We start from the raw sequence: 57,671 nt of genomic DNA on the forward strand, positions 1-57,671 counted from the left end.
ATGACTGAAAATGAAACTATTTTTTGGAATAGGATCTTGGAGTTAGCACAAAGTCAATTAAAACAAACCACGTATGAATTTTTTGTTTTAGATGCTCGTTTGGTTAAAGTTGAAAACCAAGTAGCTACCATTTATCTCGATCCAATGAAGGAACTGTTTTGGGAACAAAATTTAAAAGATGTTATTCTAACAGCAGGTTTTGAAGTTTTCAATGCCCACATCTCTGTTAACTACCAATTTGAAGATGATTTAGCTTCAGAAATTGAAGAAAGCACGTCTAATCATATTTTTTCTCGACAAACAATAAATTCACTTCCAGCAATTACCTCAGATTTAAATCCTAAGTATAGTTTTGATAATTTTATACAAGGTGATGAGAATAGATGGGCTGTAGCTGCGTCATTAGCAGTTGCCAATACTCCAGGTACCACTTATAATCCACTGTTTATTTGGGGAGGTCCTGGACTAGGAAAAACTCACTTATTAAATGCAATTGGTAATGCTGTTTTACTAGATAATCCAAAGGCGCGAGTTAAATACATTACAGCAGAAAATTTTATAAATGAATTTGTCATCCATATTCGCTTAGACACTATGGATGAACTAAAAGAAAAATTTCGAAATCTTGATTTGTTACTCATTGACGATATCCAATCTTTGGCAAAAAAAACATTGTTAGGAACTCAGGAAGAATTTTTCAATACATTTAATGCATTACACAATAATAATAAGCAAATTGTTTTAACGAGTGATCGGACACCAGATCATTTAAATGATTTAGAACAACGATTAGTAACGCGTTTCAAGTGGGGATTAACTGTCAATATTACTCCTCCAGATTTTGAAACACGAGTAGCTATTCTAACAAATAAAATTCAAGAGTATAATTTTACATTTCCTCAAGATACAATCGAATATCTTGCTGGACAATTTGATTCTAATGTCAGAGATCTTGAAGGTGCATTAAAAGATATTAGTTTAGTAGCAAACTTTAAAGAAATTGATAAAATTACAGTTGATATTGCTGCAGAAGCTATTAGGGCACGAAAACAAGATACTCCTAAAATGACAATTATCCCGATTGAAGAAATCCAAACACAGGTAGGAAAGTTTTATGGAGTAACTGTTAAAGAAATTAAAGCTACAAAAAGAACCCAAAATATCGTACTCGCTCGACAAGTAGCAATGTTTTTAGCGCGTGAAATGACAGATAATTCTCTTCCAAAAATAGGAAAAGAATTTGGTGGAAGGGATCATTCTACTGTTTTACATGCTTATAATAAAATCAAAAATATGATAATTGAAGATGAAAGTCTCCGTATTGAGATTGAGACGATAAAAAATAAAATTAAGTGATTGTGGATAAGTTTTAAAAATGGCAATCGTTTTTCCACAAGTTGTGAACAACCATTAATTCTTGATAAATATGGTCTTTAGAGACTTTTCCACCTTATACACAAGACCTACTACTACTACTAAATATTATACTTATAAAATAAAGGAGTTTCCATGATTCAATTTTCTATCAATCGTTCTCTATTTATCCAAGCATTAAATGCTACAAAAAGAGCGATTAGCAGTAAAAATGCTATTCCTGTCCTTTCAACAATAAAAATTGAAGTGAGTTCAACAGATATTACCTTAACAGGATCAAATGGACAAATCTCAATTGAAAATACAATTCCTGTTTCAAATGAAAATGCTGGCTTACTCATTACAGACACAGGATCAATACTTCTAGAAGCAAATTTCTTTATCAATATTATTTCTAGTTTGCCTGATGTTACCTTAGATTTTAAAGAGATTGAACAACATCAAGTAGTTTTAACAAGTGGTAAATCAGAAATTACTCTTAAAGGTAAAGATGTAGACCAATATCCTCGTTTACAAGAAGTATCAACAGACAATCCTCTTGTTTTAGAAACGAAATTGTTAAAATCACTGATTAATGAAACAGCATTCGCTGCTAGTACGCAAGAAAGCAGACCAATCTTAACAGGAGTTCATTTAACATTATCTAACCATAAAGATTTTAAAGCTGTAGCAACAGATTCACATAGAATGAGTCAGAGATTATTGGTATTAGATAAGGCTTCAACAGATTTCAATGTTGTTATTCCAAGTCGTTCTTTACGTGAATTTTCTTCAGTATTTACAGATGATATTGAAACAGTAGAAATTTTCTTTTCTCCTAGTCAAATTTTGTTTAGAAGCGAAAATATTTCTTTCTATACAAGGTTATTAGAAGGAAACTATCCAGACACAGATAGATTACTGATAAATCAGTTTGAAACTGAGGCAACATTTAATACTCAAGCACTTCGTCATGCAATGGAACGTGCCTTTCTTATTTCTAATGCAACCCAAAATGGTACTGTAAAATTAGAAATAAAAGAAAATACAATCAGTGCTCATGTTAATTCACCTGAAGTTGGTAAAGTAAATGAGGAGTTGGAAATTGTTGAAAAATCAGGAAGTGATTTGACAATATCATTTAATCCAACTTATCTGATTGAGGCATTAAAAGCTCTTAAAAGTGAAACAGTTAGAATTCGTTTTGTTTCTCCAGTTAGACCGTTTACCTTAACTCCAGGTGATGATGAAGAGGGATTTATTCAATTAATTACTCCTGTTAGAACGAATTAAACAAGAAAAAATAGGTCCTAAGGGACTTATTTTTGTTATGATAGTAACTACATAAAAGAATTAAGGAGTCATCATGTATCATCTAGGAACTATAGTAGAAATGAAAAAACCACACGCATGTGTGATTAAAGAAACTGGTAAAAAAGCTAATTCTTGGAAAATTGTTCGCCTAGGAGCTGATATTAAAATTCAATGTCAAAATTGTGATCATATTGTTATGATGAGTCGACATGATTTTGAACGGAAAATGAAAAAAATAATAGGGCAACCTGAAAATCTTTAAATTATAGCTCTTTTGTAGGTATTTGCAACTTTTAGTTGCTACAAAAAGTGCTGTTTTTAAGGGCTTAAAGAGATTATAATTAAGAAAAAAGAAAGCAGGTGATAAAATGACACCATTTTCAAGTCAACTTAAAATTCTTCGCCAAGCAAAAAATCTTTCTCAAGAAGCTTTAGCAGAACAACTCTTTATTTCACGACAAGCTATTTCGAAATGGGAAAATGGTGATGCAACTCCAGATTTAGAAAACTTAGTCAAACTTGCTGAAATTTTTAAAGTTAGTTTGGATGAATTGGTTTTAGGAAAAAAGATTGACTTTAATCAAGATGATGAAGAAGATGATGAGAATTTACACTTACTTACAAATCGTGAATATGTCCTAAATCCAGAGACAGGTAGATATGAGAAACGAGATGGTCTAACTATTTTGATAGACATAATATCCGAATATTGGTGGATAATCTTTTTTGCACCAATTTTGATTATGTTTATTAAGTTACTGATAAATTTATTTTAGCCTATCAATAGATAGGCAATTTTCTTTTTGTTTGTGCTATAATAATACTGATTGAAATTTTGAACGGAGAAAAATAACTTATGGCTTTAACAGCTGGTATTGTTGGATTACCTAATGTTGGTAAATCAACTCTTTTTAATGCAATAACTAAAGCAGGCGCAGAAGCTGCTAATTATCCTTTTGCAACGATTGATCCAAACGTTGGTATGGTTGAAGTACCAGATGAACGTCTTGATAAATTGACTGAGTTAATTATTCCTAAAAAAACAGTTCCGACAACTTTTGAATTTACTGATATTGCAGGAATTGTAAAGGGAGCTTCAAAAGGTGAAGGTCTAGGGAATAAATTCCTAGCTAATATTCGTGAAGTAGATGCTATTGTTCATGTGGTTCGTGCTTTTGATGACGAAAATGTCATGCGTGAACAAGGTCGTGATGATGCTTTTGTCGATCCAATGGCAGACATTGATACCATTAATCTAGAATTGATTTTAGCTGATTTAGATTCAATTAATAAACGTTATGCACGTGTAGAAAAAATGGCACGTACGCAAAAAGATAAAGATTCTGTCGCAGAGTTTAATGTTCTACAAAAAATTAAACCGGTTCTAGAAGATGGTAAATCAGCTAGAACAATTGAATTTACAGAAGATGAAGCAAAAATTGTAAAAGGACTCTTTCTCTTAACAACTAAACCTGTTTTATATGTTGCCAATGTCGATGAAGATCGAGTTGCTAATCCTGATGATATTAATTATGTGAAACAAATACGTGAATTTGCTCAGACAGAGAATGCAGAAGTAGTTGTTATTTCTGCGCGTGCTGAAGAAGAAATTTCAGAATTAGATGATGAGGATAAGGCAGAATTTTTAGAAGCTATTGGCTTAAAAGAATCAGGTGTAGACAAGTTAACACGTGCTGCTTATCATTTGCTTGGGTTAGGGACTTATTTTACTGCTGGTGAAAAAGAAGTTCGAGCATGGACCTTTAAACGTGGTATAAAAGCTCCTCAAGCAGCAGGCATTATTCACTCAGATTTTGAGAGAGGATTTATCAGAGCAGTAACAATGAGTTACGATGATCTAATTAAATATGGTAGTGAGAAGGCAGTTAAGGAAGCTGGTCGTCTTCGTGAAGAAGGTAAAGAATATATCGTTCAAGATGGCGATATCATGGAATTTAGATTTAATGTATAACGATAATAAAAATAGTTAAAAAGGTTGGAAGTTATTTCCAACCCTTTTGACGTTTATAGAAAGTGAGATAATATGGTAAAAATGATTGTAGGATTAGGCAATCCAGGTTCTAAATACGATAATACAAAACATAATATTGGATTCATGGCAATTGACACTATTGTAAAAAATCTTGACATTAACTTTACAGAAGAAAAAAATTTCAAAGCACTTGTGGGGTCAACTTTTATCAATCAGGAAAAAATATATTTTGTTAAACCAGTTACATTTATGAATAACAGTGGTATAGCTGTAAAGGCTTTATTAACTTACTATAATATTTCGATTCAGGATTTAATTGTGATATATGATGATTTAGATATGGAAGTTGGAAAAATTAGATTCAGGCAAAAAGGGTCTGCAGGTGGTCACAATGGGATAAAATCAATTATTTCACATATTGGGACACAGGAATTTGATCGAATTAAAATTGGTATTGGACGACCAAAACAAGGTATGACAGTTATTAATCATGTTTTAGGAAAATTTGATCAAGATGACGACATAACCATAAAAAACACTTTAAATAAGGTTGACAACGCTGTCAATTATTATTTACAAGTGAAAAATTTTGAAAAAACTATGCAAAAATACAACGGGTAAAAAATGGATATTTTAGAACTTTTTAGTCAAAGTCAAATAGCACAATCTTGGTATTCTGGTAGCATGACACTTGGTAGACAATTATTAATGGGATTATCAGGATCAAGTAAAGCATTAGCAATTGCAGCAAATTTTGAAAGTCAAGATGAGAAGTTAGTGGTAGTAACTTCCAGTCAAAATGAGTCTGAAAAATTGGCATCAGATTTATCAGCAATATTAGGAGAAGAATACATTTACCAATTTTTTTCAGATGATGTGGCAGCAGCTGAATTTATTTTCTCATCCTTAGATAAAACCATTTCACGAGTTGAGGCTATAAAATTTTTATTAGATGATACTGAAAAAGGTATTTTAATAACTAGTATTGTAGGATTAAGAGTACTCTTACCAAGCCCAAAAACTTTCTTGACGAGTTATTTATCTTTAAGTATTGGAAATGAATATAATCTTGACACAATTGTAAAACAATTAACAACTATGGGATATCATAAAGTTTCACAAGTACTTCATCCAGGGGAGTATAGTAAACGAGGTGATATTTTAGATGTATATGAAATCACTAAAGAAAACCCTTATCGTATTGAATTTTTTGGAGATGAAGTAGATGGAATTAGGGAATTTAACCTTGACACACAATTGTCACTTTCTACAGTGAATGAAATCGAAATTAGTCCAGCTAGCGATCTTATTTTAGAGAAAAACGATTTTATTAGAGGTATAAATAATTTAGAAAAAGCCTATAAAGTAGCAAATGATGACTTAAAAAAATACCTGTCCGAAATTATTTCAGTTTCCAAAAATGACTATTGTCATAAGGATATTAGAAAATTTATTTCATTATTTTATCAAGATAAATGGACATTAATGGATTATATCACTAAAGGAGTTCCAATATTCTTTGATGATTTTCAAAAAATTCTAGATAAAAATGCCAAATTTGATTTAGAAATTGCAAATTTATTGACAGATGATTTACAGTCAAGTAAAGCTATTCCTTCACTATCTTATTTTGATGATAATTACAAAAAAATTAGAAATTATAAACCTGCAACATTCTTTTCAAATTTCCATAAAGGTTTAGGAAATATTAAATTTGATAAAATTCATCAATTTACACAATATTCGATGCAGGAGTTTTTTAGTCAATTTCCTTTATTAATTGATGAAATTTCACGCTATCAAAAATCGAAATCTACAGTAATAATTCAAGTTGAGTCACAAAATTCCTACGATAGATTAATGAAAAATTTTTCAGAATATCATTTTTCTGCTCCACTAGTATCGTCAAATGAATTACAACGTCAGAAAATTCAAATTGTAATTGGAAGTCTTTCATCCGGATTTTATCTTGCTGATGAAAAAATAGCTTACATTACTGAACGTGAAATCTATCATAAAAAAATAAAACGTAAAGTTAGAAAATCGAATATTAGTAATGCTGAAAGATTAAAAGATTACAATGAGCTAGTTAAAGGGGACTATGTTGTTCATAATGTTCATGGAATTGGTAAATTTTTAGGAATAGAAACTATTCAGATCCACGGTATTCATAGAGATTATGTCACTATTCAATACCAAAATTCAGATACAATTTCTTTACCAGTTGAACAAATTGAATCACTATCTAAATATGTTTCTGCAGATGGAAAAGAGCCGAAAATTAATAAACTTAATGACGGACGTTTTCAAAAAACAAAACAAAAAGTAGCAAAACAAGTTGAAGATATTGCAGATGATTTACTAAAATTATATGCTGAGAGAAGTCAACAAAAAGGATTTTCCTTCTCAGCCGATGATGATTTACAAAAATCCTTTGATGATGATTTTCCTTATGTTGAAACTGAAGACCAGATTCGTTCTATTAGAGAAATTAAACAGGATATGGAAAGTAATCATCCTATGGATAGACTCCTCGTTGGTGATGTTGGATTTGGTAAAACTGAAGTTGCTATGAGGGCAGCATTTAAAGCTGTGAATGATCATAAACAAGTGGCAATTTTGGTCCCTACTACAGTATTAGCTCAACAACATTTTGAAAATTTTAAAGAAAGATTTGAAAACTATCCTATTGAGATTGATGTATTAAGCCGTTTCAGAAGTAAAAAAGAACAGGGTGATACCTTAGAAAAACTAAAAAAAGGACAAGTTGATATTATTATTGGAACACATCGACTTCTTTCTAAAGATGTTCAATTTTCAGATTTGGGCTTGATTGTTATTGATGAAGAACAAAGATTTGGTGTAAAACATAAAGAAAAATTAAAAGAATTAAAAACGAAAGTTGATGTCCTCACACTAACAGCAACTCCTATACCAAGAACGCTTCACATGTCAATGCTAGGAATACGCGATCTATCAGTTATTGAAACCCCACCAACAAACCGCTATCCTGTCCAAACTTATGTGTTGGAAACGAATCCTGGTTTAGTAAGAGAAGCAATTATAAGAGAGATGGATCGCGGTGGTCAATGTTTTTATGTTTATAATAAAGTTGATTCTATCGATAAGAAGGTTTCTGAACTTCAAGAACTTGTACCAGAGGCTTCAATTGGATTTGTTCATGGACAAATGAGTGAAATTCAATTAGAAAATACGTTGATTGATTTTATTAATGGTGATTACGATGTTTTGGTTGCTACTACAATTATTGAGACAGGTGTGGATATCTCAAATGTTAATACGTTATTTGTTGAAAACGCCGATCATATGGGATTATCAACACTGTATCAATTAAGAGGTAGAGTGGGACGATCAAATAGAATTGCCTACGCTTACTTAATGTATAGACCAGATAAGGTATTAACTGAAGTTTCTGAAAAACGTCTGGAAGCAATAAAAGGTTTTACTGAACTGGGGTCAGGTTTTAAAATTGCTATGAGAGATTTATCTATTAGAGGAGCAGGAAACATTTTAGGTGCATCTCAAAGTGGGTTTATTGATTCAGTAGGTTTTGAAATGTATTCACAATTGTTAGAGGATGCTATTGCTAAGAGACAAGGAAAAACATTTGTCCGTCAAAAAGGAAATTCTGAAATAAACTTGCAAATTGATGCATATTTGCCTCAAAATTATATGAGTGACGAGAGACAAAAAATTGAAATTTATAAGCGTATCAGAGAAATTGATGACCGAGAAGATTATTTACAACTTCAAGATGAAATCATAGATAGATTTGGAGAATACCCTGATCAAGTAGCCTATTTGTTAGAAATTGGATTACTTAAGTCTTATATGGACCAAGCATTTGTTGAATTAGTCGAGAGAAAAGACAAAATAATTACAATAAAATTTGAAAAAGCTTCCTTAAAATACTACTTTACTCAAGACTATTTTGAAGCATTGTCGAAAACCAACTTAAAAGCTAAAATTGCAGAAAATAATGGTAAAATTGATATCATTTTTGATATCAGAAATAAAAAAGACCATGAGATTTTAGAAGAACTCATGCTGTTTGGAGAGATGCTTAGTGACATTAAAAAACGAAAAAACATTAAATCTAATTAGTAAATCAAGTCTCTTTATTACTATTAGTGGACTTATTTCTAAAATATTAGCTGCTATTTATAGAATACCTTATCAAAATTTAGTTGGTGATAGAGGTTTCTATGCTTATCAGCAAATTTATCCATTGTTAGCTATTATTAGTGCTTTAAGTCTAACGGCTTTACCAAATGTAGTGGCAAGCTTATGTCAAAAAAATAAAAAAGAAGACATACAAGCTTTATTTGTTTTTCAAATAATAATGACAACACTATTATCATTATCACTTGTGATTTTTAATAAAGAAATTGCTGTTTTTTTAGGAAGTCGTCAATTTGCACCTAGTATCATCATTACAGCTGTCGTATTATTAACAGTTCCATTTATTTCAATAGCTAGAGGTTTTGCACAGGCAGAGCTTGATATGACACCGACAGCTGTTAGTCAGGTTATTGAACAGTTTATTAGGATTGTTATTATCATTCTAGCAGCTGTTTGTTATTTAATTTTTGATTGGACAGTTTATACAACTGCAAATGTTGCTGCATGCGGTAATTTAATAGCAAGTTTATCAGTCTTATTCTATTTTTCAAAGAAAAATTTAAAAATTGATTTAATAAAGTCACTTATCAAAAATGTAAATATAACATATTTAACAGATATAGGCTTATCAAGTTTTGTTTTTATTTTCTTTAGCGTTTACCTTTTACTTTTTCAATTTATTGATGCTTTATTTGTTAAAAAAACCTTGGTTGAGAGTGGTAAGATTGAAATAGTTGCTGAAATAACAAAGGGAATCTATGACAGAGGACAGCCTTTAATACAATTTGGTCTTATTTTCTCTACAGCCTTTTTCACCACTTTTTTGCCAAAATTAACTAAAGATTATTACATAGAAAAAGAAAATTACATGACAGAAAGTCAATCTTTCTTTGAATTTATCTATTATTTTAATACGACTTTGTCACTAGGATTTATGTGTATTTTGGGATCAATGAATCGCTTTTTATTTGAAGATAATAATGGTTGGCTAGCTTTAGAAATCTATTTAGGAACAATAGCTCTGTCTAGTTTTATTCAATTTTTTCATCAAAAAATGTTCATTGAAGAAAATCAAAAAAAATCTTTTATCTACCTTTCATTTGGTTTGCTCCTAAAAATTATGTTAACTCCAATTTTAACTTACTATTTCTCGGTGATTGGTAGTTCTTTATCAACTGTCCTACCTTTAGTTATGATTTTGATACTCTATATTAGAGAAACAACTATTTCCCTAACTGTATGTAAAAATAGGAAATTCATCTTCTCATTGATAGTAATGTCACTTACTGTTCTAGTGTCACAATATTATTTACCAAGTCGAACAAGATTAGATAACTTGATTTCAATTCTAGTGTCAACTTTCTCTGGTTTAGTTGTTTTTCTGACAATCAGTAAACGACTAAAAGTGTTTGAAGACAAATTATGGTCTTACCTACCATTTATAAATGAAAAGTGATAGAATAAAATGGACTGTGAGGTAAAATATGAGATTAGATAAATTTTTAAAAGTTTCCCGTATTATAAAAAGGAGACCTGTTGCAAAAGAAGTGGCAGATAAAGGACGTATTAAAGTTAATGGTGTTTTGGCTAAAAGTTCCACTGATTTAAAAATAAATGATGAAATCGAGATTCGTTTTGGTAATAAATTATTAACGGTAAAAGTTTTAGAAATGAAAGATAGCACTAAGAAAGAAGATGCTGTCAAAATGTATGAGATTATTAAAGAATTAAGGGTTGAAAGTCATGAAGAAGCCTAGTATTGTTCAATTAAACAATCAATACATCGCAAAAGAAAATCTCAAAAAAAGATTTGAAGAGGAAGAAAATCAAAAACGTAATCGTTTTATGGGTTGGATATTGGTTGTAATGATGTTTTTATTTATTTTGCCGACTTACAACCTAGTAAAAAGTTATGTTGGACTTGAAAAACAAAATAAACAAGTTATTGAACTAAAAAAAGAATATCAAGCCTTAGATGAGAGCACTAAAGTTGAAAAAAAATTAGCTAAACAGTTAAAAGATGACGACTTTGTGAAAAAGTATGCTCGTGCTAAATATTACCTTTCACAAGAAGGTGAAGTTATTTATCCAATACCTGGATTATTACCAAAATAATATGGAAAATATTGTCAAAAAAATTGAAACTTTTCTATCTTATTCGGATGAAAAATTAGAAGAGTTGCATATAGAAAATCAAAAATTAAAAGAAGAGAGTCAATCGATAGCAAAAAAAAGAAAGGAGTAAGAATGAAAAAATTATTAGCTTGTATGTTAATGGTCTTTTTTCTATCTCCTATTTCTGTTATTAGTACTGAAAAATCTATATCGTTTCCAAGTACAACCATTCATCAATTGTCTCAAAACGTGCTAACTTCTAGTACGTATTTTAATGCAATTCCTAAAAATCCAAATGTCTACGATGAGCTTCAAACATATAGTGATCAATCTTTAACAATTCCAAGTGGAGTTCTTAAACCAAATGATGATTTTAAAATCAATAATCTTTTGTTAAATCAAAATAATTTACCAATTTTTCAATTAGCAAATGGACAATTTATTTTGGCAAATAAAAAGTTCATTTATGAAGACGAAACAACTAATCAAACCAATCTCAATAGTTGGTTGTGGCTACAAAAAGATTTTACAATCTATGAAGAACCTCTTGTAAAAGGAGTTTTACCTATTAATAGTGATTTAAAACCTTATTCAAAAGTTCATGTTACAAAACTATCACAAACACAGCATGGAAATTTTTATTATATTGAAAACAAAGGTTGGGTTTCTGAGAAATATCTCTCAAAAGCTGATAACAGAATGGTAAAAGTTCAAGAAATGCTGAGTCAAAAATATAATAAAGAAAATTATTCTATTTTTGTTAAACAATTAACAACACAGACAAGTGCAGGAATCAATGCCGATAAATTAATGTATTCTGCAAGTATTGCTAAATTAGCAACCTTATACTATGTTCAAAATAAGATTGAAACTGGTAAAACTTCTCTTAATCAGACCTTAAAATATACTGATCAAGTAAACCATTTTAAAGGTGACTATGATCCATCAGGGAGTGGTAAACTTCCAAAAACGTCAGATAATGAGAATTATACTGTTGATGATTTATTAAAAGCAGTTGCCCAGCATTCTGATAATGTTGCTACAAATATACTTGGCTATTATCTAGCTAATCAATATGATAGAGATTTCTCTACTCAAATGACAGCTATTTCTGGTACTAATTGGGATATGGAAGAACGGATGTTATCTTCAAAAGCAGCAGCAAATGTAATGGAATCTATTTACTATCAAAATGGACCTATTGTTTCTTATTTAACAAATACTGATTTTGACAATCAACGTATTTCTAAAAATATTGCTGTACCAGTAGCTCATAAAATTGGTGATGCCTATGATTATAAACATGATGTTGCAATAGTTTATAGTGACTCGCCATTCATTCTATCGATTTTTAGTGAGAACGCATCCTACGATGATATTACTGCAATCGCCGATAGTATTTATTCTATATTGAAATGATGATGTATACAGATATTTATAACCAAGTAAAAGCTAAACATTTTTTTAATAACCATACTAAAGTATTAATAGCAGTTTCAGGTGGAGTAGATTCAATGAATTTACTGCACTTTTTGCATATATATCAAGAAAAGTTTGAGATTTTAATTGGAATTGTTCATGTAAACCATAAACAACGTCAAGAATCTGAAATAGAAGAAAGTTACCTGATTGAATGGGCAAAAAAACATAATATACCTATTTATACAAGTTCTTTTAAAGGAAAATTTACAGAGGCTAAGGCAAGAACATTCCGATATGACTTTTTTAAAAAGATAATGCAAGAAGAAGGTTATACTGCCCTTGTTACGGCACACCATGCTGATGATCAAGCAGAAACTATTTTGATGAGGATTTTTAGAGGTAGTCGATTAAAATACCTATCAGGAATTAAGGAAATTCAGTCCTTTGGTACAGGAGAACTCATCAGGCCATTTTTAGGAATTCAAAAGTCACAGTTTCCAAATATATTTCATTTTGAAGATCAATCCAATTTTGAAAACTATTATTTTAGAAATAGAATACGAAATCATTATATGAAAGAGATAGAGCAGGAAAATCCAAATTTTAAAACTTCTCTTCTGTCTTTAGCAAAGGAAACAGAATACCTTATTGATGCACTAGATGATTTAACAAAAGAAATTGATTTTCAACAAAGGTATCAATTCTTAGAACAAACGAATGCTACTCAGTTCTACCTTTTACAAAAATATATCAATACATTTCCTGATTTAATGTTAACAAGACAACAATTTGATAACGTGTTACACCTTTTAACAACAAAAAAAGAAGGGGTTTTTCCATTAAAAAATGGGTATTTTCTAAAGCTGACCAGAGATTTCAGTGTTATTGAAAAAATAGGGCTTGAGACCGAGACAAAAAGTGAACCTGTTCTGATAGAATATGATTCTAGTAAAATCTTTCATTCTATTAAATTTTCATTCTCAAATGATGACTTGATACCACATGATGAGATTATACCAATTTACAATCTTTCACCAATTTTATTACGTAAAAGAAAAGAAGGTGATAAGATTCACTTTGATCATTTTTCTAAAAAGTTGAGAAGGCTATTTATTGATGAAAAATTTTCTCATGAAGAAAGAAATAAGGCAGTTGTTGGTGAACAAAATAATGAAATACTATTTGTTTTGGTTGCTGGTAAAACATATTTGAGAAATGCTCCAAAAGATGGTATAATGAGGGCTAAACTGTATGTTGAGAAATTAAGAAAAAGGTGACATCATGTTAGAGCAAGATATTAAAAAAGTACTATATTCTGAAGAAGAAATTATTTCAAAAACAAAGGAATTAGGAAAACAACTCACAAAAGATTATCAAGGGAAAAATCCTTTAATGGTTGGTGTTTTAAAAGGTTCCGTTCCTTTTATGTCTGAATTAATGAAACATATTGACACACATGTTGAAATTGATTTTATGGTTGTTTCAAGTTACCATGGTGGTATGACAAGTAGTGGTGAAGTTAAAATCTTAAAAGATGTTGATACAAATGTAGAAGGCAGAGATATTATTTTTATTGAAGATATTATTGATACTGGTAGAACACTCAAGTATTTACGTGATATGTTCAAGTATCGTAAAGCTAATTCAGTAAAAATTGCAACATTATTCGACAAGCCTGAAGGTCGTGAAGTGGATATTGATGCGGACTATGTTTGCTACGATGTACCAAATGAATTCATCGTTGGTTTTGGTTTAGATTACGATGAAAACTATCGTAACCTTCCTTATGTAGGAGTATTAAAAGAAGAAGTCTATACAAAATAGAAAAAGGTCAATTGTTACTTTATGAAAAATAATAAAAATAATGGTTTTGTGAAAAATTCATTTATCTATATTTTAGTAATTGTACTTGTGATTACAGGTTTCCAATACTATTTAAAAGGTACTAGTACACAGAGCCAACAGATTAGTTACTCTAAACTAATCAAACAAATTAAGGCTGGAGATGTCAAATCAATTACTTATCAGCCTAGTGGAAGTATTATAGAAGTCCGTGGTAAATATGAAAAACCTCAGAAAATAGCTGCAGATCCTGGATTATCTTTTTTTGGAACTGGGGCGGCGACTAAAGTTTCAGAATTTACATCTCTGATTTTACCTAGTGATTCAACATTAAAAGACGTTACATCAGCTGCAGATGCAAGCGGTACTGAAATTACGATTAAACAAGAAAGTTCAAGTGGTGCTTGGATTTCATTCTTAATGAGTTTCTTACCAATTGTTATTTTTGCAGCCTTCATGATGATGATGATGAACCAAGGTGGTGGTGCAAGAGGTGCCATGAGCTTTGGGAAAAATAAGGCAAAATCACAATCAAAAGGCGATGTTAAAGTAAGATTTACAGATGTTGCTGGCGCTGAGGAAGAAAAACAAGAATTAGTAGAAGTTGTAGATTTTCTTAAAAACCCTAAAAAATATAAAGCTTTAGGTGCCCGTATACCGTCAGGTGTGCTATTAGAGGGGCCTCCAGGTACAGGTAAAACATTACTGGCTAAAGCAGTGGCTGGGGAAGCGGGCGTTCCTTTCTTCAGTATTTCTGGTTCTGACTTTGTTGAAATGTTTGTCGGAGTTGGAGCAAGTCGTGTTCGTTCACTTTTTGAAGATGCTAAAAAGGCTGAACGTGCCATTATCTTTATTGACGAGATTGATGCAGTTGGTAGACGTCGTGGTGCTGGTATGGGTGGCGGTAACGATGAACGTGAACAAACTTTGAATCAACTCTTAATTGAAATGGACGGTTTTGAAGGTAATGAAAGTATTATTGTAATTGCTGCAACGAACCGTAGTGATGTTTTAGACCCTGCTTTGCTAAGACCTGGTCGTTTTGATCGTAAAGTCTTGGTAGGTAGACCTGATGTAAAAGGTCGTGAAGCTATTCTTAAAGTTCATGCAAAAAACAAACCTTTAGCAGAAGATGTTAACCTTAAGGTTGTTGCTCAACAAACACCTGGTTTTGTTGGGGCAGATTTAGAAAATGTTTTAAACGAAGCAGCTTTAGTCGCTGCACGTAGAAATAAAACAAAAATTGATGCTAGTGATATAGATGAAGCAGAAGATCGTGTAATTGCAGGACCATCTAAAAAAGATCGTACTATTTCTCAACGAGAGCGAGAAATGGTGGCATATCATGAAGCAGGTCATACCATTGTCGGTTTGATTTTATCAAATGCACGTGTAGTTCATAAAGTAACCATCGTACCAAGAGGAAGAGCTGGTGGCTACATGATTGCATTACCTAAAGAAGATCAAATGCTTCTTTCAAAAGATGATTTGAAAGAGCAGTTAGCTGGGTTGATGGGTGGTCGTGTTGCTGAAGAAATTATTTTCAATTCTCAAACAACAGGTGCTTCTAATGATTTTGAACAAGCTACTCAAATGGCAAGAGCAATGGTAACTGAATATGGAATGAGTGATAAATTAGGTCCGGTTCAATATGAAGGCAACCATGCTATGATGCCAGGTCAATTATCACCAGAAAAATCATATTCTTCTCAAACAGCACAAATGATTGATGATGAAGTAAGAGCTTTATTAAATGAAGCAAGAAATAGAGCTGCTGATATTATTAATGAAAATAGAGAGACTCATAAATTAATTGCGGAAGCTCTATTGAAATATGAAACATTGGATGCTGCACAGATTAAATCAATTTTTGAAACAGGTAAAATGCCAGAAAATATTGATTCAGAAGATGAAGATTTACATGCATTATCCTATGAAGAAATTAAAGACAAAATGATTGAAGAAGAATAATATAAAAAATCTAAAGAATATTTTCTTTAGATTTTTTTATGAAATTTACATTGGTTTGTGACTGTGGTAAACTTATTAGATAAAAGAATCTAGGAAGTATTATAATGAATATTTTTCGAAAAAAAAATAATAGTACCAAAAAAACTGAAATGAGAAGACATCTTACTGTTTTTGATCTCATTTTTTTAGGACTTGGCTCAATGGTTGGGACAGGGATATTTACTATAACGGGTATTGGTGCTGCTAAATATGCAGGCCCTGCTCTCACAATTTCAATTATTTTATCTGCATTGGCTATTGCAATATTAGCTTTATTTTATGCAGAATTTGCTTCTAGAATACCAGCAAATGGTGGTGCCTATAGCTATGTATATGCTACATTAGGTGAATTTCCAGCATGGATTGTCGGTTGGTATATTATTATGGAGTTTTTAACTGCCATTTCAAGTGTTGCAGTAGGCTGGGGAAGTTATCTAAAAGGTCTCCTATCGAGCTATGGCATTCACCTGCCACAAGCATTAAACGGTACTTTTAATGTTAGTAAAGGGACTTATATTGATTTTCTTCCAATGTTAGTCATGGTTATTGTCACTTCAATAGTTCTGATGAATTCAAAAACAGCATTAAGATTTAATAGTATATTAGTGATATTGAAGTTTTCTGCACTTGCTTTATTCATTGTTGTTGGTTTATTTTTTATTGATCTTAACAATTGGTCAAATTTTGCTCCATACGGATTAGGCCAACTTTACGGTGGTAAATCAGGAATATTTGCAGGAGCTTCAGTGATGTTTTTTGCGTTTCTAGGTTTTGAGTCTATCTCAATGACAGTCGACGAAGTTAAAAATCCACAAAAAAATGTTCCAAAAGGAATAATATACTCACTAATAATTGTTACAATATTATATGTAGTCGTAACAGGAATATTAACAGGTATTGTATATTATAAGAAGCTTGATGTACCAGATGCAGTTGCTTATGCTTTAAGAGAAATAGGCATAGGGTGGGCAGCAAATTATATCTCATTTGTAGCAGTTTTAACTCTGATAACTGTTTGTATTTCAATGACATTTGCTTTAGCTAGAATTGTGTATAGTATTAGTCGAGACGGGCTACTTCCAAAAGTATTAAAAAAAGTTACAAAAGACAGTTTCATACCTAAAAATGCAACTCTACTAGTTGGATTAATTTCAATGATTTGTGCAGGTGTAGTTCCACTTGCTAGTTTAGCTGAATTTGTAAATATTTGTACACTTGCCTATCTTATTATTATGTCAGTAGCCATTATTATTTTACGGAAAAATGAGGGATTACCTGAAAAAGGACAATTTAAGACGCCATTAGTCCCAATTTTACCGATTTTAGCGATTTTAATCTGTTTATCCTTTATGTCGCAATATATGGTTGGAACATGGATTGCATTTGGTGTATCAACACTTATAGGAATATTATTATATATTTTTTATGGATTTAAACATTCAGAATTAAATTAATTAAAATAGCCCTAAACACCAGATCAGGGCTATTTTGATGTTACTTGAAATGTATATGAAAAAATGTAAAAAAACAGTAATATTCTATTGACAATAGAAAGAGAAGTGGGTATACTAATAAAGCTGTCAGAAAGCGCAAGTTGATGGATAAAAAAGAAATAAAAAAGAAAAAATCTATTGACAAACGGCTCGTAACCTGATAGAATATAATAGTTGTCTCGCAAGAGACCAAAGACCTTTGAGAACTGAATAAGACAAAGAAACCAAACGTGAGGGTGATATGTTAGCGCATATTACCTGTCAATTAAGAAACACAATAAATCTGTCAGCGACAGAAACGAACGAGTAAGTTCAAACTAAAATGAGAGTTTGATCCTGGCTCAGGACGAACGCTGGCGGCGTGCCTAATACATGCAAGTAGAACGCTGAGGACTGGTGCTTGCACTGGTCTAAGGAGTTGCGAACGGGTGAGTAACGCGTAGGTAACCTACCTCATAGCGGGGGATAACTATTGGAAACGATAGCTAATACCGCATGACAATAGGGTACACATGTACCCTATTTAAAAGGGGCAAATGCTTCACTATGAGATGGACCTGCGTTGTATTAGCTAGTTGGTAAGGTAACGGCTTACCAAGGCGACGATACATAGCCGACCTGAGAGGGTGATCGGCCACACTGGGACTGAGACACGGCCCAGACTCCTACGGGAGGCAGCAGTAGGGAATCTTCGGCAATGGGGGGAACCCTGACCGAGCAACGCCGCGTGAGTGAAGAAGGTTTTCGGATCGTAAAGCTCTGTTGTTAGAGAAGAACGGTAATGGGAGTGGAAAATCCATTACGTGACGGTAACTAACCAGAAAGGGACGGCTAACTACGTGCCAGCAGCCGCGGTAATACGTAGGTCCCGAGCGTTGTCCGGATTTATTGGGCGTAAAGCGAGCGCAGGCGGTTTGATAAGTCTGAAGTTAAAGGCTGTGGCTTAACCATAGTTCGCTTTGGAAACTGTCAAACTTGAGTGCAGAAGGGGAGAGTGGAATTCCATGTGTAGCGGTGAAATGCGTAGATATATGGAGGAACACCGGTGGCGAAAGCGGCTCTCTGGTCTGTAACTGACGCTGAGGCTCGAAAGCGTGGGGAGCAAACAGGATTAGATACCCTGGTAGTCCACGCCGTAAACGATGAGTGCTAGGTGTTAGGCCCTTTCCGGGGCTTAGTGCCGGAGCTAACGCATTAAGCACTCCGCCTGGGGAGTACGACCGCAAGGTTGAAACTCAAAGGAATTGACGGGGGCCCGCACAAGCGGTGGAGCATGTGGTTTAATTCGAAGCAACGCGAAGAACCTTACCAGGTCTTGACATCCCGATGCCCGCTCTAGAGATAGAGCTTTACTTCGGTACATCGGTGACAGGTGGTGCATGGTTGTCGTCAGCTCGTGTCGTGAGATGTTGGGTTAAGTCCCGCAACGAGCGCAACCCCTATTGTTAGTTGCCATCATTAAGTTGGGCACTCTAGCGAGACTGCCGGTAATAAACCGGAGGAAGGTGGGGATGACGTCAAATCATCATGCCCCTTATGACCTGGGCTACACACGTGCTACAATGGTTGGTACAACGAGTCGCAAGCCGGTGACGGCAAGCTAATCTCTTAAAGCCAATCTCAGTTCGGATTGTAGGCTGCAACTCGCCTACATGAAGTCGGAATCGCTAGTAATCGCGGATCAGCACGCCGCGGTGAATACGTTCCCGGGCCTTGTACACACCGCCCGTCACACCACGAGAGTTTGTAACACCCGAAGTCGGTGAGGTAACCTTTTAGGAGCCAGCCGCCTAAGGTGGGATAGATGATTGGGGTGAAGTCGTAACAAGGTAGCCGTATCGGAAGGTGCGGCTGGATCACCTCCTTTCTAAGGATAAGGAACACGTTGGTTAAGTCTTATTTAGTTTTGAGAGGTCTTGCAAGACGCAGAGACAAACTGTGGGGCCTTAGCTCAGCTGGGAGAGCGCCTGCTTTGCACGCAGGAGGTCAGCGGTTCGATCCCGCTAGGCTCCATAGGATACAGTTCAACTGACCTTAATAGAAGTGAAGTTTCATTGTATCTTAGTATAGTCCATTGAAAATTGAATATCTATATCAAATTCCACGATCATGAAAATGATTGTAGAAAAGTAACAAGAAATAAACCGAAAAAAAGATAAACGCGAACATATTAAAAAAAATCAAGAAGGTCTAAGGACTGGAAATAAGGTTAAGTTAATAAGGGCGCACGGTGGATGCCTTGGCACTAGAAGCCGAAGAAGGACGTGACTAACGACGAAATGCTTTGGGGAGCTGTAAGTAAGCGCTGATCCAGAGATGTCCGAATGGGGGAACCCGGCATGTAATGCATGTCATCCATGACTGTTAAGGTCATGAGAAGGAAGACGCAGTGAACTGAAACATCTAAGTAGCTGCAGGAAGAGAAAGCAAACGCGATTGCCTTAGTAGCGGCGAGCGAAACGGCAGGAGGGCAAACCGAGGAGTTTACTCCTCGGGGTTGTAGGACTGCGAAGTGGGACATAAAGTTAATAGAAGAATTACCTGGGAAGGTAAGCCAAAGAGAGTAACAGCCTCGTATTTAAAATTGACTTTAGCCCTAGCAGTATCCTGAGTACGGCGAGACACGCGAAATCTCGTCGGAATCTGGGAGGACCATCTCCCAACCCTAAATACTCTCTAGTGACCGATAGTGAACCAGTACCGTGAGGGAAAGGTGAAAAGCACCCCGGGAGGGGAGTGAAATAGAACCTGAAACCGTGTGCCTACAACAAGTTCGAGCCCGTTAATGGGTGAGAGCGTGCCTTTTGTAGAATGAACCGGCGAGTTACGATATGATGCGAGGTTAAGTTGAAGAGACGGAGCCGTAGGGAAACCGAGTCTTAATAGGGCGTCATAGTATCATGTTGTAGACCCGAAACCATGTGACCTACCCATGAGCAGGTTGAAGGTGTGGTAAAACGCACTGGAGGACCGAACCAGGGCACGTTGAAAAGTGCTTGGATGACTTGTGGGTAGCGGAGAAATTCCAAACGAACTTGGAGATAGCTGGTTCTCTCCGAAATAGCTTTAGGGCTAGCGTCGATGTTAAGTCTCTTGGAGGTAGAGCACTGTTTGGGTGAGGGGTCCATCCCGGATTACCAATCTCAGATAAACTCCGAATGCCAAGTAGATATAATCGGCAGTCAGACTGCGAGTGCTAAGATCCGTAGTCGAAAGGGAAACAGCCCAGACCACCAGCTAAGGTCCCAAAATAATTGTTAAGTGGAAAAGGATGTGGGGTTGCACAGACAACTAGGATGTTAGCTTAGAAGCAGCTATTCATTCAAAGAGTGCGTAATAGCTCACTAGTCGAGTGACCCTGCGCCGAAAATGTACCGGGGCTAAAACAATTTACCGAAGCTGTGGATCCCTTAGGGGATGGTAGGAGAGCGTTCTATGTGTGAAGAAGGTATACCGTGAGGAGTGCTGGAACGCATAGAAGTGAGAATGCCGGTATGAGTAGCGCAAGACAGGTGAGAATCCTGTCCACCGTAAGACTAAGGTTTCCAGGGGAAGGCTCGTCCGCCCTGGGTTAGTCGGGACCTAAGGAGAGACCGAAGGGTGTATCCGATGGCCAACAGGTTGATATTCCTGTACTAGTATGTATAGTGATGGAGGGACGCAGAAGGCTAACTAAAGCGTGCGACTGGAAGTGCACGTCTAAGCAGTGAGGTGTGAGATGAGTAAAATGCTTATCTCTATAACATTGAGCTGTGATGGGGAGCGAAAATAAGTAGCGAAGTTAGTGATGTCACACTGCCAAGAAAAGCTTCTAGCGTTTAAATACATACTACCCGTACCGCAAACCGACACAGGTAGTCGAGGCGAGTAGCCTCAGGTGATCGAGAGAACTCTCGTTAAGGAACTCGGCAAAATGACCCCGTAACTTCGGGAGAAGGGGTGCTGTCAGCGATGACAGCCGCAGTGAATAGGCCCAAGCAACTGTTTATCAAAAACACAGCTCTCTGCTAAATCGTAAGATGATGTATAGGGGGTGACGCCTGCCCGGTGCTGGAAGGTTAAGAGGAGTGCTTAGCGTAAGCGAAGGTATGAATTGAAGCCCCAGTAAACGGCGGCCGTAACTATAACGGTCCTAAGGTAGCGAAATTCCTTGTCGGGTAAGTTCCGACCCGCACGAAAGGCGTAATGATTTGGGCACTGTCTCAACGAGAGACTCGGTGAAATTTTAGTACCTGTGAAGATGCAGGTTACCCGCGACAGGACGGAAAGACCCCATGGAGCTTTACTACAGTTTGATATTGAGTATCTGTACCACATGTACAGGATAGGTAGGAGCCATCGAGAACGGGACGCCAGTTTCGTTTGAGGCGTTGTTGGGATACTACCCTTGTGTTATGGCTACTCTAACCCGGATAGGTGATCCCTATCGGAGACAGTGTCTGACGGGCAGTTTGACTGGGGCGGTCGCCTCCTAAAAGGTAACGGAGGCGCCCAAAGGTTCCCTCAGAATGGTTGGAAATCATTCGCAGAGTGTAAAGGTATAAGGGAGCTTGACTGCGAGAGCAACAACTCGAGCAGGGACGAAAGTCGGGCTTAGTGATCCGGTGGTTCCGCATGGAAGGGCCATCGCTCAACGGATAAAAGCTACCCTGGGGATAACAGGCTTATCTCCCCCAAGAGTTCACATCGACGGGGAGGTTTGGCACCTCGATGTCGGCTCGTCGCATCCTGGGGCTGTAGTCGGTCCCAAGGGTTGGGCTGTTCGCCCATTAAAGCGGCACGCGAGCTGGGTTCAGAACGTCGTGAGACAGTTCGGTCCCTATCCGTCGCGGGCGTAGGAAATTTGAGAGGATCTGCTCCTAGTACGAGAGGACCAGAGTGGACTTACCGCTGGTGTACCAGTTGTCTTGCCAAAGGCATCGCTGGGTAGCTATGTAGGGAAGGGATAAGCGCTGAAAGCATCTAAGTGCGAAGCCCCCCTCAAGATGAGATTTCCCATGATTTTATATCAGTAAGAGCCCTGAGAGATGATCAGGTAGATAGGTTAGAAGTGGAAGTGTAGTGATACATGTAGCGGACTAATACTAATAGCTCGAGGACTTATCCGAAAAAGATAAAAAGTTTATTGACAATGAGGTCAACTTCTTGATAAGATATAGATATTCAATTTTGAGTGGGTTAGCTTAAGTAATGAGAACGTAAAGAAATCTGTAAGAAAATAGGAAACAGACGCTGTGTCGCAAGACACAAGGAAGTTTATCTTTTTCACTAAGATTTTAGTTCGAATACAATTAGAGACCAACCGAAAAGTTAAGTGACGATAGCCTAGGAGATACACCTGTACCCATGCCGAACACAGTAGTTAAGCCCTAGAACGCCTGAAGTAGTTGGGGGTTGCCCCCTGTTAGATACGGAAGTTGCTTAGCTTAGGAACACTCAATGGGAGTTTAGCTCAGCTGGGAGAGCATCTGCCTTACAAGCAGAGGGTCAGCGGTTCGATCCCGTTAACTCCCATAGTATTAAAAAGATACAGGTCCCGTAGTGTAGCGGTTATCACGTCGCCCTGTCACGGCGAAGATCGCGGGTTCGATTCCCGTCGGGACCGTTTTGAAAGTTCAGTGGACTTTTAAAAAAATAGCGGATGTAAGGAAAGCTTATATCTCACGTAAAATGACAAGACTCGTTAGCTCAGTTGGTAGAGCAATTGACTTTTAATCAATGGGTCACTGGTTCGAGCCCAGTACGGGTCATAGAGGCGGGTTTGGCGGAATTGGCAGACGCACCAGATTTAGGATCTGGCGCTTAACGGCGTGGGGGTTCAAGTCCCTTAACCCGCATAAAAAATCAGCCGGCTTAGCTCAGTTGGTAGAGCATCTGATTTGTAATCAGAGGGTCGCGTGTTCAAGTCATGTAGCCGGCATAACTAAAAAGTTGCGAACGTAGTTCAGTGGTAGAACACCACCTTGCCAAGGTGGGGGTCGCGGGTTCGAATCCCGTCGTTCGCTTTAGAAAGGCCGGGGTGGCGGAACTGGCAGACGCACAGGACTTAAAATCCTGCGATGGTTAACATCGTACCGGTTCGATTCCGGTCCTCGGCATTAATAATTAAATAAGTAGCACCCTTAGCTCAACTGGATAGAGTACCTGACTACGAATCAGGCGGTTAGAGGTTCGACTCCTCTAGGGTGCATCATTTCGGGAAGTAGCTCAGCTTGGTAGAGTACTTGGTTTGGGACCAAGGTGTCGCAGGTTCGAATCCTGTCTTCCCGATGTTTATTATATAAAATAATAAACCAAAGACCTTTGAGAACTGAATAAGACAAAGAAACCAAACGTGAGGGTGATATGTTAGCGCATATTACCTGTCAATTAAGAAACACAATAAATCTGTCAGCGACAGAAACGAACGAGTAAGTTCAAACTAAAATGAGAGTTTGATCCTGGCTCAGGACGAACGCTGGCGGCGTGCCTAATACATGCAAGTAGAACGCTGAGGACTGGTGCTTGCACTGGTCTAAGGAGTTGCGAACGGGTGAGTAACGCGTAGGTAACCTACCTCATAGCGGGGGATAACTATTGGAAACGATAGCTAATACCGCATGACAATAGGGTACACATGTACCCTATTTAAAAGGGGCAAATGCTTCACTATGAGATGGACCTGCGTTGTATTAGCTAGTTGGTAAGGTAACGGCTTACCAAGGCGACGATACATAGCCGACCTGAGAGGGTGATCGGCCACACTGGGACTGAGACACGGCCCAGACTCCTACGGGAGGCAGCAGTAGGGAATCTTCGGCAATGGGGGGAACCCTGACCGAGCAACGCCGCGTGAGTGAAGAAGGTTTTCGGATCGTAAAGCTCTGTTGTTAGAGAAGAACGGTAATGGGAGTGGAAAATCCATTACGTGACGGTAACTAACCAGAAAGGGACGGCTAACTACGTGCCAGCAGCCGCGGTAATACGTAGGTCCCGAGCGTTGTCCGGATTTATTGGGCGTAAAGCGAGCGCAGGCGGTTTGATAAGTCTGAAGTTAAAGGCTGTGGCTTAACCATAGTTCGCTTTGGAAACTGTCAAACTTGAGTGCAGAAGGGGAGAGTGGAATTCCATGTGTAGCGGTGAAATGCGTAGATATATGGAGGAACACCGGTGGCGAAAGCGGCTCTCTGGTCTGTAACTGACGCTGAGGCTCGAAAGCGTGGGGAGCAAACAGGATTAGATACCCTGGTAGTCCACGCCGTAAACGATGAGTGCTAGGTGTTAGGCCCTTTCCGGGGCTTAGTGCCGGAGCTAACGCATTAAGCACTCCGCCTGGGGAGTACGACCGCAAGGTTGAAACTCAAAGGAATTGACGGGGGCCCGCACAAGCGGTGGAGCATGTGGTTTAATTCGAAGCAACGCGAAGAACCTTACCAGGTCTTGACATCCCGATGCCCGCTCTAGAGATAGAGCTTTACTTCGGTACATCGGTGACAGGTGGTGCATGGTTGTCGTCAGCTCGTGTCGTGAGATGTTGGGTTAAGTCCCGCAACGAGCGCAACCCCTATTGTTAGTTGCCATCATTAAGTTGGGCACTCTAGCGAGACTGCCGGTAATAAACCGGAGGAAGGTGGGGATGACGTCAAATCATCATGCCCCTTATGACCTGGGCTACACACGTGCTACAATGGTTGGTACAACGAGTCGCAAGCCGGTGACGGCAAGCTAATCTCTTAAAGCCAATCTCAGTTCGGATTGTAGGCTGCAACTCGCCTACATGAAGTCGGAATCGCTAGTAATCGCGGATCAGCACGCCGCGGTGAATACGTTCCCGGGCCTTGTACACACCGCCCGTCACACCACGAGAGTTTGTAACACCCGAAGTCGGTGAGGTAACCTTTTAGGAGCCAGCCGCCTAAGGTGGGATAGATGATTGGGGTGAAGTCGTAACAAGGTAGCCGTATCGGAAGGTGCGGCTGGATCACCTCCTTTCTAAGGATAAGGAACACGTTGGTTAAGTCTTATTTAGTTTTGAGAGGTCTTGCAAGACGCAGAGACAAACTGTGGGGCCTTAGCTCAGCTGGGAGAGCGCCTGCTTTGCACGCAGGAGGTCAGCGGTTCGATCCCGCTAGGCTCCATAGGATACAGTTCAACTGACCTTAATAGAAGTGAAGTTTCATTGTATCTTAGTATAGTCCATTGAAAATTGAATATCTATATCAAATTCCACGATCATGAAAATGATTGTAGAAAAGTAACAAGAAATAAACCGAAAAAAAGATAAACGCGAACATATTAAAAAAAATCAAGAAGGTCTAAGGACTGGAAATAAGGTTAAGTTAATAAGGGCGCACGGTGGATGCCTTGGCACTAGAAGCCGAAGAAGGACGTGACTAACGACGAAATGCTTTGGGGAGCTGTAAGTAAGCGCTGATCCAGAGATGTCCGAATGGGGGAACCCGGCATGTAATGCATGTCATCCATGACTGTTAAGGTCATGAGAAGGAAGACGCAGTGAACTGAAACATCTAAGTAGCTGCAGGAAGAGAAAGCAAACGCGATTGCCTTAGTAGCGGCGAGCGAAACGGCAGGAGGGCAAACCGAGGAGTTTACTCCTCGGGGTTGTAGGACTGCGAAGTGGGACATAAAGTTAATAGAAGAATTACCTGGGAAGGTAAGCCAAAGAGAGTAACAGCCTCGTATTTAAAATTGACTTTAGCCCTAGCAGTATCCTGAGTACGGCGAGACACGCGAAATCTCGTCGGAATCTGGGAGGACCATCTCCCAACCCTAAATACTCTCTAGTGACCGATAGTGAACCAGTACCGTGAGGGAAAGGTGAAAAGCACCCCGGGAGGGGAGTGAAATAGAACCTGAAACCGTGTGCCTACAACAAGTTCGAGCCCGTTAATGGGTGAGAGCGTGCCTTTTGTAGAATGAACCGGCGAGTTACGATATGATGCGAGGTTAAGTTGAAGAGACGGAGCCGTAGGGAAACCGAGTCTTAATAGGGCGTCATAGTATCATGTTGTAGACCCGAAACCATGTGACCTACCCATGAGCAGGTTGAAGGTGTGGTAAAACGCACTGGAGGACCGAACCAGGGCACGTTGAAAAGTGCTTGGATGACTTGTGGGTAGCGGAGAAATTCCAAACGAACTTGGAGATAGCTGGTTCTCTCCGAAATAGCTTTAGGGCTAGCGTCGATGTTAAGTCTCTTGGAGGTAGAGCACTGTTTGGGTGAGGGGTCCATCCCGGATTACCAATCTCAGATAAACTCCGAATGCCAAGTAGATATAATCGGCAGTCAGACTGCGAGTGCTAAGATCCGTAGTCGAAAGGGAAACAGCCCAGACCACCAGCTAAGGTCCCAAAATAATTGTTAAGTGGAAAAGGATGTGGGGTTGCACAGACAACTAGGATGTTAGCTTAGAAGCAGCTATTCATTCAAAGAGTGCGTAATAGCTCACTAGTCGAGTGACCCTGCGCCGAAAATGTACCGGGGCTAAAACAATTTACCGAAGCTGTGGATCCCTTAGGGGATGGTAGGAGAGCGTTCTATGTGTGAAGAAGGTATACCGTGAGGAGTGCTGGAACGCATAGAAGTGAGAATGCCGGTATGAGTAGCGCAAGACAGGTGAGAATCCTGTCCACCGTAAGACTAAGGTTTCCAGGGGAAGGCTCGTCCGCCCTGGGTTAGTCGGGACCTAAGGAGAGACCGAAGGGTGTATCCGATGGCCAACAGGTTGATATTCCTGTACTAGTATGTATAGTGATGGAGGGACGCAGAAGGCTAACTAAAGCGTGCGACTGGAAGTGCACGTCTAAGCAGTGAGGTGTGAGATGAGTAAAATGCTTATCTCTATAACATTGAGCTGTGATGGGGAGCGAAAATAAGTAGCGAAGTTAGTGATGTCACACTGCCAAGAAAAGCTTCTAGCGTTTAAATACATACTACCCGTACCGCAAACCGACACAGGTAGTCGAGGCGAGTAGCCTCAGGTGATCGAGAGAACTCTCGTTAAGGAACTCGGCAAAATGACCCCGTAACTTCGGGAGAAGGGGTGCTGTCAGCGATGACAGCCGCAGTGAATAGGCCCAAGCAACTGTTTATCAAAAACACAGCTCTCTGCTAAATCGTAAGATGATGTATAGGGGGTGACGCCTGCCCGGTGCTGGAAGGTTAAGAGGAGTGCTTAGCGTAAGCGAAGGTATGAATTGAAGCCCCAGTAAACGGCGGCCGTAACTATAACGGTCCTAAGGTAGCGAAATTCCTTGTCGGGTAAGTTCCGACCCGCACGAAAGGCGTAATGATTTGGGCACTGTCTCAACGAGAGACTCGGTGAAATTTTAGTACCTGTGAAGATGCAGGTTACCCGCGACAGGACGGAAAGACCCCATGGAGCTTTACTGCAGTTTGATATTGAGTATCTGTACCACATGTACAGGATAGGTAGGAGCCATCGAGAACGGGACGCCAGTTTCGTTTGAGGCGTTGTTGGGATACTACCCTTGTGTTATGGCTACTCTAACCCGGATAGGTGATCCCTATCGGAGACAGTGTCTGACGGGCAGTTTGACTGGGGCGGTCGCCTCCTAAAAGGTAACGGAGGCGCCCAAAGGTTCCCTCAGAATGGTTGGAAATCATTCGCAGAGTGTAAAGGTATAAGGGAGCTTGACTGCGAGAGCAACAACTCGAGCAGGGACGAAAGTCGGGCTTAGTGATCCGGTGGTTCCGCATGGAAGGGCCATCGCTCAACGGATAAAAGCTACCCTGGGGATAACAGGCTTATCTCCCCCAAGAGTTCACATCGACGGGGAGGTTTGGCACCTCGATGTCGGCTCGTCGCATCCTGGGGCTGTAGTCGGTCCCAAGGGTTGGGCTGTTCGCCCATTAAAGCGGCACGCGAGCTGGGTTCAGAACGTCGTGAGACAGTTCGGTCCCTATCCGTCGCGGGCGTAGGAAATTTGAGAGGATCTGCTCCTAGTACGAGAGGACCAGAGTGGACTTACCGCTGGTGTACCAGTTGTCTTGCCAAAGGCATCGCTGGGTAGCTATGTAGGGAAGGGATAAGCGCTGAAAGCATCTAAGTGCGAAGCCCCCCTCAAGATGAGATTTCCCATGATTTTATATCAGTAAGAGCCCTGAGAGATGATCAGGTAGATAGGTTAGAAGTGGAAGTGTAGTGATACATGTAGCGGACTAATACTAATAGCTCGAGGACTTATCCGAAAAAGATAAAAAGTTTATTGACAATGAGGTCAACTTCTTGATAAGATATAGATATTCAATTTTGAGTGGGTTAGCTTAAGTAATGAGAACGTAAAGAAATCTGTAAGAAAATAGGAAACAGACGCTGTGTCGCAAGACACAAGGAAGTTTATCTTTTTCACTAAGATTTTAGTTCGAATACAATTAGAGACCAACCGAAAAGTTAAGTGACGATAGCCTAGGAGATACACCTGTACCCATGCCGAACACAGTAGTTAAGCCCTAGAACGCCTGAAGTAGTTGGGGGTTGCCCCCTGTTAGATACGGAAGTTGCTTAGCTTAGGAACACTCAATGGGAGTTTAGCTCAGCTGGGAGAGCATCTGCCTTACAAGCAGAGGGTCAGCGGTTCGATCCCGTTAACTCCCATAGTATTAAAAAGATACAGGTCCCGTAGTGTAGCGGTTATCACGTCGCCCTGTCACGGCGAAGATCGCGGGTTCGATTCCCGTCGGGACCGTTTTGAAAGTTCAGTGGACTTTTAAAAAAATAGCGGATGTAAGGAAAGCTTATATCTCACGTAAAATGACAAGACTCGTTAGCTCAGTTGGTAGAGCAATTGACTTTTAATCAATGGGTCACTGGTTCGAGCCCAGTACGGGTCATAGAGGCGGGTTTGGCGGAATTGGCAGACGCACCAGATTTAGGATCTGGCGCTTAACGGCGTGGGGGTTCAAGTCCCTTAACCCGCATAAAAAATCAGCCGGCTTAGCTCAGTTGGTAGAGCATCTGATTTGTAATCAGAGGGTCGCGTGTTCAAGTCATGTAGCCGGCATAACTAAAAAGTTGCGAACGTAGTTCAGTGGTAGAACACCACCTTGCCAAGGTGGGGGTCGCGGGTTCGAATCCCGTCGTTCGCTTTAGAAAGGCCGGGGTGGCGGAACTGGCAGACGCACAGGACTTAAAATCCTGCGATGGTTAACATCGTACCGGTTCGATTCCGGTCCTCGGCATTAATAATTAAATAAGTAGCACCCTTAGCTCAACTGGATAGAGTACCTGACTACGAATCAGGCGGTTAGAGGTTCGACTCCTCTAGGGTGCATCATTTCGGGAAGTAGCTCAGCTTGGTAGAGTACTTGGTTTGGGACCAAGGTGTCGCAGGTTCGAATCCTGTCTTCCCGATTTATGGCGGTGTAGCTCAGCTGGCTAGAGCGTTCGGTTCATACCCGAAAGGTCGGGGGTTCGATCCCCTTCGCCGCTATTTATTTTTGATATGGATGACTTTGGACCTTTAGCTCAACTGGTTAGAGCACTCGGCTCATAACCGAGCGGTCGTAGGTTCGAGTCCTACAAGGTCCATATTTCGGAGGATTACCCAAGTCCGGCTGAAGGGAACGGTCTTGAAAACCGTCAGGCGTGTAAAAGCGTGCGTGGGTTCGAATCCCACATCCTCCTTTAATATTATCGCGGGATGGAGCAGCTAGGTAGCTCGTCGGGCTCATAACCCGAAGGTCGTAGGTTCAAATCCTGCTCCCGCAATTAACAAATAGTTTGTCTCATGGCTCGGTAGCTCAGTTGGTAGAGCAATGGATTGAAGCTCCATGTGTCGGCGGTTCGATTCCGTCTCGCGCCATTTTAAATTTTGCGGGTGTAGTTTAGTGGTAAAACTACAGCCTTCCAAGCTGTTGTCGCGAGTTCGATTCTCGTCACCCGCTTTATAGTTTTACCAAGCTATTATTTTTAGCTTGGGCGCGTAGCTCAGGTGGTTAGAGCGCACGCCTGATAAGCGTGAGGTCGGTGGTTCGAGTCCACTCGTGCCCATTAAAATGGAGAATTACTCAAGAGGCTGAAGAGGACGGTTTGCTAAATCGTTAGGTCGGGTAACTGGCGCAAGGGTTCGAATCCCTTATTCTCCGTATTGATAAACGATAATATCTTTGATGATATTTCGTTTTTTTTTTTTTCTTTTGTGAGGCTATTCTTTATGTATAATAATAAATTTTCTAAATTTTTTTTCTGGCTTTTTATGGTATTAATTTTTTCTCTTATGATTTCTTTCACATTTAACCAGACAGTTTCTCCTTATTTGTCGAGAAGTTCAAATTTTTTTATTTCTAAAGTTGATTATATTATCTCTCGACCCTTTTTAGTTGTTAATGATTGTATTGATCATTCTCAGAATCTTTTTAAGGCATACTTTGAAAATAAGGAATTAAAGAGAAAATTGAAAGAATCTGATAGCTTTTCATCTGAATTGAAATTCTATAAATCAGAAAATAAAAAGTTAAAAGAACTTTTGAAGGTAACTTCACCAATTCAGAAATCAATTATTGGGCATTTAATGGTTAGAACACCTAGAAGCTGGGCTGACTCAATAATAGTTTCATATCCTAGTTCATCATTTATTAATGAAAATACATTAGTGACCTCTAATGATTCACTTATTGGGAAAGTATCAGATAGTCGTGGAAATAGTTCACGTATTGATTTACTAACTAGTGGCAAAAATTTTGATTTACCAATAAAAATTGAAGATAAACAAGGAACGATATATGGTAACTTAAAATCATATCATTCTGATAGACAATTAATGGAATCTTCTGAATTTAATTCTAATCAGATGGTTACTATTGGAGCAAAAGTTTTTACCAGTGGTTTGGATGGTGAAACGGCTACTGACATTTCTATTGGTACAGTTGCTAAAATTGAAAATTCCGAAGATAAGTTGAAAAGAAAAATTTATATTCATTTAGATGGAAAATTTGATGATATTAGCTATGTCTACATGATTGGGAAAGAGTAAGGAATGAGAAAACGTTTTATATTTTATCTTTTATTGTCAATTCCTCTTTTATTAACTGATGCACATTTTTCAGAGCTATTGTATGAATTTTCGTTTTCACATTTTATGGTAACGTCTTATCTGTTTGTCACGATACTTTTTTTATTCTGTCAGAGCGAATACTCACAATGGTCTTTTGCATATGCTATTATTTTTGGAACAATCTATGATTATTATTATTTTTCTTTTTTAGGCATAACTGTTTTGAGCTTACCTTTGTTTTCTTTGACTGCTTTTGGTTTTAAAAAAATATTTAGTAAAAATCTTTCGGTTTTTCAGGAAAGTCTGCTTTATACAATTTGTTTATTTATTTATGTTATTGTAACGTTTCTTCTTCTACGAAATCATCAATTTATCAACCTTTCACTTTCTTTCTTCATTACATATCATTTTTTACCTTCTTTATTTTTTAATTTGGGAATTTTTGTAATATTCCATAAACAATTGCATCGCTTTTTTTATTGATTATTACATATAACTGTAACAATTGCGTAATGTTACTTGCTTTATTTTCTGGTAGAATATAAGATGTCTTATCGAAAAGGAGTAATTTTTTTAAAATGAAAAAGAGAATATTATCAGCCGTTCTTGTAAGTGGTGTGACCCTTGGAACAGCAACAACAGTTAATGCGGATAATTTTGATGCAAAAATCGCTGCACAGGATTCTATCATCTCAAATTTAACTGCAGAACAAGCTGCTGCACAATCTAAGGTAGATGCATTACAATCACAAATTGGATCATTACAAACTAAACAATCTGATTTAGAAGCAGAAAATACACAATTAGAAGCAAAATCAGCTAAATTAAGCGAGGAAATCCAATCACTTTCAAGCAAAATTGTTGCTCGCAAAGATGCATTAGAAAAACAAGCACGTAGTGCTCAAAAAGGAACTGCAACTTCAACATACATTAATACACTTTTAAATTCTAAATCAATTTCTGATGTTGTTAATCGTATTGTAGCAATTCGTGAAGTCGTTAGTGCTAATGCTAAAATGTTGAACCAACAAAAAGCAGATAAAGTATCTCTTGAAGAAAAACAAGCAGCTAACCAAGAAGCAATTAATACTGTAGCTTCAAATATGGAAACTCTTGCGGCAAATAAAGTTTCACTTGAAACACAACAAGCCGAATTAAAAGTTGCAAAATTAGACTTTGCAGCACAAATGGAAACTGCTGAAGAACAAAAAGCATCTCTTCTTGCGCAAAAAGAAGAAGCACAAAAAGAAGCAGAAGCCGCAGCACAAGCGCAAGCACAAGCAGAAGCCGCAGCAGAAGCCGCAGCACAAGCGCAAGCTGAATCAGTTGCTAAAGCACAAGCACAAGCCGCAGAAGTACAACAAGCACCTGCTGTTGCTACACCAGCTGCTACTGCTGTAGCAACACCTGCACCTGTAGCTCAAACGGCGCCACAAACAAGTTCTGTTGCAGCACCAGTGGCACAAACAGCAGCAACACCGGTTGCAGCAGCGCCAGTGGCGACACCAAGACCTTCATATAGTTCAGTAAATACATACCCAGTTGGTCAATGTACTTGGGGTGTTAAATCACTTGCTCCTTGGGTTGGAAATAACTGGGGTAATGGTGGACAATGGGCAGCTAGTGCAGCAGCAGCAGGTTTCTCTGTAGGTACAACTCCTGTAGTTGGTGCCGTTGCAGTTTGGACTGGTGGTGGTTATGGTCACGTTGCTTATGTAACTGCCGTTGAATCATCTACAAGAATCCGTGTAATGGAATCTAACTTTAATGGAAACCAATACATTGCTGATCACCGTGGTTGGTTTGATCCAACATCAACATACCAAGGCGCAGCAGTATATATTTATCCACGCTAATTAAAGTGACCAGCTTTGCTGGTCTTTTTTTATTTTAGTCTTGAATTCATTTGAAAAAATGCATAAAAAGGGTTAAAATGGTAGAGGATTAAAACTTTGGAGGAAAAAATGTCTTATTCTGATTTAAAGTTGTTTGCGTTGTCGTCAAACAAGGAGTTAGCGGAAAAAGTTGCATCATCAATGGGTATTGAACTGGGAAAATCAACAGTTCGTCAATTTTCAGATGGTGAGATACAAGTTAATATTGAAGAGTCAATTCGTGGTCATCATGTCTTTATCTTACAATCAACTAGTTCGCCAGTAAATGATAACTTGATGGAAATCATGATTATGGTGGATGCCCTAAAACGTGCCAGTGCGGAGACAGTCAGTGTTGTAATGCCATATTATGGATATGCTCGTCAAGATAGAAAAGCACGTTCTCGTGAACCAATTACTTCAAAATTGGTTGCTAATATGCTTGAAGTTGCCGGTGTTGATAGACTTCTAACAGTTGATTTACATGCTGCTCAAATTCAAGGTTTCTTTGATATTCCTGTTGATCATTTAATGGGTGCGCCTTTAATTGCAGAATATTTTGATCGTCATGGACTTGTAGGTAATGATGTTGTAGTTGTTAGTCCTGACCATGGTGGTGTCACTCGTGCCCGTAAGTTAGCACAATTCCTCCATACCCCAATTGCAATCATTGATAAACGTCGTAGTGTTAATAAAATGAATACCAGTGAAGTGATGAATATCATCGGAAATGTTTCAGGTAAGAAATGTATTCTGATTGACGATATGATTGATACTGCTGGGACAATTTGTCACGCCGCGGATGCACTGGCTGAAGCTGGTGCAACAGAAGTATATGCTTCATGTACCCATCCTGTGCTTTCTGGCCCTGCTTTAGATAATATCCAAAAATCTGCTATCAAGAAATTGGTGGTATTAGATACTATTTTCCTTCCGGAAGAACGTTTGATTGATAAAATTGAGCAAATTTCAATTGCTGATTTAATTGGTGAAGCTATTATTAGAATTCATGAAAAACGTCCTTTATCTCCACTTTTCGAAGTTGATTAATAAAGTAGCCAATTGGCTACTTTTTTTGTCACTTTCTGCAAGGATTTGGAAATTCAGGTATAATAAAAGTATTATTCTAGGGGGGCATGTATGGACCTAAGTCATAAATTTAATAAACAGTTATACAAAATAGAAATCTCTTTAATTAGACAGTTTGATCAGTCAATTTCTGATATTCCTGGTATTTTGAAATTAACACTGGGAGAACCAGACTTTACAACACCTGATCATATTAAGGAAGCTGCAAAGGCTGCAATTGATGCCAATCAGTCGCATTACACTGGTATGAGTGGTTTGATTGAGCTAAGACAAGCAGTATCTGGATTTTTAAAAACAAAGTATAATCTTACTTATCATCCTGATAATGAAATATTAGTGACCATTGGAGCTACTGAAGCTCTCTCAGCAACGCTTTTAGCGATTTTAGAAGAAGGAGATAAAGTTTTATTACCAGCACCTGCTTATCCAGGTTATGAGCCTATTGTGACTCTTGCTGGAGCTAAAATGGTTGAAATTGATACTACTGCTAATCACTTTCGTCTAACACCACAGATGTTAGATAAAGCTTTAAAAGAAGAGGGAGCAGATGTAAAGGCTGTGTTATTGAATTATCCCTCAAATCCCACAGGTGTAGTCTATTCACGGGAGGAGATAGCCTCATTTGCAGATGTTTTAAAAAAGCATGAGGTTTTTGTGGTGAGTGATGAAGTCTATTCGGAATTGAATTATAGTGGGCAAGGGCATGTTTCCATTGCAGAATATTTACCAGATCAGACTATTGTGATTAATGGTCTGTCAAAATCCCACGCGATGACTGGGTGGAGGATTGGTTTTATCTGTGCCAAAGCTTCCATTACCTCTCAATTAATAAAGAGTCATCAATATTTGGTAACAGCTGCAACGACAATGGCACAATTTGCTGCAATTGAGGCATTGACTAAGGGAAGAAACGATGCATTACCAATGAAAAATGAGTATATCCATAGAAGGGATTACATTATATCTGAGATGACGAAACTTGGTTTTTCAATGATAAAACCTGAGGGAGCTTTTTATATTTTTGCCAAAATTCCGGAAGGGTATGGGCATGAGGATTCCTTTAAGTTTTGTCAAGATTTGGCTAGAAAAGAGGCGGTTGCTCTGATTCCAGGAAGAGCTTTCGGGAAATATGGTGAAGGCTATGTTCGCTTATCTTATGCTGCAAGCATGACAACTATTAAAGAAGCAATGAAACGCTTAACAGTATTTATGGATCATTATGGAAACTAAAAAAAGTTTAGGATTGGTTCTCTATAACAGAAATTACAGAGAAGATGACAAACTTGTCAAAATTTTTACTGAAACCTCAGGAAAAAGAATGTTCTTTGTCAAAAATGTGGGGAAATCAAAACTTGCCTCTGTCATACAACCATTAACCATTGCTGATTTTATGATGAAGTTGAATGAAAAAGGCTTATCTTACATTGAAGATTATAATAGTGTTCAGAACTATCCCAAAATTAATCAAGATTTATTTAAACTTTCATATGCTAGTTATCTCTTAGCATTAGCTGATGCAGCCATTTCTGATAATGAATCTGATCCACATCTTTTTGCATTTTTGAAAAAAACCTTGGATTTGATGGAGGAAGGCCTGGATTACGAAGTTTTAACTAATATTTTTGAAATTCAGGTACTTGATCGCTTTGGACTTCATCTCAATTTTAATGAATGTGTTTTTTGTCATAGGACAGGGTTACCATTTGACTTTTCCCATAAATATTCAGGTCTTTTGTGCCCTCAACATTTTCATGAAGATCTTCACAGGAGTCATTTAGATCCAAACGTTATTTATTTATTAAATCAATTTCAATCCATTCACTTTTCTGATTTAAAAAGCATTTCTTTAAAACCAGAAATGAAACGAAAACTCAGACGATTTATTGATGTTTTATATGATGATTATGTTGGTATCCATTTAAAAAGTAAAAAGTTTATTGATGATTTAGACAAATGGGGAGATATTATGAGAACAGAGTCTAATGACTCCTGATCTAAAGAAGAAGGTATTGCCTTGTTTATGGTTGTAAGGTTATGCTATAATAGGAACGTTATTTGACAAAGAGTTATGAAACAAAGGAGTCAATATCAAATGAAAAAAATCGCCATTGATGCTATGGGAGGAGATAATGCCCCTCAAGCTATTATTGAAGGAGTAAATCGAGCACTTGCTTCTTTTAAGGATATTGAGATTCAGTTATATGGAGATCAAGAGAAAATCAAGCATTATCTGGAATCAGAGGAAAGAGTAACAATTATTCACACCGATGAAAAAATTGATTCTGATGATGAGCCTGCAAAAGCGATTCGTCGTAAAAAGAATGCTTCAATGGTTTTAGCTGCAAAAGCAGTTAAAGAGGGACAAGCTGATGCAGTACTTTCTGCAGGGAACACCGGTGCCTTACTAGCCGCGGGTTTGTTTGTGGTTGGCCGTATTAAAGGTGTCGATAGGCCAGGTCTAATGTCAACTCTGCCAACTACTAATCAAAAAGGCTTTGATATGCTGGATTTGGGGGCCAATGCTGAAAATACAGCTTCTCATTTACATCAATATGCTATTTTAGGGTCTTTTTATGCTAAAAATGTTCGAAGTATTGCTAAACCACGTGTCGGTTTACTAAATAATGGAACAGAAGAAACAAAAGGGGATCCGTTAAGGAAAGAGACCTACGCCTTATTATCCCAAGATCCTAATATTCATTTTATTGGAAATGTTGAGGCGCGTGATTTGATGTCAGGCGTTGCTGATGTTGTTGTTGCTGATGGTTTTACGGGAAACGCTGTGCTTAAATCAATTGAAGGAACAGCTCTAAGTATTATGAAACAGTTAAAATCATCAATAAAAGGCGGTGGCTTTAAAGCAAAACTTGGAGCCCTTCTCTTGAAGGAGAGCTTGTCTGATATGAAGCATTCATTAGACTATTCTGGTGCTGGAGGAGCTGTTTTATTTGGTTTAAAAGCTCCTGTTGTCAAATCGCATGGTTCTAGTGATGCTAATTCTATTTACTACACCATAAAACAAGTACGTACTATGTTGGAAACAAATGTGGTTGGCCAACTTTCAGAAGCGTTTTCGAAGGAGACTATCAGTAATGACTAGAGAAGATTTATTAAAAAGACTTGAAGAAATCATCAAGGTACAAGATCCTGCAAAAGCTTTACTGATTTCAGAGAAAACAAGTTTAAAAGATGATTTAGGTGTTGATTCTATTGAATTAATGGAATTTGTTATTAATGTTGAGGATGCATTTTCAATTAGTATTCCAGATGAAGATGTTGAGACTTTGATGACTATTGGAGATTTAATAGATTATCTGCAGAAGAAATTAGCAAAATAAAGATGAAAAGGAGCCCTGCTCCTTTTTTTGTTGTTAAAAAACGAACGTTAAGAAAAAATGCAATTGCTATTGTCAATAAAATGTTGAATATTGAGTGAATGTATGTTATTCTTTATTAAAAAGAATAGGAAAGGCGAACAATCCATGTCCAACCAACTCATTTATACTGGAAAAGCAAAAGATATTTACACAACTGAGGATGAACACGTCATAAAGTCTGTTTATAAAGATCAGGCTACAATGCTTAATGGTGCTAGAAAAGAAACGATTGTTGGAAAAGGGGTCTTAAATAATAAGATTTCTTCCCTTATTTTTGAAAAGTTGAATGAGGCTGGAGTAGCAACACATTTTATTAAAAAACTTTCAGATACAGAACAATTAAATAAAAAAGTAGATATTATTCCTTTAGAAGTCGTTTTACGTAATGTTACAGCAGGATCTTTTGCAAAACGTTTTGGCATTGCTGAGGGAATCCCTTTAGATACTCCAATTGTAGAGTTTTATTATAAAAAAGATGAGTTGGATGATCCATTTATTAATGATGAGCATGTCCTCTTTTTGAAAATTGCTGACGAGAAACAAATAGCTTACATCAAAGAAGAAACCTTACGTATTAATCAATTATTAAAAGGATGGTTTCAACAAATTGATTTACAATTGATTGATTTTAAACTGGAGTTTGGTTTTGATAAAGATGACAATATCATCTTAGCGGATGAATTTTCTCCAGACAACTGCCGTCTTTGGGATAAAGATGGTAATCACATGGACAAGGATGTTTTCCGTCGTGATTTAGGTAATTTGACAGATGTCTATCAAATTGTTTTAGAGAAACTGGAGCAATTATAAGACATTGTTTATGGCATGTTCAAGAGATAGTAGGAAAAAAGGAATAAAGATAATGGACAAACGCATTTTTGTTGAAAAAAAAGCTGATTTTCAAATTAAAGCTCAGTCACTTGTTAAAGAGTTACAACATAAACTCCAATTAGAAACATTAAAGGAGCTTCGAATTATCCAGGTCTATGATGTTTTTAACATGAGCTTGGACTTGGTAGATGCTGCTGAAAAACATATCTTTTCAGAACAAGTGACAGATACTCTTTTGTCGGAAGAAGCTATTCTTTCTGACTTGGAACAGTTTGCCTTTTTTGCAATTGAGTCCTTACCTGGTCAATTTGATCAACGTGCAGCAAGCTCTCAAGAAGCTTTACTTTTACTAGGCAGTGCAAATGATACGAGAGTGGTAACAGCTCAGCTATACCTTGTCAACAAGGATATTGATTCTAAAGAGCTAGAGTCATTAAAACGTTATTTATTAAATCCTGTGGATTCTCGATTTAAGGATATTACAAAGGGGATTGCAAGTCAGGAATTTTCAGAATCTGATAAAAGTATTCCAAAATTAAACTTCTTTGAGGATTTCAATGCGGAGGATTTTGCGACTTATAAAGCTGAGCAAGGTTTAGCTATGGAAGTAGCAGATTTGCTATTCATCCAAGATTATTTCAAATCAATTGGGCGCGTGCCGACTGAGACTGAATTAAAAGTATTAGATACTTATTGGTCAGATCACTGCCGTCACACAACTTTTGAAACAGAATTAAAAGCCATTGATTTTTCTGCATCTAAGTTTAAAGAGCAACTGCAAGCTACTTATGATAAATATATCTCAATGCGTCAAGAGCTTGGCCGTTCAGACAAACCTCAAACACTGATGGATATGGCAACTATCTTTGGTCGTTATGAACGTGCTAATGGTCGTTTAGATGACATGGAAGTGTCTGATGAAATTAATGCTTGTTCTGTTGAAATTGAGGTTGATGTTAATGGTGTTAAAGAGCCTTGGCTTCTTATGTTCAAAAATGAGACACACAACCATCCTACTGAAATTGAACCATTTGGTGGTGCGGCGACTTGTATTGGTGGTGCTATTCGTGACCCATTATCCGGGCGTTCCTATGTTTATCAAGCTATGAGAATTTCGGGTGCAGGAGACATCACGGCTCCTATTGCGGCGACTCGTCAGGGGAAATTACCGCAACAGGTCATCTCAAAAACTGCGGCGCACGGCTATTCTTCATATGGCAACCAGATTGGATTAGCAACAACTTATGTTAAGGAATATTTTCATCCTGGCTTTGTTGCTAAAAGAATGGAATTAGGGGCAGTTGTTGGAGCAGCACCTAAGGAAAATGTTGTTCGTGAAAAACCAGTGGCTGGTGATTTGGTTATTTTACTTGGGGGTAAAACTGGTCGAGATGGTGTTGGTGGAGCAACAGGTTCTTCTAAAGTTCAAACCATTGAGTCTGTTGAAACGGCTGGCGCTGAAGTTCAAAAAGGTAATGCTATTGAAGAGCGCAAAATTCAGCGTTTGTTTAGAAATGGTGATGTTACTCGTCTGATTAAAAAGTCAAATGACTTTGGAGCAGGTGGTGTCTGCGTAGCAATTGGTGAATTGGCTGATGGACTTGAGATTGATTTAGATAAAGTACCTTTAAAATACCAAGGGCTAAACGGAACTGAAATTGCCATTTCTGAATCTCAAGAACGTATGGCTGTTGTGGTTAGACCTGAAGATGTTGAGCAATTTATTGCGGAATGTCAAAAAGAAAATATCGCTGCGGTTGTTGTTGCTGAGGTTACTGAAAAACCTCATTTAGTCATGACTTGGAACGGTGAAACCATTGTTGATCTTGATCGTGCCTTCTTGGATACTAATGGTGTTCGCGTAGAGGTTGAGGCAAAAGTTATTGATCATGACATGGCTGTTCCAGGACAAAGAAAAACCAGTCTTGAATCTTTAGAAAGCGATACCTTAGCTCTTCTTTCCGACTTAAATCATAGTTCACAAAAAGGGTTACAGACCTTATTTGATAGTTCAGTAGGCCGTTCAACGGTTAACCATCCGTTAGGTGGACGCTATCAGATGACACCAACGGAAAGTTCTATTCAAAAATTACCAGTTCAACATGGAGTTACAACAACGGCTTCTGTTATGGCGCAAGGCTATCATCCATATATTGCAGAATGGTCACCATACCATGGCGCAGCTTATGCTGTCGTTGAAGCTACTGCACGTTTGGTTGCAAGTGGTGCTGATTGGGAAAAAGCTCGTTTTTCTTATCAAGAGTATTTCCAACGTATGGATAAAGAGGCTGAAAATTTTGGACAACCAGTGGCAGCTCTATTAGGCTCTATTGAGGCACAGATTCAGCTTGGTTTACCTTCTATTGGTGGAAAAGATTCAATGTCAGGAACTTTTGAAGAATTGACAGTACCACCAACATTGGTTGCTTTTGGGGTTACAACAGCAGATACAAACAAGGTGTTATCACCTGAATTTAAGGAAGTGAATCAGTTCGTTTACTATCTAGCTGGTCAAGAAATCAGTGAAACGATTGACTTTACAAGCATTAAGGATAACTTTAAGCTATTTAGCAGTATCCAGCAAAAACACAAGATTACAGCAGCAGCAGCTGTTAAATATGGTGGACTTGTGGAAAGCTTGGCTTTAATGGCTTTCGGAAATCAATTAGGGGCTAAAATCAATCTTGACGATATCGAATCAAGTTTAAGTGCTCAACTTGGTGGTTTTGTCTTTACTTCTTCTGAAGAAATTGCTGACGCAGTCAAAATTGGTGAAACCCAAGAATACTTTGCTTTAGACTTTAATGGCGTGATCTTAGAAGGTGCAGAGCTTCTTGAAGCTTATGAAGGCAAATTGGCAGATATCTATCCCACAGAATTTGAACAAGCAGCAGAATTGCTAGAAGTTCCTGAAGTGACAAACACTCAAGTCATTCAAGCAGAGACAGTAATTGCAGAACCGGTCGTATATATTCCTGTTTTCCCAGGAACAAATTCGGAGTATGATTCTGCAAAAGCATTTGAAAAAGAAGGTGCCAAAGTGCATTTAGTACCATTTGTTACCTTGAATGAAGCAGCTATTGAACAATCTGTTGAGACAATGGTTGAATATATTGAAAAGGCTAATATTATCTTTTTTGCAGGTGGATTTTCTGCAGCGGATGAACCAGACGGATCTGCAAAATTTATTGTGAACATTCTTCTTAATGCTAAAGTTCGCAAAGCAATTGATGCTTTTATTGCCAAAGGCGGTCTCATCATTGGTATTTGTAATGGATTCCAGGCCCTTGTTAAGTCAGGCTTGTTACCTTATGGAAACTTTGAAGGTGTTCATGAATCAAGTCCAACACTCTTCTACAATGATGCCAACCAACACGTTTCTAAAATGGTGGAAACACGTATTGCTAATACCAACTCACCATGGCTAGCAGGTGTATCTGTTGGCGATATTCATGCCATTCCTGTATCACATGGCGAAGGAAAATTTGTCGTGACAACTCAAGAGTTCATCAGTTTAAGGGATAATGGTCAAATTTTCAGTCAATATGTTGATTTTGAAGGTCGTCCAAGTATGGATTCACGCTACAATCCAAATGGTTCATTCCATGCTATTGAGGGAATAACGAGCAAAAACGGACAGATTATTGGGAAAATGGGCCACTCTGAGAGATACGAAGAAGGACTTTTCCAAAATATACCTGGCCATAAAGACCAGTCTTTATTCGCATCAGCAGTTAACTATTTTACAGGAAAACAATAATTGGGAACATCCCCAAAACTATCAGAGGTAAAAATGACACATGAAATAAAATCACTCAATGAAGAATGTGGTGTATTTGGCATATGGGGACATCCACATGCAGCTCAGGTTACTTATTTTGGACTTCATAGTCTTCAACATCGAGGCCAAGAAGGTGCAGGTATTGTGGCCAATGAAAACGGGCGTTTAAAACAGCATCGGGATACAGGATTATTATCTGAAGTCTTTAAGAAACAAAGTGATTTGGATAAATTAACAGGGACAGCCGCAATAGGTCATGTGCGTTATGCAACAGCTGGGACGGCATCCATCAATAACATTCAACCCTTCTTATACAACTTTACCGATGAGCAATTTGGTCTATGCCACAATGGTAATTTGACCAATGCACTTTCATTGAAAAAGGAGTTAGAACGTGAAGGAGCAATATTTAATGCATCCTCAGATACTGAAATTTTGATGCATTTGATTAGAAGAAGTCACCATCCAGAATTTATGGGCAAAGTAAAAGAAGCATTGAACACTGTAAAAGGTGGCTTTGCCTACTTATTAATGACTGAAGACAAATTGATTGCTGCTCTAGATCCAAATGGTTTTAGACCCCTTTCTATTGGTCAAATGTCTAATGGTGCTTGGGTAATATCCAGCGAGACTTGTGCTTTTGAAGTTATTGGAGCCAAATGGGTACGGGATGTTTTACCTGGTGAAATCATTATCATTGATGATAATGGAATCACTTATGACACCTATACCAAAGACACGCAATTGGCTATCTGTTCAATGGAATATGTTTATTTTGCAAGACCGGATTCAACCATTTATGGTGTTAATGTTCATACGGCACGAAAAAATATGGGAAGACGCTTGGCACAAGAGTTTAAACATGAAGCTGATATTGTTGTTGGTGTTCCCAACTCATCGCTCTCAGCTGCAATGGGATTCGCGGAAGAATCTGGTCTACCAAATGAAATGGGGCTGGTTAAAAACCAGTATACCCAAAGAACGTTTATCCAACCAACGCAAGAATTACGAGAACAAGGTGTTCGTATGAAGTTGTCAGCTGTTTCGGGCGTTGTAAAAGGAAAGCGCGTGGTTATGGTTGATGATTCTATTGTTCGTGGAACAACCTCTCGTCGTATTGTTAGTCTTTTAAGAGAAGCTGGTGCAAAGGAAGTTCATGTGGCTATTGGTAGCCCAGAATTAAAATATCCTTGTTTTTACGGAATTGATATTCAAACGAGACGTGAATTAATTTCTGCAAATCATACTGTTGATGAAGTTTGTGAGATTATTGGAGCAGATAGTTTAACCTACCTCTCCTTGGAAGGCATGATTGATTCTATCGGTCTTAAAACAGATGCTCCAAATGGTGGCCTTTGTGTGGCTTACTTTGATGGGAAATACCCAACACCACTATATGACTATGAAGAAGAATACCTTCGCAGTTTAGAAGAAAAAACGAGCTTTTATATTGAGAAGGTGAAATAAGTGTTACTTGTGATTGGGAGTAAACACCCTAATCACAAGACGGCAATCGCTATCTTGCGACTTGCCTAAACACCCCACTATTTCGTAAACAAAGTAGTATCGCCTTTGTTTTCTCAGGTCGTAAGTGTTACTTGTGATTGGGACTAAACACTTCAATCACGGTGGATTAGGAGCAATATGATATCTGACCTATCATCTTACGTGTTAGAAAAGAAAATTTGCAAGAGGCTCTCTTTAGCTGCGAGTTCTCTTATCAAGGATTGTTTAAAAGAAAAGGAAAAATGAAATGACTGAAAAAAATGCTTATGCTCAATCTGGTGTTGATGTTGAAGCGGGTTATGAGGTTGTAGAACGTATCAAAAAACATGTTGCCCGAACGGAACGTGCTGGCGTGATGGGAGCACTTGGTGGTTTCGGTGGCATGTTTGACCTTTCTAAAACTGGTGTTAAAGAACCTGTTTTGATTTCTGGTACGGATGGTGTTGGTACAAAATTAATGCTAGCTATTAAATATGACAAGCATGATACCATCGGTCAAGATTGCGTTGCCATGTGTGTTAATGATATCATTGCTGCAGGTGCAGAGCCACTTTATTTTCTAGATTACATTGCAACTGGGAAAAATGAACCTGCCAAATTAGAACAGGTGGTTGCAGGTGTTGCGGAAGGTTGTGTTCAAGCTGGTGCTGCCTTAATTGGTGGAGAAACTGCTGAAATGCCAGGCATGTATGGTGAAGATGACTATGATTTAGCAGGTTTTGCTGTAGGGATTGCTGAAAAATCACAAATTATTGATGGCTCAAAAGTTTCTGAAGGCGATGTTTTGTTAGGTTTGGCCTCTAGTGGCATTCATTCTAACGGCTACTCTCTTGTTCGTCGTGTCTTTGCTGATTATGAAGGCGAAGCCATTTTACCTGAACTTGAAGGCAAGGCTTTGAAAGAAGTCCTTTTAGAACCTACTCGTATCTATGTTAAAGCTGTGCTTCCATTAGTAAAAGAGAACCTTGTAAATGGGATTGCGCATATCACAGGTGGTGGTTTTATCGAAAACGTGCCACGCATGTTTTCTGAGGAATTGGCAGCTGAAATCTGGGAAGAAAAAGTCCCTGTTTTGCCTATTTTCAAAGCTTTGGAGACATATGGTGAGATTAAACATGATGAAATGTTTGAAATCTTTAATATGGGAATTGGCATGATGCTTGCTGTAAAAGCAGAAAATGTGGCTCGTGTTAAGGAATTGCTTGATGAACCTGTTTATGAAATTGGCCGAATCATTAAAAAAGAAGATAAGAGTGTTATCATCAAATGAGCAAAAAGATAGCTGTTTTTGCCTCTGGTAATGGGTCGAATTTTCAGGTCATAGCCGAGCAGTTCCAGGTAGCCTTGGTCTTTTCAGACCATCGAGATGCCTATGTCTTAGAGCGTGCTAACAAGTTAGGTGTCAATGCTGTCGCTTTTGAACTCAAAGAGTTTGACAACAAGCAGGCCTATGAAGAAAAAATTGTCCAATTACTGGATGATCATAATATTGACCTTGTTTGTTTAGCAGGTTACATGAAAATTGTTGGACCAACCTTATTAGAAGCCTACCAGGGTAAAATGATAAACATTCATCCAGCCTATTTACCAGAATTTCCAGGTGCCCATGGCATCGAAGATGCTTGGCAAGCAGGTGTTGAGCAGTCAGGTGTAACCATTCATTGGGTGGACAGTGGCGTAGATACTGGCCAAATAATCAAACAAGTCCGTGTCCCACGCCTGAAAGAAGATACCATTGAAAGCTTTGAAGCTAGAATCCATGAAGCAGAATACAAGTTGTATCCTGAGGTTATTAGAGAGCTCCTTGCGGATAAGTCATAAAAGTGGTTTTAGAAAAATGAGGGCGTCAAAAGCTGACGACTCCAAGATATGAAGAGAAAAGGAATAACGATGACAAAACGTGCACTGATTTCAGTTTCAGATAAAGCGGGCATTGTAGACTTTGCCCAAGAACTCAAAAAATTAGGTTGGGATATTATCTCTACCGGCGGTACTAAAACAGCGCTTGATACTGCTGGAATAAAAACCATTGCTATTGATGATATCACTGGTTTTCCAGAAATGATGGATGGTCGTGTCAAGACGCTTCATCCTAATATTCATGGTGGTCTTTTAGCCCGTCGCGATTTAGATACTCATCTCAAAGCAGCACAAGAAAACGGTATTGAACTTATTGACCTAGTGGTTGTTAATCTTTATCCGTTTAAAGAAACCATCTTACGTCCTGATGTAACCTATGCCCAAGCTGTTGAAAATATCGATATTGGTGGTCCTTCAATGTTACGTTCAGCAGCTAAGAACCATGCTAGTGTGACAGTTGTTGTCGATCCAAGTGATTATGAGCGCGTGCTAGCAGAATTAACTGAAATTGGTGAAACAACCTATGAAACTCGTCAAGCTTTAGCAGCTAAGGTTTTCCGTCATACGGCAGCGTATGATGCTTTAATTGCTGAATATTTCACTGCCCAAGTTGGTGAAACAAAACCTGAAAAACTAACACTTACTTATGATTTGAAACAGGAAATGCGCTATGGAGAAAACCCACAGCAAGCTGCTGATTTCTATCAAAAAGCCTTGCCAACAGATTACTCAATTGCCTCTGCTAAACAATTGAACGGTAAAGAGTTGTCATTTAATAATATTCGTGATGCTGATGCTGCTATCCGTATTATTCGTGATTTCAAAGAACGTCCAACAGTAGTGGCTCTTAAACACATGAATCCGTGTGGTATTGGGCAAGCAGATACTATTGAAAAAGCTTGGGATTATGCCTACGAGGCTGACTCTGTTTCTATCTTTGGTGGCATTGTTGTTCTGAACAGAGAAGTTGACAAAGCGACAGCTGAGAAAATGCACCCTATCTTCCTAGAAATCATTATTGCACCAAGCTATTCAGACGAAGCGCTAGCTATTCTCACAAACAAGAAGAAAAACCTTCGCATTCTCCAATTGCCATTTGAAGGGCAAACTGCTTCAGAAATTGAGACGGAATACACAGGTGTTGTTGGTGGTATGTTGGTTCAAAATCAAGATGTTATTGAGGAAAAAGCTGACGCTTGGGAAGTTGTTACCGAACGTCAACCTAGTGATGACGAAAAAGAAGCTTTGGAATTTGCTTGGCGCGCCATCAAGTACGTCAAGTCAAATGGTATCTTGATTGCCAATAATCATATGACTCTTGGTGTTGGACCTGGTCAAACAAACCGTGTAGCTTCTGTTCGTATTGCTATTGAGCAAGCTAAGGATCGTCTAGAAGGAGCAGCCCTGGCTAGTGATGCCTTTTTCCCATTTGCGGATAACATTGAAGAAATTGCAGCAGCTGGCATCAAAGCTATTATTCAACCTGGTGGCTCAGTTCGTGACCAAGAATCCATTGATGCAGCAAATAAACATGGCATTGCAATGATTTTCACAGGCGTGAGACATTTTAGACATTAATCATACAAATCCTCAGGTTTTATCTGAGGATTTTTGTGATCTTCCTATTAAGCTTTCTGTCAAAAATCTTTAAGGTCTAATTAAGCAATGAATCTTATACTAGTACTATCCTAGCAATAGGAACCCTAATAATTCTTTTTTCATAAACCTCCTAAGACTTAAAAAACTAGCTTTTAATGGCTAGTTTTTTTATTTTTAAGGAGATGTGTTAGATAGATGGATAGATTATCTTACTTATTTTGTAAAATTTTAACTTATTCTATTGACTTGTAATTAATAATATAATATACTCTTAAGTGTTTATAACCAGTTGGAGGAGAATTGATGACAAGCCAAAGACCTTTATACATGCAGTTGGTTGACATGCTTGAGTTAAAAATAAGAGAATCCATGTCACCAAATGACAAATTATTATCTGAGCGTGAATTGAGTGAGCATTATGGTGTAAGTCGTATTACAGTACGTCTTGCTTTGAAAGAACTAGAAATTAGAGGGTTAATCTACAAAAAACAAGGCAAAGGAACATACGTTTCAGGTATCAATGAACCTGCAACAGATTTATCAGCTGCTTATAGTTTTACCGAAGAAATGAGAAAACAAGGACGTGAACCTAAAACAACAATCTTATCGTTTGAAAAGTTAACGGTTACTCCCTATTTATCAACTTTATTAGACGTGAATAAAGGGACTGAAATTTTTGAACTTGAACGTCTACGTTTAGCAGATGATAAACCATTAATGTTAGAAAGAACTTTTCTACCCTTTCAAAAATTCTCAACTCTTTCTGAAGAGATGTTAAGACAAAAACCTCTATACGATATTTTTTCAGAGGATTATCATGAGATGGTTCGTTTTGCTGAAGAAGAATTCTATGCGAGCATAGCTTTGGATTACGAGGCATCTTTATTGGAAATTAAAAAAGGAGACCCGGTTCTTCATGTTATACGCAAAACCTATAATGAAAAAAATGTTTTAATTGAATACACCTTTAGTATTGCTAGGGCTGATCAGTTCCGTTATCGTATCACCCATCAACCAACCATAAATAAAAGTTAACTTATTGGAGGATTAATTATGTTTAAAATGAATAAAAAAGAACTTCAAGAATTAGGGGCAGAAATGACCACAAAAGAAATTCACCAACAGCCAGAACTGTGGCAAGAAGCATTGGAAACTTTTCTTTCTCAAAAAGAAAGTATAGATGCTTTTTTAAAACAAGTGAATGAAAGCGCTAACGGAGAAAAAGTAAAAGTTATTTTTACTGGAGCAGGGACTTCAGAGTATGTTGGCAATAGCATTTGGAATTATCTTCAAACTAATGGCAATAGAAAACAATACTTGTTTTCAAGTATTGCGACAACAGATTTAGTTTCTGCTCCTCATTATTACCTTTATAAAGAAGACACGGTAATTTTAGTCTCTTTTGCCAGAAGTGGTAATAGTCCAGAAAGTGTCGCAGCGGTAGATTTAGCGACTCAAATTGTTGATAATTGCTTCCATTTAACTATAACGTGTGCAGAGGAAGGAAAATTAGCTCAAAAGGCAATCACAAATGACCGTAATCTTTTATTGTTAATGCCAAGTCGTTCTAATGATGCTGGTTTTGCAATGACGGGTAGTTTTACCTGTATGATGTTGACAGCTTTGTTGATTTTTGACGAAAACCATCTGGATGATGAAAAAAATGCATTTGTTCAACAGATGAAAAAAATGGCTCAACACATTTTTGAGAAAGAAGAAGATTTTAAAGCTCTCACAGATTTGGACTTTGATCGATTGGTTTATTTAGGATCAGGAAGTTTAGCAGGTTTAACACGTGAGGCTCAGTTGAAAGTGCTTGAATTGACTGCAGGTAAAATTGCTACATTATTTGATAGTTCAATGGGCTTTAGACATGGGCCGAAGTCATTTTTAACAGATAAAACAATCCTAATAGATTTTGTCAATAACGATCCTTATATTCGTCAATATGATATTGATATTTTAGAAGAAGTAAAATCAGACGATATAGCCTTAAAAACTCTCTCCATCGGACAAGTAGGTCAATCTAACTTTTCCGGCACTCGTTTTGATTTGCCATCAGAACTACTCTTACCGGATGCTTACCTAGCTTTCCCAATTATCGTTGCTGCTCAAACTATTGCTTTATTAACATCTGTAAAGCATGGAAATTTACCAGATACTCCTTCTGCTACGGGTACAGTCAACAGAGTTGTCAAAGGTGTAAGCATTCATTCCTATAAGGGTTAAGGAGGTCAAAATGTACCAAATCACAGATGAAAAGAGACGTAAGTTAGAAAAACTAAGCCATAATGGTATTATTTCAGCTCTTGCTTTTGATCAACGAGGGGCTTTAAAACGCATGATGGCTGCTCACCAAAGTACAGAGCCAACAGTAGAGCAAATTGAAGAATTGAAAGTCATGGTTTCAGAAGAATTAACACCCTATGCTTCATCAATTTTGCTAGATCCAGAGTATGGTTTACCAGCTGTTAAAGTCAAAGATGAGCATGCTGGTCTCCTTTTAGCATACGAAAAAACAGGTTATGATGCCACAACGACATCACGACTTCCGGACTGTTTAGTGGAATGGTCAGCAAAACGCCTCAAAGAAGCAGGTGCAGACGCTGTTAAATTCTTACTTTACTATGATGTTGATGGTGACCAAGCTATCAATGATCAGAAAAAAGCCTATATTGAGCGCATCGGATCAGAATGTCAGGCAGAAGATATCCCATTTTTCCTAGAAATTTTAACATATGATGAAAAGATTGCGGATAACGGCAGTCTTGAATTCGCAAAAGTTAAAGCCCATAAAGTTAACGAAGCCATGAAAGTTTTCTCAGATGAGCGATTCGGCATTGATGTCCTAAAAGTAGAAGTACCTGTAAACATGAACTATGTAGAAGGATTCGCGGAAGGGGAAGCTGTTTTCACAAGGGAAGAAGCTGCGCAGGCCTTTAAAGAGCAAGAAGCTGCCAGTCACCTCCCATATATTTACCTTAGTGCCGGTGTTTCAGCGGAGCTTTTCCAAGAAACCTTAGTCTTTGCGGCAGAATCAGGTGCTAAGTTCAATGGTGTCCTCTGTGGCCGGGCGACATGGGCAGGTTCCGTTCCAGTTTACATTGGTCAAGGACAAGAAGCTGCTCGTCAGTGGTTACGCACAGAAGGCTTTAATAATATTGATGGCCTTAATAAAGTCATTGAAAGAACAGCTAGTTCTTGGGAGCTAAAGTTATAGAATAATTTAGTCCTTTTGAACAATGGAAAGTTCTAATAATCAAGAGAAGCTGTTTTAAATGAAAAATATTGCCAGGATTTATAGAGCTCGCAGTATTCAAGAACGCGATTAGTTTTTCTAGCCTTAGTCAGCTTGGTTTGTCTAACACAAGGTATCTGGTCATTTAGCTGAAGAAAACTTTTCACCTCATCCGGGACACGATTGCTTAAATCTGTATATGTTTGAAATGCTTCCTCCATTAATTGGATGCCAAAATCTTTATAAAATCTCCTGTAAAGAGATTGGTAGGCTGATAAATCTGCATTAGGATTTAAGAGATAGTCGTGTGGTATATACGAGATTTGATAAAGATAAGGTATTTGGTCCAGTGTACGTGCTCTATGGATAGCGTAGTAGCATTCCGTTTTGTGCAAATCCAATTTTTCCAAATAATGAGGATCGTTACCCTTTGTTATAGACAGAACTGTAACATCCTCGTTTTGGGAAAGTTGTTTATCTAGTGAAGCGTAGCGAACCATTTTTTCTTCTCGAGTACGAGAAATAAAGGTACCAAGACCTTGTTTACGAGTAATATAACCTTCTTTCTCAAGCTCTCTTAAAGCATGAATAATCGTAATAGAACTTACTTGAAAGGATTGAATTAACTCAGATTCGGTAAAAAAACGATCACCTTTCTTATAGTTTCCTGAGAGAATCTTATTTTTTAAGCGATCTTTGATGCGTTGGTATTTTGGAATGTTATTTCCCATTACAATGCCATTCCTCCAATATAGAATATTATTAGAACTATTATAACAGAAATAAAAAAGATATCACGGTGACTTGAGAAAGAGAATTGAGTTACCAATGAATTGTAAACGGTTACAAAACGTAAGGGAGCTTTGTATGACTTCTTTTGACATAAAAGAAAATTTTTATCTAGATGGTAAACCATTCAAAATATTATCAGGATCTATACATTATTTTAGAGTAGCACCAGAGGCTTGGTATCGCTCTTTGTATAATTTAAAAGCTTTAGGTTTCAATACAGTGGAAACCTATGTTCCATGGAATTTACATGAACCTCAAAAAGGTAACTTTCATTTTGATGGGTTAGCAGATTTGGAAGGGTTTCTTGATTTAGCTCAGGAATTGGGTTTATATGCTATCGTTAGACCCTCACCCTATATTTGTGCTGAATGGGAGTTCGGTGGATTACCTGGGTGGCTATTAAATGAACCTATAAGAGTTAGATCACGTGACCCCAAGTATTTAAAACATGTAAAAGATTATTATGATGTGTTAATGCCAAAACTCATTAAGAGACAACTTGAAAATGGTGGCAATATACTTATGTTTCAAGTTGAAAATGAATATGGATCTTATGGTGAGGACAAAGACTATCTCAGAGAATTAATGACTATGATGCGTCAATTAGGAATTACAGCTCCTCTATTTACTTCTGATGGTCCTTGGCATGCTACTTTACGATCTGGAAGTCTAATTGAGGATGATGTGCTTGTCACAGGTAATTTTGGGTCAAAAGCAAAGATTAATTTTGAAAGCATGAAAGCATTTTTTAAAGAGAATAATAAAAAATGGCCTTTAATGTGTATGGAATTTTGGATAGGTTGGTTTAATCGATGGAAAGAACCAATTATAAGACGTGACCCTAATGAAACTATCGATGCTATTATGGAGGTCCTAGAAGAGGGTAGTATTAACCTTTATATGTTTCACGGTGGTACAAACTTTGGATTTATGAATGGGGCTTCGGCACGTCTTCAACAAGACTTACCACAAGTAACCTCTTACGATTATGATGCAATCTTAGATGAAGCAGGAAATCCTACGCCAAAATATTTTTTACTTCAAGAACGTCTTCAGAAAAACTTTCCTAATCTCCATTTTGACAAACCATTAGAAAATAAAACTATAGCGATTAAAGATATCGCATTAACAGAAAAAGTTAACTTGGTTGAGACCCTGGATAGCATTAGTACGTTAACAGAAGCGTTTTATCCAGTAAATATGGAAAGTTTGAACCAAACAACTGGCTATATACTTTATAGAACTTATTTGCCAAAAGACAATGCTAGGGAGCGTTTACGCCTCATTGATGCAAGAGATCGGGCCAAAGTTTATCTTAACAACAGACTCATTGAAACTCAATATCAATTTGAAATCGGAAATGATATTATCATTGAGCAAGAAACCGAAAATAATCAGCTTGATATTTTGATTGAGAACATGGGCCGTGTGAGTTATGGTCATAAACTGACTGCACCTACTCAAAGTAAGGGAATTGGAAGAGGGCTTATGGCAGACTTACACTTTGTTGGGAATTGGCAGCAGTATCCTCTTCCTTTAGAAAGTATTGAAAAGGTTGATTTTTCAGGTTCTTGGCAAGAAGGCCTACCAAGTTTTTATGCCTATGATTTTGTTTGTGATCAGATGGGCGATACTTATTTAGATTTAAGTCAATTTGGTAAAGGTGTAGCCTATATAAATAACAATCATTTAGGACGATTTTGGAATGTTGGCCCTCACTTATCGCTTTACGTTCCAGAAAGTTTTCTCAAGTTAGGAAAAAATAGATTGGTCATTTTTGAGACTGAAGGTCAGATGACCCCTTCTATCCAATTCGTTAAAAAGCCTATTTTTAAAGATATAAAAGGAGACAATTTATGACAATTATTGCAACACGTATTGACGGCCGTTTAATTCATGGTCAAGTCGCCAATTTATGGACAACGAAACTAAATATTAGCCGGATCATGGTTATTGATGATGAGATTGTTAACAACGATCTTGAAAAAACAGCATTAAAACTTGCTACCCCTGCAGGTGTTAAGTTATCGATTTTGACGGTAGAAAAAGCTGCAAATAATATTTTGGAAGGACGATATAACTCTCAAAGGTTAATGATTGTTGCCAAACGACCTTCCTATTTCCGAAGACTCATTGAAGCAGGTGTTTCATTGGAGGAAGTTAATGTTGGGAATATGTCACAATCTTCTGAAACACGTTCTGTGACCCGTTCTATAAATGTTGTGGATCAGGATATTTCGGATTTTGATGCGATTCAATCAAGTGGTACAAAACTTTTTGCACAAATGGTTCCAAATGATACGCCTTCAGATTTCATGACCTTGTTAAACAAAGTAAGACAATAAAAACTATTTTCAGGAGGAAAATAATATGATTCAATGGTGGCAAATTTTATTTTTAACCCTTTATTCAGCTTACCAGATTTTGGACGAATTAACGCTTAACTCGTCAGCTGGTTCCCCTGTATTTGCAGGATTTATAGCCGGTATTATCATGGGAGATGTGGAGACTGGTTTGTGGATTGGTGGTAGTCTACAATTAATGGTTCTTGGAGTAGGGACATTTGGTGGAGCTTCTCGTATTGACGCTACTTCTGGTGCAGTTATTGCAACAGCATTTTCAGTAGCCCAAGGGATAAAACCAGAAATGGCCATTTCGACTATTGCTGTACCTGTTGCAGCTTTGATGGTTTACACAGATATCCTAGGACGTTTTTCAACAACCTATTTTGCTCATAGAATTGATAAACACGTTGAAAATTTCAATTATAAAGGTATTGAGCGTGATTATCTGATGGGAGCTCTTCCTTGGGCCTTATCAAGAGCACTCCCTGTCTTTTTAGCTGTTGCACTCGGTGGTGGATTTGTGCAAACATTAGTAGACGGCATTCAACAAGTTCAATGGTTAGCTGATGGTTTAACCTTGGCAGGAAAAATGCTACCCGGTCTTGGTTTTGCCATTTTACTTCATTACTTACCTGTCAAACGTAACCTTCATTATTTAGCATTAGGCTTTGCTATCACTGCTATGCTAACAACTGTTTATAGTAATTTACAAACGGCGGGTGGAGCTCTTGCTACACTTTCCAAAGATTTCAATGCAGCGCCATTTAAAGGTCTTCCTATGATTGGTATTGCTGTTATCGGTGCAGCATTAGCAACTCTTCATTACAAAAATGGTCAAAGAGTGAACGTCATAGAACAAAAAGTTGAAGTGGCAGAAAGTGGGGAAATAGAAGATGACGAAATCTAAATATCAACTAACAAAACAAGATTTTAATCAAATAAATAAACGTAGTCTTTTCACCTTTCAATGGGGATGGAATTATGAACGAATGCAAGGTTCTGGATATCTTTATATGATATTACCTCAGCTTCGTAAAATATATGGAGATAATACACCTGAATTAAAAGAAATGATGAGAGTTCATACACAATTCTTTAATACTTCAAACTTTTTCCATACCATTATTACAGGAATTGATTTAGCTTTAGAGGAAAATGAAGGATTGTCTTCTAAAGATGCCGTTAATGGTGTTAAAACAGGATTAATGGGACCTTTTGCACCAATTGGAGATTCTGTTTTTGCATCATTAGTACCAGCAATTATGGGTTCAATTGCAGCAGGACTAGCAAAAGAAGGTGTTTGGTCAGGTGTTACAGGCATCCTGATGTGGGTTTGTGTTCAAATGGCAATTGCAGTTTTTCGTTGGAAACAATTGGAAATTGCCTATAAAGAAGGAACAAAACTTGTTACAACCATGCGCGATAAACTAACATCACTTGTAGACGCAGCTTCCGTAATGGGGGTTTTCATGGTTGGTGCTTTAATTGCAACAATGATTAATTTCCGTTTCATAGCTGCTCCTAAAATAGGTGAAAAAGTCATTGATATTCAAGACTTGATGAACACGATCTTTCCACAATTACTACCTGCATTATTTACAGGAGCTATTTTCTGGATACTTGGTCGTAAAGGTATGACCCCAACTAAGGCAATTTTCTTGATTATCATCTTTGCATTAGCAATGTCTTACTTTAAGATTCTAGGAGTTTAAAATGGGAAAAAAATTAATATTAATCAGTCATGGGAAATTTTGTGAGGCTCTTAAAGATAGCGTTGAAATGATTATGGGCCCACAAGAGGATATTTTAACAGTTGGCCTAGAGCCTTCAGAAGGAGCAGAAGACTTTAAAGAGAAATTTCTCAACACTATTCAAGATGAAGGAGAAGTCACAGTTTTTGCAGACTTGATGGGGGGAACACCTTGCAATGTTGCTTCGCGGTTAATCTTAGAAGGAACTCGATTTGATCTTTATGCAGGTATGAGCATGCCTATGGTAATTGGCTTTCTTAATGGTCAACTATTAGGAGAAACTGTGGATTATAAAGCTTACGCTATAGATAATACTCATCATGTTAATGCCATACTGTCCAGCATAGAAACAGATGATGACGACCTTTAAAGAAAAATGGTTAAGGTGCCTTTAAGAAAGCTAGTGTAAGATAAACATATCCTAGCAATAGGAACCCTAATAATTCTTCTTTTCATAAACCTCCTAGTAGAAAAAACGACCCTTACCCGAGGGTCGTTTTTGACATCTTCTGAGATTATGTAGATTTCTGAACCTTGTTCATTGATACCCAAGTTTGTCGGTTTCCTATTTGAATAAGGAGTCCTTTTGTTTCCTTGTGAATCTGTAAAACTTTGTAGTTTCCTGGAATGATAAAGAAATCGCTGGGGTAGAGTATTTGATCTCCACTTTGTTGTCCGTCTCTGTTGCTTTCAAGGACAGGACCTGGATCTAACCAATTTAGAGGACCAGGCTCTCCACCAGCTAAGTCCTTACTAGAAAGCAGGCTACCATGAATTTGAGTGACTTGGTAAATACCAGAAAAAGTAACTTGGTCACCTGGGGCAAAGTCCTCCTGTTTTGAACTTTCCTTAGAAGTTACCTTAGCAATTGGGATGTAGCGTCTTTGACCAGAATAGGCAATGTATGATAGCCATTGATAACCATCAGCAATTACGGTTTTATCATAGTGAACCATTTGGCCGGCCTGGTAAAAGGCAATTGCTTGGTTATTGGCAATAGGCTGAGCTTTTATGGGCATCTGTTCGGTAAAATGATAACTCCCTTGGTTTGGAATTGTTGATTTCGGGCTTTGCATAGGAGAAGAGATGGGAATATTTCCAGTATCGATATCTTTGAAATGAATAAAACCACTGACTTGATGACTGTTAATGACTCTTCTATGATATTGTTCAGGACCTTGTCCGGCATCAAAATTATATTCTTCTAAGGTAACTAGATTACCATTAACCTCCGCAACCCAGGAGACATGTCCATAGGCAAGATGAGAACCATTTATTCCTTTATCAAACCAGGCAACGGCTCCTACTGCTGGGATATCATTAACAGGATACCCCATTCGTCTAGCAATATGACCCCAAGTATCAGCATTTCCTAAACCAGAAGGGATTGAAAACCCATTTACTTGATTCAATCTAAAAGCAACAAATGAGGTGCATTGCCTTCGGTACATTCCCCAAGTGTCTGTACCCCAACCGGATTTCCATGCAATGGGATAATCATCCCCCAGTACAGCTGCATTGACTGTCTCTAAAGAATGTAAACTGATCGTTAAGAGCAAAAATAGACTGACGATTTGAGATAATAAGATTTTTATGAATTTCATGTCATCCTCCTTTCTTATCTATTCGAAAAAAAAACAACTGTCTGGAATACAGTTGTTTTTTAGGAAAGCCTATCATTTAGTATTTTTGCTATAAAATAACAGGGTTAAGGAAGAAATGAAGGTCAATGATGCGAAAATTTGCCATTCTTTCAAATGAAAATAGTTGAGTATCCAAAAGAGTAAAGTAAAGAAGAGACAGAGATAAAACAGGGATTTTGGAGGCTGAGAATCCATGATGGTCGACGTCTCCTTTCTATTATATTTTATATTGACAAGGTCAGCATAACAAAAAACGATGACAGTGACTATAGCAAAAATGTCTG

Annotated in this window: 40 protein-coding genes, 28 tRNA genes and 6 rRNA genes; 72 read left to right on the plus strand and 2 right to left on the minus strand. The window is 37.9% G+C overall.

All coding sequences use genetic code 11. From position 1 onward, the window contains the following. From dnaA to lacD, 67 genes are all read left to right on the plus strand, one after another. Positions 1–1,356, plus strand: coding sequence for a chromosomal replication initiator protein DnaA (gene dnaA / locus DQM95_RS00005; RefSeq protein WP_012657571.1), 1,356 nt, complete (start codon positions 1–3; stop codon positions 1,354–1,356). Positions 1,357–1,509: 153 nt separating this feature from the next. Continuing rightward, positions 1,510–2,646 carry a DNA polymerase III subunit beta gene (dnaN, locus tag DQM95_RS00010; protein ID WP_012657572.1) on the plus strand — a complete coding sequence of 379 codons (1,137 nt, stop codon included), beginning with the start codon at positions 1,510–1,512 and terminating at the stop codon, positions 2,644–2,646. A gap of 73 nt (positions 2,647–2,719) precedes the next feature. After that, positions 2,720–2,929: a DUF951 domain-containing protein gene (locus tag DQM95_RS00015; RefSeq protein ID WP_012657573.1), complete on the plus strand. Its 210-nt coding sequence runs from the start codon at positions 2,720–2,722 to the stop codon at positions 2,927–2,929. A 106-nt stretch (positions 2,930–3,035) separates the two neighbouring features. Beyond that, positions 3,036–3,443 carry a helix-turn-helix domain-containing protein gene (locus DQM95_RS00020; protein ID WP_037593044.1) on the plus strand — a complete coding sequence of 136 codons (408 nt, stop codon included), beginning with the start codon at positions 3,036–3,038 and terminating at the stop codon, positions 3,441–3,443. A gap of 80 nt (positions 3,444–3,523) precedes the next feature. After that, complete coding sequence (ychF, locus tag DQM95_RS00025; protein ID WP_037593042.1) at positions 3,524–4,639, plus strand: redox-regulated ATPase YchF; 1,116 nt, start codon at positions 3,524–3,526, stop codon at positions 4,637–4,639. A 72-nt stretch (positions 4,640–4,711) separates the two neighbouring features. Then, positions 4,712–5,281 (plus strand): aminoacyl-tRNA hydrolase, encoded by a 570-nt coding sequence (pth, locus tag DQM95_RS00030; RefSeq protein WP_037593040.1) that lies wholly within the window; start codon positions 4,712–4,714, stop codon positions 5,279–5,281. A gap of 3 nt (positions 5,282–5,284) precedes the next feature. Continuing rightward, the gene (gene mfd, locus DQM95_RS00035) at positions 5,285–8,785 is read left to right on the plus strand and encodes a transcription-repair coupling factor (RefSeq protein ID WP_037593039.1); all 3,501 of its coding nucleotides are present in this window, start codon (positions 5,285–5,287) and stop codon (positions 8,783–8,785) included. Then, complete coding sequence (locus DQM95_RS00040; protein WP_037593037.1) at positions 8,748–10,259, plus strand: oligosaccharide flippase family protein; 1,512 nt, start codon at positions 8,748–8,750, stop codon at positions 10,257–10,259. Before mfd ends, DQM95_RS00040 begins: the two co-directional genes overlap by 38 nt. 28 nt (positions 10,260–10,287) lie before the next feature. Then, the gene (locus DQM95_RS00045; protein ID WP_012657579.1) at positions 10,288–10,560 is read left to right on the plus strand and encodes an RNA-binding S4 domain-containing protein; all 273 of its coding nucleotides are present in this window, start codon (positions 10,288–10,290) and stop codon (positions 10,558–10,560) included. Then, positions 10,547–10,918, plus strand: a complete 372-nt coding sequence (locus tag DQM95_RS00050; RefSeq protein ID WP_012657580.1) for an FtsB family cell division protein — start codon at positions 10,547–10,549, stop codon at positions 10,916–10,918. The genes DQM95_RS00045 and DQM95_RS00050 overlap by 14 nt, the downstream gene beginning before the upstream one ends. Before the next feature lies 1 nt (position 10,919). After that, a complete protein-coding gene (locus tag DQM95_RS10140) occupies positions 10,920–11,048 on the plus strand; it encodes an SP_0009 family protein (protein ID WP_012657581.1) in 129 nt (42 codons plus the stop codon). Between the two features lie 2 nt (positions 11,049–11,050). Further along, entirely contained in the window at positions 11,051–12,337 is a 1,287-nt protein-coding gene (locus tag DQM95_RS00055; protein ID WP_037593035.1) for a serine hydrolase, read from the plus strand. Next, positions 12,337–13,617 (plus strand): tRNA lysidine(34) synthetase TilS, encoded by a 1,281-nt coding sequence (gene tilS, locus DQM95_RS00060; RefSeq protein WP_037593034.1) that lies wholly within the window; start codon positions 12,337–12,339, stop codon positions 13,615–13,617. The genes DQM95_RS00055 and tilS overlap by 1 nt, the downstream gene beginning before the upstream one ends. A 4-nt stretch (positions 13,618–13,621) precedes the next feature. Then, complete coding sequence (gene hpt, locus DQM95_RS00065; protein WP_012657584.1) at positions 13,622–14,164, plus strand: hypoxanthine phosphoribosyltransferase; 543 nt, start codon at positions 13,622–13,624, stop codon at positions 14,162–14,164. 21 nt (positions 14,165–14,185) lie between these two features. Beyond that, complete coding sequence (gene ftsH / locus DQM95_RS00070; protein ID WP_037593032.1) at positions 14,186–16,153, plus strand: ATP-dependent zinc metalloprotease FtsH; 1,968 nt, start codon at positions 14,186–14,188, stop codon at positions 16,151–16,153. A gap of 104 nt (positions 16,154–16,257) precedes the next feature. After that, complete coding sequence (locus DQM95_RS00075; RefSeq protein WP_037593028.1) at positions 16,258–17,646, plus strand: APC family permease; 1,389 nt, start codon at positions 16,258–16,260, stop codon at positions 17,644–17,646. A 357-nt stretch (positions 17,647–18,003) separates the two neighbouring features. Next, positions 18,004–19,552 (plus strand): 16S ribosomal RNA (locus DQM95_RS00080). A 73-nt stretch (positions 19,553–19,625) separates the two neighbouring features. Further along, positions 19,626–19,698: transfer RNA gene (locus DQM95_RS00085), tRNA-Ala, on the plus strand. A 194-nt stretch (positions 19,699–19,892) separates the two neighbouring features. Then, a 23S ribosomal RNA gene (locus DQM95_RS00090) occupies positions 19,893–22,793 on the plus strand. Between the two features lie 202 nt (positions 22,794–22,995). After that, positions 22,996–23,111 (plus strand): 5S ribosomal RNA (gene rrf, locus DQM95_RS00095). 15 nt (positions 23,112–23,126) lie between these two features. Then, positions 23,127–23,199, plus strand: a tRNA-Val gene (locus DQM95_RS00100). An 18-nt stretch (positions 23,200–23,217) separates the two neighbouring features. Continuing rightward, positions 23,218–23,290: transfer RNA gene (locus DQM95_RS00105), tRNA-Asp, on the plus strand. Between the two features lie 72 nt (positions 23,291–23,362). Further along, positions 23,363–23,435 (plus strand) — tRNA-Lys (locus DQM95_RS00110). Between the two features lie 5 nt (positions 23,436–23,440). Beyond that, positions 23,441–23,522, plus strand: a tRNA-Leu gene (locus DQM95_RS00115). Between the two features lie 10 nt (positions 23,523–23,532). Beyond that, positions 23,533–23,605, plus strand: a tRNA-Thr gene (locus tag DQM95_RS00120). Between the two features lie 13 nt (positions 23,606–23,618). Beyond that, positions 23,619–23,690, plus strand: a tRNA-Gly gene (locus DQM95_RS00125). A gap of 8 nt (positions 23,691–23,698) precedes the next feature. After that, positions 23,699–23,783: transfer RNA gene (locus DQM95_RS00130), tRNA-Leu, on the plus strand. Positions 23,784–23,801: 18 nt separating this feature from the next. Continuing rightward, positions 23,802–23,875, plus strand: a tRNA-Arg gene (locus tag DQM95_RS00135). Between the two features lie 6 nt (positions 23,876–23,881). After that, positions 23,882–23,955 (plus strand) — tRNA-Pro (locus DQM95_RS00140). 152 nt (positions 23,956–24,107) lie between these two features. Beyond that, a 16S ribosomal RNA gene (locus DQM95_RS00145) occupies positions 24,108–25,656 on the plus strand. 73 nt (positions 25,657–25,729) lie between these two features. After that, positions 25,730–25,802 (plus strand) — tRNA-Ala (locus DQM95_RS00150). 194 nt (positions 25,803–25,996) lie between these two features. After that, positions 25,997–28,897 (plus strand): 23S ribosomal RNA (locus DQM95_RS00155). Positions 28,898–29,099: 202 nt separating this feature from the next. Further along, positions 29,100–29,215: ribosomal RNA gene (rrf, locus tag DQM95_RS00160) — 5S ribosomal RNA — on the plus strand. Together the 16S, 23S and 5S rRNA genes with 28 tRNA genes alongside form the textbook arrangement of a ribosomal RNA operon. Before the next feature lie 15 nt (positions 29,216–29,230). Further along, positions 29,231–29,303: transfer RNA gene (locus DQM95_RS00165), tRNA-Val, on the plus strand. Between the two features lie 18 nt (positions 29,304–29,321). After that, positions 29,322–29,394: transfer RNA gene (locus DQM95_RS00170), tRNA-Asp, on the plus strand. 72 nt (positions 29,395–29,466) lie between these two features. Further along, a tRNA-Lys gene (locus tag DQM95_RS00175) sits at positions 29,467–29,539 on the plus strand. A gap of 5 nt (positions 29,540–29,544) precedes the next feature. Next, positions 29,545–29,626, plus strand: a tRNA-Leu gene (locus DQM95_RS00180). Positions 29,627–29,636: 10 nt separating this feature from the next. Further along, positions 29,637–29,709, plus strand: a tRNA-Thr gene (locus DQM95_RS00185). Between the two features lie 13 nt (positions 29,710–29,722). Beyond that, positions 29,723–29,794, plus strand: a tRNA-Gly gene (locus DQM95_RS00190). An 8-nt stretch (positions 29,795–29,802) separates the two neighbouring features. Continuing rightward, a tRNA-Leu gene (locus DQM95_RS00195) sits at positions 29,803–29,887 on the plus strand. 18 nt (positions 29,888–29,905) lie between these two features. After that, positions 29,906–29,979: transfer RNA gene (locus DQM95_RS00200), tRNA-Arg, on the plus strand. Between the two features lie 6 nt (positions 29,980–29,985). Continuing rightward, positions 29,986–30,059: transfer RNA gene (locus tag DQM95_RS00205), tRNA-Pro, on the plus strand. Between the two features lie 5 nt (positions 30,060–30,064). After that, positions 30,065–30,138: transfer RNA gene (locus DQM95_RS00210), tRNA-Met, on the plus strand. Between the two features lie 24 nt (positions 30,139–30,162). After that, positions 30,163–30,236 (plus strand) — tRNA-Ile (locus DQM95_RS00215). A gap of 6 nt (positions 30,237–30,242) precedes the next feature. After that, positions 30,243–30,332: transfer RNA gene (locus DQM95_RS00220), tRNA-Ser, on the plus strand. A 10-nt stretch (positions 30,333–30,342) separates the two neighbouring features. Further along, positions 30,343–30,416 (plus strand) — tRNA-Met (locus DQM95_RS00225). Between the two features lie 21 nt (positions 30,417–30,437). Continuing rightward, a tRNA-Phe gene (locus DQM95_RS00230) sits at positions 30,438–30,510 on the plus strand. An 11-nt stretch (positions 30,511–30,521) separates the two neighbouring features. Further along, positions 30,522–30,592, plus strand: a tRNA-Gly gene (locus DQM95_RS00235). A gap of 32 nt (positions 30,593–30,624) precedes the next feature. After that, positions 30,625–30,698, plus strand: a tRNA-Ile gene (locus tag DQM95_RS00240). Positions 30,699–30,705: 7 nt separating this feature from the next. Further along, a tRNA-Ser gene (locus DQM95_RS00245) sits at positions 30,706–30,793 on the plus strand. Positions 30,794–30,861: 68 nt separating this feature from the next. Beyond that, a complete protein-coding gene (gene mreC, locus DQM95_RS00250) occupies positions 30,862–31,680 on the plus strand; it encodes a rod shape-determining protein MreC (RefSeq protein WP_037593556.1) in 819 nt (272 codons plus the stop codon). Positions 31,681–31,683: 3 nt separating this feature from the next. Then, entirely contained in the window at positions 31,684–32,184 is a 501-nt protein-coding gene (gene mreD, locus DQM95_RS10185) for a rod shape-determining protein MreD (RefSeq protein WP_012657588.1), read from the plus strand. Between the two features lie 95 nt (positions 32,185–32,279). Continuing rightward, positions 32,280–33,557 carry a peptidoglycan hydrolase PcsB gene (gene pcsB, locus DQM95_RS00260; protein ID WP_037593558.1) on the plus strand — a complete coding sequence of 426 codons (1,278 nt, stop codon included), beginning with the start codon at positions 32,280–32,282 and terminating at the stop codon, positions 33,555–33,557. 108 nt (positions 33,558–33,665) lie between these two features. Continuing rightward, positions 33,666–34,625, plus strand: a complete 960-nt coding sequence (locus DQM95_RS00265; RefSeq protein WP_012657590.1) for a ribose-phosphate diphosphokinase — start codon at positions 33,666–33,668, stop codon at positions 34,623–34,625. Between the two features lie 90 nt (positions 34,626–34,715). Then, positions 34,716–35,894, plus strand: coding sequence for a pyridoxal phosphate-dependent aminotransferase (locus DQM95_RS00270; protein ID WP_037593560.1), 1,179 nt, complete (start codon positions 34,716–34,718; stop codon positions 35,892–35,894). After that, the gene (recO, locus tag DQM95_RS00275; protein ID WP_037593562.1) at positions 35,884–36,657 is read left to right on the plus strand and encodes a DNA repair protein RecO; all 774 of its coding nucleotides are present in this window, start codon (positions 35,884–35,886) and stop codon (positions 36,655–36,657) included. The genes DQM95_RS00270 and recO overlap by 11 nt, the downstream gene beginning before the upstream one ends. A gap of 99 nt (positions 36,658–36,756) precedes the next feature. Further along, a complete protein-coding gene (plsX, locus tag DQM95_RS00280; RefSeq protein WP_111685881.1) occupies positions 36,757–37,764 on the plus strand; it encodes a phosphate acyltransferase PlsX in 1,008 nt (335 codons plus the stop codon). Beyond that, complete coding sequence (locus tag DQM95_RS00285; protein ID WP_037593566.1) at positions 37,757–38,002, plus strand: phosphopantetheine-binding protein; 246 nt, start codon at positions 37,757–37,759, stop codon at positions 38,000–38,002. Before plsX ends, DQM95_RS00285 begins: the two co-directional genes overlap by 8 nt. Positions 38,003–38,146: 144 nt before the next feature. Further along, positions 38,147–38,851: a phosphoribosylaminoimidazolesuccinocarboxamide synthase gene (gene purC, locus DQM95_RS00290; RefSeq protein WP_037593568.1), complete on the plus strand. Its 705-nt coding sequence runs from the start codon at positions 38,147–38,149 to the stop codon at positions 38,849–38,851. 52 nt (positions 38,852–38,903) lie between these two features. Further along, positions 38,904–42,632, plus strand: coding sequence for a phosphoribosylformylglycinamidine synthase (locus tag DQM95_RS00295; RefSeq protein WP_037593570.1), 3,729 nt, complete (start codon positions 38,904–38,906; stop codon positions 42,630–42,632). 33 nt (positions 42,633–42,665) lie between these two features. Further along, on the plus strand, positions 42,666–44,120 hold the full coding sequence (gene purF / locus DQM95_RS00300; protein ID WP_037593577.1) for an amidophosphoribosyltransferase: 1,455 nt from the start codon (positions 42,666–42,668) through the stop codon (positions 44,118–44,120). Between the two features lie 286 nt (positions 44,121–44,406). Continuing rightward, complete coding sequence (purM, locus tag DQM95_RS00305; protein ID WP_012657598.1) at positions 44,407–45,429, plus strand: phosphoribosylformylglycinamidine cyclo-ligase; 1,023 nt, start codon at positions 44,407–44,409, stop codon at positions 45,427–45,429. Beyond that, the gene (gene purN / locus DQM95_RS00310) at positions 45,426–45,980 is read left to right on the plus strand and encodes a phosphoribosylglycinamide formyltransferase (RefSeq protein ID WP_012657599.1); all 555 of its coding nucleotides are present in this window, start codon (positions 45,426–45,428) and stop codon (positions 45,978–45,980) included. Before purM ends, purN begins: the two co-directional genes overlap by 4 nt. Positions 45,981–46,049: 69 nt before the next feature. Continuing rightward, positions 46,050–47,597 (plus strand): bifunctional phosphoribosylaminoimidazolecarboxamide formyltransferase/IMP cyclohydrolase, encoded by a 1,548-nt coding sequence (gene purH, locus DQM95_RS00315; RefSeq protein WP_037593573.1) that lies wholly within the window; start codon positions 46,050–46,052, stop codon positions 47,595–47,597. Positions 47,598–47,921: 324 nt separating this feature from the next. Further along, entirely contained in the window at positions 47,922–48,653 is a 732-nt protein-coding gene (locus DQM95_RS00320) for a GntR family transcriptional regulator (protein ID WP_012657606.1), read from the plus strand. 18 nt (positions 48,654–48,671) lie between these two features. After that, complete coding sequence (locus tag DQM95_RS00325) at positions 48,672–49,847, plus strand: SIS domain-containing protein (RefSeq protein WP_012657607.1); 1,176 nt, start codon at positions 48,672–48,674, stop codon at positions 49,845–49,847. A gap of 10 nt (positions 49,848–49,857) precedes the next feature. After that, positions 49,858–50,838: a tagatose-bisphosphate aldolase gene (gene lacD, locus DQM95_RS00330; RefSeq protein ID WP_111685882.1), complete on the plus strand. Its 981-nt coding sequence runs from the start codon at positions 49,858–49,860 to the stop codon at positions 50,836–50,838. A 32-nt stretch (positions 50,839–50,870) separates the two neighbouring features. Here lacD and DQM95_RS00335 read toward each other — a convergent pair whose 3' ends face one another. Beyond that, positions 50,871–51,587 (minus strand): GntR family transcriptional regulator, encoded by a 717-nt coding sequence (locus DQM95_RS00335; protein WP_037593496.1) that lies wholly within the window; start codon positions 51,585–51,587, stop codon positions 50,871–50,873. Between the two features lie 136 nt (positions 51,588–51,723). Here DQM95_RS00335 and DQM95_RS00340 point away from each other — a divergent pair, with 136 nt between their 5' ends. The 5 genes from DQM95_RS00340 to DQM95_RS00360 are packed head-to-tail and all read left to right on the plus strand — an operon-like array spanning position 51,724 to position 56,114. After that, positions 51,724–53,508, plus strand: a complete 1,785-nt coding sequence (locus DQM95_RS00340; protein WP_037593498.1) for a glycoside hydrolase family 35 protein — start codon at positions 51,724–51,726, stop codon at positions 53,506–53,508. Next, the gene (locus tag DQM95_RS00345; RefSeq protein ID WP_012657611.1) at positions 53,505–53,993 is read left to right on the plus strand and encodes a PTS sugar transporter subunit IIB; all 489 of its coding nucleotides are present in this window, start codon (positions 53,505–53,507) and stop codon (positions 53,991–53,993) included. Before DQM95_RS00340 ends, DQM95_RS00345 begins: the two co-directional genes overlap by 4 nt. Positions 53,994–54,018: 25 nt before the next feature. Beyond that, positions 54,019–54,900, plus strand: coding sequence for a PTS mannose/fructose/sorbose/N-acetylgalactosamine transporter subunit IIC (locus DQM95_RS00350; protein WP_012657612.1), 882 nt, complete (start codon positions 54,019–54,021; stop codon positions 54,898–54,900). Next, the gene (locus tag DQM95_RS00355) at positions 54,887–55,705 is read left to right on the plus strand and encodes a PTS system mannose/fructose/sorbose family transporter subunit IID (RefSeq protein WP_012657613.1); all 819 of its coding nucleotides are present in this window, start codon (positions 54,887–54,889) and stop codon (positions 55,703–55,705) included. The genes DQM95_RS00350 and DQM95_RS00355 overlap by 14 nt, the downstream gene beginning before the upstream one ends. Before the next feature lies 1 nt (position 55,706). After that, entirely contained in the window at positions 55,707–56,114 is a 408-nt protein-coding gene (locus DQM95_RS00360) for a PTS sugar transporter subunit IIA (protein WP_012657614.1), read from the plus strand. Positions 56,115–56,259: 145 nt separating this feature from the next. On the opposite strand, the gene DQM95_RS00365 is transcribed toward DQM95_RS00360, so the two are convergent. Further along, a complete protein-coding gene (locus tag DQM95_RS00365; RefSeq protein ID WP_037593501.1) occupies positions 56,260–57,348 on the minus strand; it encodes an SH3 domain-containing protein in 1,089 nt (362 codons plus the stop codon). Positions 57,349–57,671: the final 323 nt, after the last annotated feature.

Source organism: Streptococcus uberis (assembly GCF_900475595.1).
Lineage (GTDB): Bacteria > Bacillota > Bacilli > Lactobacillales > Streptococcaceae > Streptococcus > Streptococcus uberis.

Bases quoted from the DNA above. Each gene is read 5' to 3' on its own strand.
- DQM95_RS00020 (WP_037593044.1), top strand. From the start codon at position 3,036: ATGACACCATTTTCAAGTCAACTTAAAATTCTTCGCCAAGCAAAAAAT.
- purH (WP_037593573.1), top strand. From the start codon at position 46,050: ATGACAAAACGTGCACTGATTTCAGTTTCAGATAAAGCGGGCATTGTA.
- dnaN (WP_012657572.1), top strand. From the start codon at position 1,510: ATGATTCAATTTTCTATCAATCGTTCTCTATTTATCCAAGCATTAAAT.
- DQM95_RS00365 (WP_037593501.1), bottom strand. From the start codon at position 57,348: ATGAAATTCATAAAAATCTTATTATCTCAAATCGTCAGTCTATTTTTG.
- tilS (WP_037593034.1), top strand. From the start codon at position 12,337: ATGATGTATACAGATATTTATAACCAAGTAAAAGCTAAACATTTTTTT.
- purF (WP_037593577.1), top strand. From the start codon at position 42,666: ATGACACATGAAATAAAATCACTCAATGAAGAATGTGGTGTATTTGGC.
- recO (WP_037593562.1), top strand. From the start codon at position 35,884: ATGGAAACTAAAAAAAGTTTAGGATTGGTTCTCTATAACAGAAATTAC.
- purM (WP_012657598.1), top strand. From the start codon at position 44,407: ATGACTGAAAAAAATGCTTATGCTCAATCTGGTGTTGATGTTGAAGCG.
- mfd (WP_037593039.1), top strand. From the start codon at position 5,285: ATGGATATTTTAGAACTTTTTAGTCAAAGTCAAATAGCACAATCTTGG.
- mreD (WP_012657588.1), top strand. From the start codon at position 31,684: ATGAGAAAACGTTTTATATTTTATCTTTTATTGTCAATTCCTCTTTTA.
- DQM95_RS00325 (WP_012657607.1), top strand. From the start codon at position 48,672: ATGTTTAAAATGAATAAAAAAGAACTTCAAGAATTAGGGGCAGAAATG.
- DQM95_RS10140 (WP_012657581.1), top strand. From the start codon at position 10,920: ATGGAAAATATTGTCAAAAAAATTGAAACTTTTCTATCTTATTCGGAT.
- DQM95_RS00345 (WP_012657611.1), top strand. From the start codon at position 53,505: ATGACAATTATTGCAACACGTATTGACGGCCGTTTAATTCATGGTCAA.
- hpt (WP_012657584.1), top strand. From the start codon at position 13,622: ATGTTAGAGCAAGATATTAAAAAAGTACTATATTCTGAAGAAGAAATT.
- plsX (WP_111685881.1), top strand. From the start codon at position 36,757: ATGAAAAAAATCGCCATTGATGCTATGGGAGGAGATAATGCCCCTCAA.
- purC (WP_037593568.1), top strand. From the start codon at position 38,147: ATGTCCAACCAACTCATTTATACTGGAAAAGCAAAAGATATTTACACA.
- DQM95_RS00295 (WP_037593570.1), top strand. From the start codon at position 38,904: ATGGACAAACGCATTTTTGTTGAAAAAAAAGCTGATTTTCAAATTAAA.
- ychF (WP_037593042.1), top strand. From the start codon at position 3,524: ATGGCTTTAACAGCTGGTATTGTTGGATTACCTAATGTTGGTAAATCA.
- DQM95_RS00355 (WP_012657613.1), top strand. From the start codon at position 54,887: ATGACGAAATCTAAATATCAACTAACAAAACAAGATTTTAATCAAATA.
- pth (WP_037593040.1), top strand. From the start codon at position 4,712: ATGGTAAAAATGATTGTAGGATTAGGCAATCCAGGTTCTAAATACGAT.
- mreC (WP_037593556.1), top strand. From the start codon at position 30,862: ATGTATAATAATAAATTTTCTAAATTTTTTTTCTGGCTTTTTATGGTA.
- DQM95_RS00265 (WP_012657590.1), top strand. From the start codon at position 33,666: ATGTCTTATTCTGATTTAAAGTTGTTTGCGTTGTCGTCAAACAAGGAG.
- DQM95_RS00285 (WP_037593566.1), top strand. From the start codon at position 37,757: ATGACTAGAGAAGATTTATTAAAAAGACTTGAAGAAATCATCAAGGTA.
- DQM95_RS00350 (WP_012657612.1), top strand. From the start codon at position 54,019: ATGATTCAATGGTGGCAAATTTTATTTTTAACCCTTTATTCAGCTTAC.
- DQM95_RS00015 (WP_012657573.1), top strand. From the start codon at position 2,720: ATGTATCATCTAGGAACTATAGTAGAAATGAAAAAACCACACGCATGT.
- DQM95_RS00360 (WP_012657614.1), top strand. From the start codon at position 55,707: ATGGGAAAAAAATTAATATTAATCAGTCATGGGAAATTTTGTGAGGCT.
- DQM95_RS00075 (WP_037593028.1), top strand. From the start codon at position 16,258: ATGAATATTTTTCGAAAAAAAAATAATAGTACCAAAAAAACTGAAATG.
- DQM95_RS00045 (WP_012657579.1), top strand. From the start codon at position 10,288: ATGAGATTAGATAAATTTTTAAAAGTTTCCCGTATTATAAAAAGGAGA.
- DQM95_RS00340 (WP_037593498.1), top strand. From the start codon at position 51,724: ATGACTTCTTTTGACATAAAAGAAAATTTTTATCTAGATGGTAAACCA.
- ftsH (WP_037593032.1), top strand. From the start codon at position 14,186: ATGAAAAATAATAAAAATAATGGTTTTGTGAAAAATTCATTTATCTAT.
- DQM95_RS00050 (WP_012657580.1), top strand. From the start codon at position 10,547: ATGAAGAAGCCTAGTATTGTTCAATTAAACAATCAATACATCGCAAAA.
- pcsB (WP_037593558.1), top strand. From the start codon at position 32,280: ATGAAAAAGAGAATATTATCAGCCGTTCTTGTAAGTGGTGTGACCCTT.
- DQM95_RS00335 (WP_037593496.1), bottom strand. From the start codon at position 51,587: ATGGGAAATAACATTCCAAAATACCAACGCATCAAAGATCGCTTAAAA.
- purN (WP_012657599.1), top strand. From the start codon at position 45,426: ATGAGCAAAAAGATAGCTGTTTTTGCCTCTGGTAATGGGTCGAATTTT.
- DQM95_RS00320 (WP_012657606.1), top strand. From the start codon at position 47,922: ATGACAAGCCAAAGACCTTTATACATGCAGTTGGTTGACATGCTTGAG.
- DQM95_RS00055 (WP_037593035.1), top strand. From the start codon at position 11,051: ATGAAAAAATTATTAGCTTGTATGTTAATGGTCTTTTTTCTATCTCCT.
- dnaA (WP_012657571.1), top strand. From the start codon at position 1: ATGACTGAAAATGAAACTATTTTTTGGAATAGGATCTTGGAGTTAGCA.
- DQM95_RS00270 (WP_037593560.1), top strand. From the start codon at position 34,716: ATGGACCTAAGTCATAAATTTAATAAACAGTTATACAAAATAGAAATC.
- lacD (WP_111685882.1), top strand. From the start codon at position 49,858: ATGTACCAAATCACAGATGAAAAGAGACGTAAGTTAGAAAAACTAAGC.